Here is a 57,671-nt window from a genome sequence, read left to right as displayed (position 1 = left end):
CGCTATGCAATGGCCACAAAACCGCCACGAAACAATTAGCAACTTTTTCTTTAATATCTGCTCAGTAAGACAACTGACCGTAATTAATCAGCCCCAAAAGCCGGGTTTTAGTTTGCAGCGCAGGCATGTTCTGCGAAAATGGACAACTCAATTAATTGTAAACATACCCTAAAGTAACCGGTAATGAAACCAGAGCTAACCCTGCACGAGCGTGCACTGACACTCAAGCGCTACCCTGTACGAAAAAACGAAACCCTGCAAGCATGGGATGCCGCGGATGAATATCTCATCAACCATACCCAGGAGATGGCACTGGATCCTCTGCGACCAATTCTCATCATGAATGACAGTTTCGGGGCGCTAAGCTGCTGGTTCACTCAAAAAGGCCGCGTCACCAGCGTCACCGACTCGTTTATCGCCCGGCAAGGCTGCCTCGCCAACCTCAATGCCAACCAGCTACCGCATGTCAATATCGTCGACTGCCTGGCCGAGCTACCGGATAACCCGCAGCTGGTGTTAATTAAGCTGCCAAAAAACAATCGCCTGCTTACCTGGCAACTACAGCAGCTTTGTAACCTGTTACCAGAAGACTGTACTGTCATCGGTGCTGCAAAGGCCAAAGATATCCATACCTCGACGCTGAAGCTGTTTGAAAAACACCTGGGTGAAACCAAAACATCCCTGGCGGTCAAAAAAGCCCGTCTGATTTTCTGCCAGCCTAACCCGGTGCTGGCGAAGCCGCTTCCGGTCCCACAGCAATGGGAGGTTCCTGAGCATGAGCTGACAATCACCAACCATGCCAATGTCTTCTCTAGCGACAGCCTGGATATCGGTGCCCGCCTGCTGCTGGAACATATCCCGCAGAACGACAACTATCGCGACATTGTCGATTTAGGTTGTGGCAACGGTGTTATCGGCCTAAAAGCCGCTCGGCTAAATCCCCACGCATCCGTCACCTGTGTCGACGAAAGCTATATGGCTGTCGCCTCATGCCAGGCCAACGCCAAACTTAACCTGCCCACGCCGGATCAACTGACAGCCAAAGTGGGCAACTGCCTGGATGGGCTTGAACACGACAGTGCCGATCTCATTCTGTGCAACCCACCGTTCCATCAGCAAACCGCCATCACCGATCATATTGCCTGGCAAATGTTTTGTGACTCAAAGCAAGTTCTCAGAGCTAAAGGCCAGTTAATTGTCATTGGTAACCGCCACCTGGGCTACGATGGGAAACTTAGACGCTTATTTGGTAATGTGTCGGTCGTCGCCCAAAATAATAAGTTTGTGGTTTACCGTTCAGGAAAATAACCCAATGTTTTACTATTGAGCCGTTGTCTGCTCACAACGGCTTTTGTTAAGGATAGAAATAAATATGAAGAAGCTTTTTGTTGCCGCCACTGTCTTGGCACTTACTGCCTGTACGGCACCATCTGAACCACAGCTAACCATTGCGCCGACGCCTGTTGTCAGCACTCAGGCTAATGCTCAGGGTAAGTCCCTAAGCCTGGAAAGCCGCGACCTGAGAACGGCTCAGTTCATAGCCGTTGTCGACAGTGGCCGCCAGAACGTTCAGCCTCTGCACGCGACACAAAACTTACGCATCACGCTAGAACAAGCCCTGTCCCGCCAGTTGAGATCACAAGGTTACGCCATTACGCAAGATAGCCAGGGAACCATGCGTTTGGATATCCTTGAAGCCATGATCAACGTCAAGCACAGCATGATGAGCCACGAGCTTAACAGCAAACTTCAGCTTCAGTTGGTTGTCGAATCCCCGACCGGCAAGTTCGTCAAGCGCTACTCCGGCAAGTCAGAACGTAACGGTGCGATGAGTGCGTCAATGGGAGATATGGAAGAAGCAATGAACAGCCTGATCACCGCCGTATTAAAAGACATCCATTCAGATCCTGAACTGAACAACTACATGCAGGAGAACCTGTAATGCGTCGCTACCTTGTCGCTCTGCTATTGAGCTTTGCGTTGCCTGTCAGTGCCACGCAGGTGCTGATGAAGACGAACCTCGGCGAACTCACCATTCAGCTGGATGAGAAAAATGCCCCGCTATCTAGCCAGAACTTTCTGCGCTACGTCGAAGACGGTAGCTACGTTGGTACCATTTTTCATCGCGTGATCCCGGGCTTCATGGCCCAGGGCGGTGGCTTTGACAAAGATTTGCAGCGCCGGCCTACCTATCCACCGATCAAAAACGAGTCAACCAACGGCCTGAGCAATGCACGTGCAACCATAGCAATGGCACGTACTCAAGATCCTGACTCGGCAACTCGCCAGTTCTATATCAACTACCAGAACAACTCGTTTTTGGACGCTCAGGGCAGCCGCCCTGGTTATGCCGTATTCGGAAAAGTTGTGAAGGGCTTCTCAGTTATTGAAAAAATGGCTGAAATTCCTACTACAACTATCCGATCTATGGGTATGAAAGATGTCCCGCAGCAGCCTATAGTTATTAAAGCTATTACTATTATCAAAGAGTAGGCTAACGTCACCTGGCCGTTAGCTTACGACCAGGTGACTGCTATGCTAACACTGATCTCATCCCGGCCAGATGTATCTTCTGAATTGGTCAATCAGCATATCGCTGACTACGCCCCCGCCCTGGCACTAAGCGCCTTAGGTACACTAAGTGGCGATGTCAGCTACGACTCCATGAGTAAAACCTGTTCTGAACATCTGCGTGATTGGTGGAAGCTCTCGGTCGCATCGGGAACGCCAGCCGACAGTTATGAATCGGCCTATTGGTACCTGCTCCATCTGCTTGAATCACTCGAAGAGCACGAGCTACTCGGCAATAACTTTATTCAGTTTAAAGTCACAACCACAGCCCAGTTTTTGCTCGGGCTAGGCGAACACCAGAAAAAAATGCAAGGGATTAGGCCATAACCTAAAAGTGGAAAACAGGAATCAACGCCGAGTTGAAAACGTCAAAGCGAGAGTCTGGCTCTCGCTTTGTCGTATTTAACGCTTTCATTCAGCACAGCGAATCTTTTTACTGTCATTTTACTGAAGTTCCCAGTAGCTTAGATTTATAATCGAGGAAAAGCGGCAACATTGCGGATGATTTAGGGGAAGTAATGGAACAACTTATCAAGGAAAACAAACTAGGCTGGCGCGTCTATTTCGAAAAGAAAGTACTGATCATGCTGGCACTGGGGTTTTCTTCCGGCCTGCCTCTGTTGCTGGTTTTCGGCACCTTGTCATTCTGGCTCCGGGAAGCAGAAGTTAGTCGAACCGATATCGGCTTTTTTAGCTGGGTCGCTTTGGCCTATGGCTTTAAGTGGATCTGGTCTCCCTTGATTGACCGTTTTCCCGTTCCTGTACTCTCACGGCTATTAGGCCGCCGCCGCGGCTGGATGGTCTTTTCCCAGCTCTTAATCATCGCCTCGCTATGCGGTATGGCCTTTAGTAACCCGCAGGTCGATTTGGTACAGTTGGCTGTATTTGCCGTCATTGTTGCCTTTTCATCGGCTTCGCAGGATATCGTCATTGATGCCTACCGGATTGAGTTAGCAACGGAGCGCCTCCAGGCCGCCCTTGCCGCTGCCTATATGACAGGCTACCGGTTGGCGATGATCATGGCCGGTGCAGGTGCCCTGGCCTTTGCTGCCTGGCTTGGCTCCGACAGCGGCTATGATGCCAACGGCTGGAAGCAAGCCTACTTCATCATGGCATCGCTCATGCTTGTCGGCTTGATCACGGCACTTTGTATCCACGAGCCTAACATCGACAGCTCGGAAATTGACAATGTAGAACGAGAGTTCCGCCATCAGCTCACAGATAACGGTATGATGCCACAACTGGCCAGAATCATCGCCTGGTTCTATACCGCTGCCGTCATGCCGTTCAAGGACTTCTTCTCCCGCTTTGGTCGTGATGCCCTGCTCATTCTGGTACTGATTGGCTGCTACCGGATTTCAGATGTTGTAATGGGGGTGATGGCCAATGCCTTCTATGTCGATATGGGCTTTACCAAAACAGAAGTCGCTTCGGTATCAAAAGTCTATGGCGTGATCATGACCTTGCTCGGAGCAGGACTCGGTGGGATTTTAGTCAGCAAGTTCAAGACATTACGTATTCTTGCACTGGGTGCGGTACTTTCTGCCGGTACCAATATTCTGTTTATGGTATTTACCTATATGGGGAACAGCCTGCCTATGCTGACGCTGGTGATATCGGTTGATAACCTGAGTGCGGGTATCGCTACCGCAGCGTTCATTACCTATATGTCGAGTCTGACCAATGTCGCCTTTTCAGCAACCCAATATGCCCTATTTAGCTCAATTATGCTTTTATTCCCTAAGTTTATTGCTGGTTTTTCAGGCCTTTATGTCGACACATTCGGATATAACATTTTCTTCCTTACAACCGCACTGATCGGTCTGCCGGTTTTGCTGCTGATCTATGCTGTAGACAAGACCTCGAGCACCTCCTCACAAACCAGCTCAGAAGGTGGTTAGGCAACCAATCTCACAGCATCATTAAGAACCAAGCACCAACCGGAAGTATTCTGTTGATGAAGAGTACTTCCGCCCTTCATTTATCTCACTTTTCTATGTCGATAACGCCCTCAAAACTGCGGTTAGATAAGCGCTTTATCATTTAGTTCAGAAAAATTTCACTGAAAGCACTAAAAATAACGATCGAGATCACCATTACCCCACCTTGCAATCGATTACAAAGGATCGCGATCACGTTTAGGAAAGGATTGCGCAATCGTTACATTCACAAGAGTGACATAAAACAATAGAATCACCGCCATAAATACGGACAACGTATAAATAAGTCCGAAAGATAAAACACAATTAGCGAGGCTTCACCATGCGTAAATCACTAGTAGCACTTAGCGTTCTAGCTGCAACAGCTCTACCTGCCGCAGTTAATGCTGCAGATTACTCTGACGACATCCACAAGAACGACTACAGCTGGTCACAATTCAACCTAATGTACGCTTTTGACGAGCTACCAGGTGAATCAAGCCATGACTACCTGGAAATGGAATTCGGCGGCCGCTCTGGCATCTTCGACCTGTACGGCTACGTTGATGTATTCAACCTGACCAGCGACAAAGATAGTGATAAGCAGGGCAAAGAAAAGATCTTCATGAAATTTGCACCACGTATGTCTCTGGATGCAGTAACTGGCAAAGATCTGTCTTTCGGCCCAGTTCAGGAGCTATACGTTGCTACTCTTATGGAGTGGGGCGGTAACTCTGGTGTAAACAACCAGAAAATCGGTCTGGGTTCAGATGTGATGGTTCCTTGGTTGGGCAAAATCGGCCTGAACCTATATGCTTCATACCGCGGCAACGACCATGAGTGGAACGGCTACCACCTAGCCACTAACTGGTTCAAACCATTCCACTTCTTCGACAACGGCAGCTTCCTGTCTTACCAGGGTTACATCGATTACGAATTCGGTCTAGACGATGGTCCAAACACTGGCGGCGCGAGCAGCGGTGGTGCAATGTTCAACGGTCTGTACTGGCACTCTGACCGCTATGCGGTAGGTTACGGCCTGAAAGCATACAAAGACATCTACGGTATCAAAGACTCTGATGGCTTTAAATCTACAGGTGTAGGTCACTACATCTCTGTTACCTACAAGTTCTAAGTTAATTTGTACTTAGCTAGATGAAAGGCGCCTTTGGCGCCTTTTTGTTATTTGCTACGAATATATCTCGAAAGTAAGATTGAAATTACTTACGAGACATCCCCGCTTTCTAGTTCATTTTCTTCCATATTTTCCCCGACTATTTTCCCAACAACTGAGAAATACGACTTAGCAATAAGACAGAAGCACAGCGCTGAGAATATGCGCTAGCCTTTGCTGTATGAGCGCGAAGTATATTTTTACTCCTACAACACGCTCACGAACACTTCTTGTCATGCCTTTCAAGACCGTGGCAATACCTAGAAAAGCAAACTGACGAGAAGAACAACAAGCAATGGCAAATGGTTAGCGGGAAGTCATCATGTATAAAACTCTGGCAGCTCTTAGTATCAGTTCCGCCCTCGCCCTTTCCGGTGCGAGCTTTGCCGTCGACTATTCCGACGACATCAGAAAAAATGACTATAAGTGGTTCACTTTTAACCTGATGCAAAGTATCAACAACCGCATCCCTTTCGGGTTCCAGGATGATACCTACTTCGAGATGGAGTTTGGCGGCCGTTCCGGTTGGCTGGATCTCTATGGGTATCTGGATGTTTTCGATGTGCTTAACTCCAGCAACTCGGACCGAAACAAACCTGAAGGCAGCAATGACTTTGCAGATAACTTCTTCTTCAAGTTTGCACCAAGAGCATCATTAGATGCACTAACTGGCAAAGATCTTTCCTTCGGGCCGGTTCAGGAACTCTATATATCGACAGTAACCAATGTGGGTGATAATGCCCTGTTCGAACACTATATAGGGATAGGGTCAGATGTTGAGGTTCCCTGGTTCGGGAAAGTAGGGCTCAATACCTATGCCCGCTATGTCCGCGAAAACTTCGGGGCAGACAACGAAAGTGAGTGGGATGGTTACATGATTTCCACTAACTGGTTCAAGCCTTGGTATACCCTCAGCAGCGGCGATTTCATCACCTATCAGGGGTACCTGGATTATAAATTCGGTGCCTCGAAGATATCGGATGATGTCAACCGGACAACAACAGCGGTTGAATGGTTCAACGGTATTTACTATCACACCCCGCAGTGGGCTTTTGGCTATGGTGCTAAGTACTACCACAATATGGCACTGTTCAAAGACGGCGGTTTTGCCGGCGATACCACAGGCTGGGGTCACTACTTCTCGATCAACTACAAATTCTGACCCTATGGATCCTATTCTTTTCTGACTTTCAGTGGCGCATCCATAGCAATATGAATGCGCCTTCTTTTGCCTGTTCTCCCTCTCCAGCAGAAAATGCTATCCTGCTTTCTTCGTATAGCTCTCAGTATAAGTAACGTTAAAATACTGGCGCCAATTGAAATCAACACAAAAAGGAAGGTTCAGGTGAAATTAACCGTTGTCGGTGCCGGTGCCGTCGGCCGTTTATGGGGATGCAAACTATCACTGCAGCACGAGGTTCATTTCTGGACCCGAGATAGCGCCCCGAGTTTGACAGTAGAGCTAAACCCGTTAGCACCGAATGAAAAATCAGCGACCTGCAGCTTTCCAGCCAATCAGCCCGCCCGGTTAACCCAGGCTGACAGCATTCTTGTCACCGTTAAAGCCTTCCAGGTTGAACAGGCTCTCGAGGACATTCGCCGTCACCTAAGACCAGAAACCCCGGTCATTATTATGCACAACGGGATGGGAACTCAGGACATAGCCCGTAAACTGTTACCAGAGAACCCGTTGCTCTACGCGACTACGGCACAGGCAGCCTTTCGCCCCGACGAGCAGCAGGTCAGTCATACCGGCATCGGGCAAACCTGGCTAGGCGCCCTGAACACGACAGGCAGAAGACACAAAGCGCTGGCTAATGAGCTGGACTATGCCCTTCCCCCCTGCCAGTGGCATGATGATATCGCCTACCCGCTGTGGCAAAAACTGGCTATCAACTGTGCCATCAACCCACTGACCGCGATTCACCAGTGCCGTAACGGTGAACTGGCCAATCAGAACTACAGCCAGCAGCTCACAGATATCTGCCACGAAGTCGCCCAGGTGATGACCGCTGAGGGTTATCCAATAAACTGCGATGAACTGAAGCACCTGGCCGACAAGGTGATTAAAGCCACCAGCCAGAACTTTTCTTCTATGAATCAAGATATTTGCCAGCATAGACCCACTGAAATCGACTATATTACTGGCTATCTGATTGTCCGGGCTAAAGCACACGGGATCACCGTTCCGGTCAATACCCGGCTATGGCAACAAATTAAACAACTGGAGCAACACGATAATGACCAATGACGCTCAGCAACGTCCAATCAAAGTGGCGGTCTGTATCGCCCCTGGCACCGAAGAAATGGAAGCGATCAACACTATCGATATCCTGATCCGCGCCGGCTTTGAGGTCACCACAGCCAGCGCAGCCTCTGACGGCGCATTAATCGTCGAGGGCTCACGCGGGATCAAGCTGGTGGCTGATGTCGCGCTGGTGTCAATTGCTGACGACCCTTTTGACTGTGTCGTCCTGCCCGGCGGCCTTGGCGGTGCAGAGTGCTTCCGCGACAGTCCGTTACTGGTCGAGTTCGTCAACCAGCATAAATATGACGGCAAACTGGTGGCAGCGATTTGTGCCTCGCCGGCCGTAGTGCTTGAGCACCACCAAATGTATCCGAAGGCTATTATGACGGCGCACCCGGCCTTTATAGAGCAGATCCCGGAAGATCGTCGCCGTACCAAGCGTGTCGTCTTTGATGTCAACGGCAACCTGCTGACCAGCCAGGGGCCGGGCACCTCGCAGGAGTTCGCCCTGGAAATTGTCGTCCGTCTGGCAGGCAAGGAGAAGGCAGCAGAAGTGGCCAAGCCAATGGTGGTATGGCCGAACATGCACTATGAGGTGCTGCCAAGGGCATAGGCTGTTTTACTTAACCCCACCCTAACCCTCCCTTAAAAAGAGGAGGGAACAAAGAATCACCTCCTACTTTTTAAGAGGGAGGACGGGAGGGGGGTTGCAGGCCCCAATAACAAAAAAACGAGAGCCAATTGGCTCTCGTTATTATTGATGTGCGTTTAAGCTCTATCCCTTTTAAGGACGATAGACCTTAACGTTATCAAAGCCGTTTTCTTTCAGGTACAGTGCCTGAAGGCGACTCATCACACCACGGTCACAGTACAGCAAATAGGTGTTGTCTTGCGGCAGATCGCCAAACTGTGTTGCCAGTTTATAGAACGGCAGATGCTTAACCTCGACATTTTCAATTTCCAGCGGGTTTTCATCTTCTTCGTCCGGGCTGCGGATATCGAGGACAATGGCACCGTTGTCGATCTGATCAACTAGTTCAATCTCCGGCGCCTGTTCCTGGCTTTCTTTTGCGATGTCACGAATATCAATCACACGGGCTTCTTGAACCACACGATCAAGCACTGCAAAATCAAATTTCGCCTCTTCAGTTTCCAGCTTTTCTTTTACGGCCTTCACTGTCGGGCTCTTGGAGATGACACCGCAGAATTCCGGCATGGTCTTGGCGAAATCTTCGGTACCAATATCACGCGCGACATTAATAATGTCTTCTTTGTCCCAGTTAATGAGCGGGCGCAGGATCAAGGTATCCGTCACGTTATCGATATGGCGCAAATTGGTCAGCGTCTGGCTTGAAACCTGACCAAGAGCTTCACCAGTGACCAGCGCCTGAAGACCCATGCGTTCGGCAACCTGGCCGGCAGCACGCATAAACATACGCTTAAGTACGACACCCATCTGACCATCGGCCACATTTTCCAGAATTTCGGCAACTACCGGTTCGAAGTCAATCGCAATAAATTTAACTTTGGCTGATGAACCGTATTTGTTCCAAAGGAAATGCGAAACCTGCTTAACGCCGATTTCATGAGCCGGACCGCCAAGATTGAAGAAACAGTAGTGCACCTTGCTACCGCGCTTGATATGCAGATAGCTCGATACACCCGAGTCAAAACCACCGGAAATCAGGCTCAGCACATCTTCCTGAGTCCCCAGAGGAAAACCACCCAGCCCCTTATGGCGCGCCAGGACCTGATTCAGCTTGTCCTGAGCAACTTCGATTTTTACGGTAACGTCCGGATTTTTCAGTTTGACAGAAGCAGATTCAACCGCCTGATTCAGGCCGCCACCTACGTAGCGCTCCAGTTCAATCGAGGTGAAGTCATGTTTGCCTGTTCGCTTGGCGCGTACGCAGAACGTCTTACCTTCAATCTGGTCGCGGACGTGATCTAGTGTCTGCTCGTAGATATCGTGCATGTCAGTGAAGTCACTTTGCTTCACTTCCAGCGAATGGTGAATACCTGGCGTTTGTGTTAATACCGCCAGAACCTGATCACGAATGCTGTCATCTTTTGATGACACTTCGATGTGACTACGGCGATTTTGTACCGCTACGGAATCGGACAAACGCTGAACAATAATGCGGATGTTGCTTTCCAGGATTTTGGTGAAGCGCTTTCGGACAGAATCACTCTTTACAAAAATCTCAGGATGGGGTTTAACGATAAATTTCATAACACGCTTCGCTACACTGGGCCAAACAATACCAAAAGGATTAATCCTTAAAGGGATCAAAGGCGCGGATTATACAGCAAGCAGGCTGTTGCTGAAACAAGGATATACAGGGTGAGCTCCCTTCCCTGTATATCATTCCACTATTAGGTTTAGTGTAGGCTTAATTTTCGCCGCTAGGCACTTCATCCGAATAATAGGGTTCGCCCTGCATGATAGAAATCTCGACCCGGCGGTTTTCTTTGCGTTGCGCCTCGGTCTTGTTGTTGTTCAGCGGTGCTGTATCGGCCAACCCAACCACCCGCAGGCGCTTGTGCTCGAAGCCATCCACTTTTTCCATCTCCTGGGCAACCGACACGGCGCGCTGTGCCGACAAATCCCAGTTGGAACGGTATAGCTCAGAATCCAGTTTCTGGTTATCGGTATGGCCGGAGACACGGATCACGCCGGGCACATCCTTGACCAAATCGGCAACCTGCCTCACCAGCGGCCTGAATTTGGGCTGCAAGAAAGCAGAGCCGGCAGGGAACGATCCCTTCTCCTTGATCCGGATAACCACCTGCTGACCGAAACTTTCCACTTCAACCGCCCCGTCCTGGATCTCACGGTCAAGCGCCTTCTGCAGGATTTCCATCAGCTGCTCCTGTGATTCCGACAGTTCAGAATCACTGTTCTGCTTCTGCTCGGTCGACAAGTCAGCACTCTGCCCGCCCGTCATCTTGCCGGCGTCGCGCTGGGTACCACCAGCCCTGTCGGACTCGCCCTCATGAAAATCCAGCGAACGCTGGGTCATGTCTATCGTCTGCTGCATGATAACTTCAATCGGCGTCGGCTCCGGGCGCCCAGGACGAAACTCCTGGGCAATCACGCTGGTCCCTTTCGGAATATCTTTCACTTCCAGCATATTCTGAACACCGAAAGCAAACTTCATCGAGCCGGCAATTTGCTTAAACTTCAGTACATCCATCTCCGAGAAGGACAGCAGAAGTACAAAGAAACACATCAGCAGTGACATCAAGTCGGCGAAGGTACCCATCCAGGCCGGTAGCCCCGGGGGGGGACATTTGCATTCTTCTTCCATCGTCCCTCCTGTTACTCGTCGCCGTCGATGCTACGTTTCTTCTCGTTCAGATAGTTTTTCAGGTAGCCGTCAATCACCCGCGGGTTCTGGCCGTCCTGAATAGCCAGCACCCCGTCGAGGATAAGGCGACGGTTCAGCTTTTCTTCATCCTTGCGCAGCTCAAGCTTGGCGGCAATCGGCAGCATCACCATGTTCGCCAGAACCGCACCGTAGAGCGTGGTCAAAAGGGCAACGGCCATCGCCGGGCCAATCGACTTGGGATCATCCATGTTGGACAGCATCGCAACCAGACCGATCAGCGTACCGATCATCCCCATCGCCGGCGCCACATCGCCGAGGGCCTTGAAAATACCCGCCCCCAGCTCATGACGCTCGTTGGTCAGGGCAATATCTTTCTGCAAGGTTGCCCGGACCACGTCGGCATCATGACCGTCAACCAGCAAATCGATACCTTTGCGCAAGAAGGAGTTTTCCACTTCCATTTCTTCCAGCGCAAGAAAACCGCCCTTACGGGCCGCATCGGCCATCTCGACCACTTTGGCAATCAAGTCTTCAGGGTTGTCCGTCTTGAACATAAAGGCCTTGGCGGCAATTTTCGCAGCGCCGAAAAACTGCCCGATACTGTATTGCATCAGTGCAACAAACATCGAGCCACAAAATACGATCAAAATCGACTGCGTATCAATGAACATACTGATACTACCGCCCAGTACCATCGCCATGATAACGAAGGCAAATGACCCGATTAAACCTATGAGGGTAGCCAAATCCACCGGTAATTCTCCAACTTGCGACACGTAGCCAAAATGATTTCTGTGGCTATTCTAACCAACTCAGACTATATCGGCACCATTGAATTTTGATTTAGCTTTCTTGACAGCAAAACTCGAAAATAACTGTTGGCGACACAGAATCCTGTGACATAATTTGACGCTGTAAACTCTCTACGTTATTTTTCCTGCACTTAAATCATAGTGAACCCTTTATGGCAGCTAAAAAACCTGAAAATATGGCGTTTGAAGCCGCACTGGACGAACTAGACAGCATCGTAAATGAGCTGGAATCCGGTGACATTGCGCTCGAAGATGCGCTGAAGAAATTTGAGCGTGGCATTGCGCTTGCCCGTAGCAGCCAGCAAAAACTGACTCAGGCCGAGCAGCGAGTAGAGATTCTGCTTCAGGCAGATGATGAAGCCCCCCTGACTGAATTTGATGCCGATAATGAATAAAAACACTTCCCTGTCACAGTCTCTGCAGTATTACCAGCAGCGTAATAACCAGCAACTGGCACAATGGATCTTGTCGCAGCCGTACGCTGAACAGCCTCTCATCGAGGCCATGAAGCACGGTACGTTGCTGGGTGGCAAACGTGCTCGCCCTTTCCTGACCTATGTAACAGGTCAGATGCTTGGTGCTGATTGTGCTAATCTAGATACTCCAGCGGCGGCAGTGGAATGCATTCATGCGTATTCGTTAATTCATGACGATCTGCCGGCGATGGACAACGATGACTTGCGCCGTGGTCAGCCGACCTGCCATATTGCCTTTGACGAGGCGACAGCCATTCTGGCGGGCGACTCGCTGCAGACGCTGGCTTTTGAAATTCTGGCAACCGGTCCCTTGAGCGAAGGCGGAGAAACATACCGCATCCAGATGGTCAGGGAGCTGGCACAGGCATCAGGCGCGGCCGGGATGTGTATGGGACAGGCACTGGATCTGGCGGCAGAGGGACAGGATGTCACGCTGCAGGAGCTGGAAACCATCCACAAGCATAAAACCGGCGCCTTGATCCGCTGTGCGATTCGCCTCGGGGCACTTGCCGCCGGTGACAAAGGTGCCGAGATACTGCCTCAGCTCAACCAATATGCGGATGCTATCGGCCTGGCCTTCCAGGTTCAGGACGATATTCTGGACGTTACCAGCGACACAGAAACCTTGGGCAAACCGCAAGGTTCCGATCTCGAACTGGAAAAAAGTACCTACCCGGCCTTGCTCGGATTGGAAGGTGCGAAGCAAAAAGCTCAGCAACTTTATCAAGAAGCGCTACAAGCATTGGACGCAATACCCTACAATACAGACCAATTAGAAGTTTTTGCCCGATACGTCATCGAGCGCAATAACTAAAAAACAGTAAAAGCGCCGAAATGTTATGACACTGGATATTTCAAAATACCCTCATCTGGCTCTGGCAAACACTCCAGATGAACTTCGCTTGTTGCCAGTCGACAGCCTACCTGCTGTCTGCGACGAGCTACGTACCTACTTACTGAAGTCAGTAAGCCAAAGCAGCGGTCACTTTGCCTCCGGCCTTGGTGCCGTCGAGCTGACGGTTGCCCTGCACTATGTCTACAATACACCGTTCGATCACCTCATCTGGGACGTCGGTCACCAGGCATACCCACATAAAATTCTTACCGGCCGCCGCGAGGCGATGTCGACGATCCGTCAGAAAGACGGGATCCACCCCTTCCCATGGCGTGAAGAGAGCGAATATGACGTTCTTTCCGTCGGCCACTCCTCGACTTCGATCAGTGCCGGATTGGGGATGGCGATTGCCGCGGAAAAAGAAGGCCTCGGCCGAAAAGTGGTCAGCGTGATCGGCGACGGTGCAATCACCGCCGGGATGGCATTTGAAGCGATGAACCATGCCGGTGATGTTCACTCGGACATGCTAGTGATCCTGAACGACAACGAGATGTCGATTTCGGAAAACGTCGGTGCCATGAATAACCACCTTGCCCGCCTGTTATCCGGTAGCCTCTATACCACCATTCGTGAAGGCGGCAAGAAAGTGCTGTCTGGTGCGCCGCCGATCAAGGAACTGGTCAAACGCGCCGAGGAACACATTAAAGGCATGGTTGTTCCCGGTACTATGTTCGAGGAACTGGGTTTTAATTATATCGGCCCTGTCGATGGCCATGACGTTGACGAGCTGGTCAATACCCTGAAGAACATGCGCAACCTCAAAGGACCGCAGTTCCTTCATATAATGACCAAGAAAGGTAAGGGCTATGCCCCGGCCGAAGCGGATCCGATTAACTATCACGCCGTACCTAAATTTGATCTGACCCAGAACCCGATTCCGAAAACCAAAAGCCAGCCAACGTTCTCCAATATCTTTGGCGACTGGCTGTGCGATATGGCCGAGCAGGACAGCAAGCTAATGGCCATTACCCCGGCCATGCGTGAAGGCTCTGGCATGGTTCGGTTCTCGAAAACGTTCCCCGAGCAGTACTTTGATGTTGCCATTGCCGAGCAACATGCCGTTACTCTGGCAACAGGCATGGCTATCGGTGGCTACCACCCGGTTGTTGCCATCTATTCGACCTTCTTGCAGCGCGGCTATGATCAGCTGATCCACGATATCGCGATCATGGATTTACCGGTGATGTTTGCCATTGACCGTGGCGGTCTGGTCGGTGCCGACGGGCAGACGCACCAAGGCTCGTTTGATCTGAGCTTCATGCGCTGTATCCCCAATATGGTGATCATGGCGCCAAGTGACGAAAACGAATGTCGCCAGATGCTCTATACCGGCCACCAGCACCAGGGGCCGAGTGCGGTACGCTACCCGCGCGGCAGCGGTACCGGCATCGTGCCGAATCGTAAAATGAACGCTCTGGAGATAGGGAAAGGGATTGTTCGCCGTCAGGGTGAGAAGATCGCTATCCTCAATTTCGGAACCACCCTGAGCTATGCGCTCGAAGCAGCTGAAAACCTTAACGCGACCGTGGCCGATATGCGTTTCGTCAAGCCTCTTGACGAAGCATTGATCCTGGAGCTGGCGGCGACCCACGACACCTTGATCACCGTCGAGGAAAATGCCATTGCCGGTGGTGCCGGTAGCGGTGTGAACGAGTTTCTGATGAAGCAAAAAGTGCTCAAGCCGGTACTGAATATCGGCCTGCCGGATCGCTTTATCGAGCAAGGCACTCAGGCGGAACTCCATGCCCTACTTGAAATTGATGGCCCAGGCATTGAGAAGCAAATCAAAGCCTACCTTGATTAGTAACGAGAAACTAGCAATCTAAGCCCTGCAAGCAAAAAACCGGACCCGGCGCCTTTTCCTGGCACCCGGGTCCATATTCTAGAAGCTATCCCCAGCCACCGTCACATTGGGCCAGGGAACCTTTTTCAGTACCGCCCCCTCGTAACCTCCCAGCTCGATATAGCGCAGAGGCTCCCCCAGCGAACCGTCATAATTTATCCGCTGATATTCTCCCGGCAGGGATATCCGCATGGGTTTGGCCAGCAAAAAGCCTTTCTGGTTTCTTTCCTTAACAGCCCGGTAAACAACCAAGCCTTCGCTGTAACGGCGTGCAATCACGCCTTCCCGGGGAAAATCGCCAAACCAGCCCGAGCGGTAAAGCCAGAACCAGTTTGCCGGTTTCAGCGCAATATCCGATATCATCGATGCCGATGTTTTTGCCTTGTCGCCCTTGTTTTCCCAGATCACCGCCTTGTGCCCTTTAGGGATATTAACTGGCCGGCCGATATCAATTTCCAACATCCCCGTCGGCTGGTAAACCCAGTTTTTGGGTACCCCCTGGCGGTACCAGTTACGCAACGTCGTATTGCCGCTGCCATAAAAATAAGTTTGGTTCCAGCTATGGAAGAAGGTATAGCCGGGCAGGTTAAAAAAGTAGTATTGGGCCAGCCCGGTTTCTATATCCCGCTGCCAGGCAAGATCAGAAGAGGGGGCCAGCTCGCTGCGTCCCCCTTTCACCGACGCCATGATGACACTCTTATCACCAGCCTTGGCCAACGCAAAAGTCTCCCAGGCACGCTGCATCCTCTGCAAGCCCATCGCCGGGGTGAGGTAGTGCTCCCGCAACCAGAGATCAATGACATCCCGCAACTGCACCGGCCATACCGAATAATGCCAGAGGTTGATCTCCGAGATATTCGCAGCCAGCCAGGTGGTTTGCGTTTTCTTTTTCACCTGAAGCAAGAAATCAGCCAGTTGCTTGGCATACTCTGTTGCCGCGTCTGTCGTTCCTGCCTTAAGCGGCAGTTCACTGAGCAGCCCGCCCTCGAGGACACTGAACTGATTGCTGTCGAGCAGCTTGGCCATATCATCATTGTATGCCCCGCTTAGCCCCTGCCGCTGCCAGTCATGACGGTACCAGTTGGCATGCACGTCATTAAAAGCATCGTTGACAAAACTTACTCGGTACCAGCAGGTACCCGGCCACATATTGCTGGCCGGTATCAGGCGAGCCTGATGCCTGAACCGGGCACTGGCCTTGGTATTGGGACGTTCACTAAACTCGGTAGCACTCACATACCCGTCACCGTCCTGATCATTGGCACTATCCCAGCCGGGGATCCGCAACTGCTTGGCATCGAGCTGCAGCCAAGGTTTTATACGTAGTGCACTGAGCCGAGCCTCTTCCGGCCAGGCGAGCTTAACCATCCATGTCTTTAGGCCGTTATCCAAGCCAATATTTCCGCTGTTGAGTTTACGTTGCTGGTAATACGGCCATGCACTGTGCCAGAGGTCTTTATGCTCAAGATAGCCAGTCAGTATTTTTTTCCCTTGAGAGCTTCCTCCTTGGGAGCCAGACAACGGCCCGGAAACGATATCTGGATCGGACTGGGACCAGTCAACCTTAGTCTTTTTCCAGACTGCCACATTTCCCTTCTCATCGGTCAGATTGCGTTTTAACAAAGGCGAGCCGTCAGCAACAAGCTCAAGGGCATCAAACGGGTAGGAAGAGAAGAGGATCACCTCGTCGCCCGGCTGAAGAGTCAGCGGCAAACGCGCAGTAGAGAACTGATTATTACGAACCAGCAGCAAGTGATAGGGCTGGCCTTTGAGCAGATAATCCAAGCCGGAGCTCGGCTTATCTGCCGCTAGCAGGGTATCTTCGGCAAAATGCATGAAACCGTCTTCCATGTCAATCCCGGCCAGTGCAGCCTGTTTACTTAACCATGCCGACTGTTTTCCCGGCCGACAGTCCAGCTTCTGGCTATAGATATACCCCATCGCAACGGTCTGGCGGTTAACACCAACATCCTGCATACCGCCAAAAATAATATCCGCATGGCTTGCCTCCCAGTCCTTCACGTCCTGCGCCGTGTTGAAGAACGATGTAGCCAATGGCTCATCCCAGCTTCCCGGCAACACCCAGGCCACCCCTGTCGAGGGATAAACCTGCGCATTAGCCTGATAGGCCAACAATAACCCTGCAACTAACCCCAACCCGCGCCACGGCATAGCTCACCACTTAATTGTTCTGAAAACCTTAATAAAGCCTAGACGAACAATTTTTAGCGGGTTGATTTAAAGCCGGTTTATATACAAAAAAGCCGCGCTATTGCGCGGCTCATCATTTCCGTTTATCAGGCTACAGGCTTGCTCTACCAGCCCATCCAGTAACCCACTCCCCACAGGGCGATCATTGCCATAAAGCCTGCCAGGATATCATCTACCATGATCCCCAAACCGCCATGGACATGTTTATCCAACCAGCTGATCGGCCACGGTTTGACCATATCAAAGAAACGGAACAGGACAAAACCTGTCAGTACCCATTCCCAGCTCGCTACCGGGGCTACCGCCATGGTGATCCAAAAACCGACAAACTCATCCCAGACGATGCTGCCGTGGTCGTGAACCCCCATATCATCCGAGGTTTTCTGACAAATAATAATGCCGACCAGCGCCGCGACAACCGTGATAACCAGATAAGCCGCAAAAGGGAGCTTAACCATCAATAGATAAAAAGGGATGGCCGCCACAGTGCCCATGGTTCCCGGTATGATTGGTGACAAGCCACTACCGAACCCCGTTGCCAGCAAATGCCAAGGGTTTGTCAGGTTGATATTCTCTTTAGGATTTCCCACTTACTACTCCGCAAAATGATCATAGCCATGCAACTGCCAGTCAAGCGGCTGATCAGCCCTGATCAGCGTGATCCCCCGGCCCGGGCGCAACTGACCGATACAGCTCGCCTTGACGCCACAGTGTGCCAGAGTCGTATCGATTGCTCCACGGTTCTGCTCGGGAACCGTAAAGCAGAGCTCGTATTCTTCGCCACTGCCCAGCGCCAGCTGCAGGGCCTTGTCCCTGTCAGGCTCAAACAAACACAGCTCCGGCGACAGCGGCAGTTTATCAACATCGATGCTGGCTGCCAGCCCGGAACGCTTCAGTATGTGGCCGAGATCAGAAATCAATCCGTCAGAAATATCCAAGGCTGCCGAAGCTATCCCGCGCAGTGCCTGTCCGGCCAAAATCCGGGGTTGCGCCTTGTAATGACGCTCAAGCAAGGTCTTTTGTAGCTGCGGATCACTCACCGTCTTCTCGCCAAGCAGCAAGGCAAGCCCGGCGGCGCTATCCCCCAAATTACCGGTGACATAGACCCAGTCACCTGAGCTTGCCCCACTGCGGGTGAGGGCTTTCCCCTTGGGAACAAAGCCATGCACGGTAATCGTAATGCTCAGCGGCCCTTTGGTGGTATCGCCACCCACCAGCTGAACATTGTAATAGTCAGCCAGTGCAAAAAAGCCCTGGCAAAACTGACGTAGCCAACTTTCATCCGGAGAAGGCAAGGTCATTGCCAGTGACACCCAGGCCGGCATTGCCCCCATGGCTGCCAGATCACTCAGGTTCGAGGCCAAAGCCTTATGGGCCACCAGCGCCGGGTCAGCATCAGCCAAAAAGTGAGTACCTGCTACCAGCGAGTCTGTGCTGACGGCAAGCTGGCTGCCGTCCGGCACCTCCAGCAGGGCACAATCATCACCGATGGACAAGGCGACATCACGGCGGTTTACATTCTGGTGCTCAAAATACCGAGCAATAAGGTCAAATTCGTTACTAGCCATACTGTTTTTCAAATTAAAGACAGAAAAAAGGCCAGCTAAGCTGGCCCTCTAGAATCGTATTCGATTACTTCTTGCGAAGTGTCGGTGCCGCTTTATCCAGCACACCGTTTACAAACTTGTGGCTGTCTTCCGCACCGAAGGCCTTGGCCAGTTCGATAGCTTCGTTGATCACCACTTTGTATGGTACATCATCACGCTTGGTCATTTCGTACATAGCAAGACGAAGTAACGCAAGTTCCATCTGATCCAGGTCCTGTAGCGGACGAGACAGGTACGGACGCATTTTGCTGTCCAGTTCCTGATGGTTCAGAACCACACCTGTTAACAGGTCACGGAAGTAAGCAACGTCAGTATGCGGTGCTGCCAGCTCAGGCGCTTCAGCCTGGTGCTCTTCTTCTTCAAATTTATCGCCAGAAAGGAAGTGTTGCTCAATATCGGCAACATTGCCCTTAGTGATCTGCCAAGAATAAATAGCTTGGATAGCAAAGTGACGTGCATTTCGACGTGCGGCTGGTTTCACAGTAACCCCCATTAGGATTCGATTTGGGACAGGACATTAACCATTTCAAGCGCGCTTAGTGCAGCCTCTGCCCCTTTATTACCAGCCTTGGTACCGGCACGCTCAATGGCTTGTTCGATTGAATCTACAGTCAGAACACCGAACGCTACCGGAGTATTAAACTCAAGAGCGATCTGCGCCAGACCTTTATTACACTCACCGGCAACATAATCAAAGTGTGGCGTACCGCCACGGATCACAGAGCCTAGCGCCACGATTGCATCGTAACGATCGCTCTTGGCAACCTGCTGGGCAACCAGTGGAAGCTCGTATGCACCAGGGCAACGAACAACAGTGATATTTTCATCGCTTACCTGACCTTGACGTTTCAGTGCGTCCAACGCACCTGAAAGCAGGCTTTCGTTGATAAAGCTGTTGAAGCGTGCGATTACGATAGCAACTTTTGCATTTGGTGCCGCGATGGCGCCTTCAATTACCTTCATGGGCCTTCCTGTGACTATGTCTTTCCGGTTTGAGAAACCGCGGGAGTCTATCACACTTTAAAAGTTATACCAATTGACATCTCACCGGCTCAGGGTGAATAAATAATCGGTCATAGCAGGTGATAAGCGCGTATTTCTCACCGGTATTATCAAAATAACCTCCTGGGCCGCAGCTAAGCAGCAACAGGAGAAAGAAAAAACAGGCCAGTCGATACCGGCCCGCCTACTGATTTACTCGCAGATATACTCAACGACTTCCAGGCCAAAGCCTGACAGCGAATGGTAACGCTGGGTAGAAGACGACAGCAGTCGCATTTTCGACACCCCCAGATCAGATAGGATCTGAGAGCCCACCCCCACCTGACGAGACTGATCTTTCGGATTCAGCTTCACCACCGGTTTGCCCTCTTCCTGTGCGGCCAGCTGTTTCAGCTTGGTGATCACCGCTTCTTGTGGCTCGTGCTTGCTCAGTACTACCAGCACACCACCTTCGTCAGCAATACGCTTCATGGCTGCAGGCAAAGTCCACTGCGACGCGCCCGAGTGAAGAATATCTTTGAACGTATCTTGCAGGTGAACACGAACCAATGTCGATGACTCGGGGGCCACATCCCCCTTACGCAGTGCATAATGAACTTCATTGTCGATCGTATCACGGTAGGTGATCATGTCGAACTCGCCAAACTCTGTCGGCAGTCGGCATTCCGCCACACGTTCAATCGTCGTTTCGTTGTTGTTACGGTATTCGATAAGATCAGCAATGGTACCCAGTTTCAGGCCATGTTTTTCGGCAAACACTTCCAAGTCAGGGCGACGAGCCATCGTGCCGTCTTCATTGAGGATCTCGACAATCACGCTGGATGGCTCCAGACCCGCCAGGCGGGCAACATCACAACCGGCTTCAGTATGGCCGGCGCGTGCAAGCACACCGCCTTCCTGAGCCATTAACGGAAAGATGTGTCCCGGCATAACAATATCGGCCGCAGTGGCATCCTCTGCCACCGCCGCCTGAACGGTACGGGCACGGTCTGCCGCGGAGATCCCGGTGGTCACTCCCTCGGCCGCCTCAATCGATACCGTAAAATTGGTACTGAACTGCTCGGTATTATCCTGCACCATCAGCGGCAGGTTAAGCTGCTTGCAGCGCGTCTGGGTCAAGGTCAGGCAAATCAGGCCCCGGCCGTTGGTCGCCATAAAGTTCACCGCTTCGGGCGTGATTTTCTCCGATGCCATGATCAGATCACCTTCATTTTCGCGATCTTCATCATCCATGAGGATAACCATCTTACCCAGGCGGATATCTTCGATTATTTCTTTTGCACTGCTTAACGCCATAACAATACCCTTATCCTAATGCTCTATCCTAAGAACCCAGTTTTTGCCAGTAGGTCCATGGTAACTTCCGACTTTTTATCTGCGGCTTTCTCACCTAGCATCAAACGCTCTAGGTAGCGGGCAATCACATCAACCTCCAGGTTGACTTTGCGCCCCGCTTTAAAAGATTCCATTGTCGTTTCCGCCGCGGTATGCGGCACAATTGTCAGCTTGAACTCATTGCCACGGATCGCGTTGACGGTCAGGCTGATACCATCGACAGATACCGAGCCTTTCTCCGAAATATATTTAGCCAGATGCTCAGGGGCACTGACCCAAAACTCTATCGCTCGTCCGGTATGGGTACGCTCGATAATTTCAGCGACATCGTCAACATGTCCGGAAACCATATGGCCGCCGAAACGGGTCGTCGGCAACATCGCTTTTTCCAGGTTGGCCCTCTGTCCCGCCTTGTAGTTGGCAAAAGCAGTACGCTGGAGAGTTTCCAAAGAGAGATCGGCAACATAACCGCTACCGGTCAGCTCAACGACGGTCAGGCATACCCCGTTGGTTGCAATACTGTCACCCAATTTAACATCGGATAGATCGAGCTTGCCGGCATCGACCGTGACAGAAATATCCGCACCTTTCGGTGTCAGGGCCGTAATCGTACCTACAGCTTCGATAATGCCAGTAAACATGAATTAAAATTCCTTGAATTGCTCGTTAAACGTGTTTGACTCGGGCAGTGATCCGGATATCCGGCCCGACCATCCGAACATCACTGATAGCCAGCTCAGGGACCTGAGACATTGCCGTCAGCCCCTGCAAATCAACCAGCCCGCGGCTGTCACTTCCCATCAGTTTAGGTGCCTGGTAAATAATCAGCTCGTCAACCAGCTCCGCCGACAGCAATGCGCCGGCAAGCCCGGCACCGGCCTCAACCCAGATGTGATTGATATCCTGCTCAGACAGTGCCTTCATCAGCGCTGGCAAATCGAGCGGACCTCCGGCTTCGGTTGCCGGTACCAGTAACTGCTCAACAGCCTGTGGCCACGCCTCATTGCCTTGTTCACAACGCGCCAAAATCGTTTTGCCCGGCAGGTGAACCAGTTTATGGGCCGGCGATACCCGGTTCTGGCTGTCAATCACCACCCTGCAAGGCTGGCGTACAGCCGCCTGCGGATAGTCACGCTGTACCTCTTTACCCAGCTCGTCCCAGCGAATATTTAGCGAAGGGTCATCGGCCAGTACGGTCGCACTGGTTGAAAGAATTGCACCGGCCCTGGCACGAAAGCGCTGTACGTCCGCACGGGCAGCCGCCCCCGTGATCCACTTGCTCTGGCCATTCGATAATGCCGTGCGGCCATCAAGGCTCGATGCCAACTTCAGTTGCACATACGGCATCCCGGTTTTCATTCGCTTGATAAAACCGGGGTTCAGTGCCTGGGCATCAGCTTCAAGCAGACCGGTCTGGACTTCGATTCCGGCCACCTGCAACATCTCGATACCGCGCCCTGCTACTTGCGGGTTAGGATCAACCATCGCGCACACAACCCGTGATACCTTGGCCTTAACCAGCGCTTCGGCACAAGGCGGTGTGCGTCCATAGTGAGAACAAGGCTCAAGCGTGACATAGGCAGTGGCTCCCCGGGCCTTATCGCCCGCAGCACGCAGCGCAAACACTTCGGCATGCGGCTGACCAGCCTGGTAATGGTAACCTTCCCCGACAATACTATCGCCGTGGGCTATCACACAACCAACACTTGGGTTCGGAGCTGTTGTAAAACGGCCACGTTTTGCCAACTCAATGGCACGCAGCATCATGGCATGATCTATGGGTGAGAACATCTGGCTTTGCATTCATTTGAAGGCGTTAGCTGGCAGGTAACTGCCGCTAACGCCGCTTACTTCTCTAACTTGGCGATTTCTTCGCCAAATTCACGAATATCTTCAAAACTACGGTACACAGAGGCAAACCGGATATAGGCAACCTTATCCAGCTCTTTAAGCGCTTCCATCACCAAGTTTCCTATCATCTCTGACGGTACTTCACGCTCGCCCGTCGCACGAAGACGAGACTTGATCGTATTGATGGCACGTTCGATGTCATCAGCACTCACCGGTCGTTTTTCCAGCGCGCGCTGGATCCCGCCACGAAGCTTGTCTTCGTTGAACGGGTCACGGTTACCGTTGGTCTTAATCACCCGAGGCATGACTAACTCAGCGGTTTCAAACGTCGTGTAGCGCTCATTACAAGCCAGACACTGACGGCGACGACGGACTTGATGGCCGTCTGCAACCAGACGGGAATCGATTACTTTGGTGTCATTTGCACCACAAAAAGGACAATGCATCTTGCCTCCTAAAATTCGTCGACTCAGTGTAACTCATTTCAATCGGTTATTGAGAATATAAGAATGGTTTTTCTTATTATTCTGGCTTACCAAAGCAAAACGGCACCTTAAGCAGGTGCCGTTTTATCAGATTCAAAGTACTAGCTTCAAACTACATTTCGTATCTGCCACTTAATCATATAGTACCTCAGCTCGACGCTATTTCGTTCAAGAGCAAAAAGGAAGCGCGCAGTTTATAAGTATAAATGAGCACTTCCGATGCTGGTATTGGACTAAATAGCAAAGAGGTGAGGCGCTATTAAGCGTAAACAGGTAGACGCTTACAAATCTCCAGTACCTTCGCCTTGGTCGCTTCAATCACTTCTGGCTTGTCAATGTTGTCCAGAACATCACAGATCCAGCCAGCAAGCTGTTTAGCTTCATCTGCCGAGAAACCACGACGGGTAATAGCAGGTGTACCCAGACGGATACCCGAAGTTACAAACGGGCTACGAGGATCGTTAGGTACACTGTTCTTGTTTACTGTGATGTTAGCTTCACCCAGTGCCGCATCGGCCTCTTTACCTGTGATGCCCTTGTCAATCAGATCAACCAGGAACAGGTGGTTTTCGGTACCGCCTGAAACGATCTTGTAGCCACGCTCGGTAAACTCGGCAACCATCGCTTTGGCATTTTCAACCACACGTGCCTGATAGGCTTTGAACTCAGGTTCCATTGCTTCTTTGAAGGCAACCGCTTTAGCGGCAATCACGTGCATCAGAGGACCACCCTGGCCACCAGGGAATACCGCTGAGTTCAGCTTCTTGTAAAGCTCTTCGCCTTCGCTTGACAGGATCAGGCCACCGCGAGGGCCAGCCAGTGTCTTGTGCGTTGTAGTAGTGACGACGTGAGCATGAGGAACAGGGTTCGGGTAAACACCAGCAGCAATCAGGCCGGCAACGTGCGCCATATCAACAAAGAAGTACGCGCCAACTTTGTCGGCAATTTCACGCATGCGTTTCCAGTCAACAATCTGAGAGTAGGCAGAGAAGCCACCGATGATCATCTTCGGCTTGTGCTCCAGGGCTAAGGCTTCCATCTCTTCGTAGTCAATCTGACCACTTTCATCAATGCCGTAAGGAATGATGTTGTATAGCTTGCCCGAGAAGTTTACCGGAGAGCCGTGAGTCAGGTGACCACCGTGTGCCAGGCTCATACCCAATACCGTATCACCAGCATTCAGCAGTGCCATGTAAACCGCGTTGTTGGCCTGTGAGCCAGAGTGCGGCTGAACGTTCGCATATTCTGCGCCGAATAGCTGACAGGCGCGCTCGATGGCGAGCTGCTCAGCTTTGTCGACATACTCACAACCGCCATAATAACGCTTGCCTGGATAACCTTCGGCGTATTTATTCGTCAGCTGAGAACCTTGCGCTTCCATTACACGTGGGCTGGTGTAGTTTTCAGAGGCAATTAACTCGATGTGCTCTTCCTGACGCGCAGTTTCTTCCTGAATGGCTGCAAAAAGTTCTGCGTCATAATCGGCAATATTCATGTCGCGTTTTAGCATCTGTATCTCCTGACTCAGATTGTTCTCATACAAATTGACAGAAGTACCTGAAAAATTCAGATCCTTGTGTGAATCGGTGGTAATCATAAATCTTCGGTGCAATTCGAAAAACACAAACCTAGGCCCCGCCTAGACGCAAACGTTTTCGTCGCACCTGTATATAATTCGCCATCTTACAGAATTTGATCTAAATCAGATAGTCCTCGAGGCACTTTTTCTTAGTCGTTCTGCATGTTTATTTTCGATGGCTGCATGAATTTTTTTCATCTTGATGAATCAATCACCATTACAATTCATGCTAATTGCATCATATTACAAGTAAACATGAAAATTAATATTTTACGATCGCGTAAAACATTTCTTACAGCCATGTTCTGACTGTTTGCGGCAACAATTTCGTTTTCCCCGGGTTCCCCCTTATTATTGCGCGCTTCTGATATAAGGAGTGTACATTTGAGCGGTTATCATCATTCACTGAAAGAAAACATTATTGCTATTCTGACCGGTACGTTCATCGTTTCCCAGGGTGTTTTCTTTCTCCAGCAGGCTGACTTACTAACAGGCGGCACAACGGGACTGGCACTCCTCCTTAGCCAGTTTGTCGACCTTTCTTTCGGCCAGCTGTATTTCCTGTTAAATACACCATTCTATCTCATGGCCTGGTTTAGAATGGGCAAGAGCTTTGCCATCACCAGTATCATTTCTGGCGGCTTAGTCTCGGTGATCACTGATAACCTTCACCATGTCCTTGAGATCAGTCGACTTGAACCACTCTACTGCGCAGCAATCGGCGGCCTGCTTATGGGACTGGGCATGCTGATCCTGTTTCGTCACCAGACCAGTCTTGGCGGCTTTAATGTACTGGTGCTGTTTTTACAGGAAAAATTTGGTCTGTCAGCAGGCAAATTGCAAATGGGGATTGATACCTGCATCCTGGTCGCTTCTTTTTTCCTGGTCAGTCCAATGGTCTTGGTCCTGTCCGTACTCGGTGCTGTCCTGCTGAACCTGGTGCTGGCCATGAACCACAAGCCGGGGCGCTACAGTGGTCAGGCGCTCACCAGCTGTAACTAACACAATCGACTATTCATGAAAAAGGCTTGCCATCCGGCAAGCCTTTTTTGTTCTCTACATAACGCCCTGATGCAGTTATCGAGCATTACGCTACTGGTAAAATCTCTTTAGCAAAGCTGTTTCATTCTGTAGCAAAGAGGAAGTACTCAGGATAGTAATTTGCATTAGTGCGAAGGAATTTCGCTCAAGAACAAAAAAGGGGCGCGGAGTTTATACGCATAAATGAGCACCCCTGATGCAGTTATTGAGCGAAATAACGAAGCAATAATACAAATTTAGATGGCGTCTTCGTCTTCCTCGCCTGTGCGGATACGCACCACGCGCTCAACATCGAACATGAAGATTTTACCGTCACCGATCTTACCTGTCTGCGCGGTCTCGATGATGGTATCAATGCATTGCTCGGCAACGTCGTCTGCGACTACGATTTCCAGCTTCACTTTCGGCAGGAAATCGACCATGTATTCTGCTCCGCGGTATAGCTCGGTGTGACCCTTCTGGCGGCCGAAGCCTTTCACTTCCGATACTGTCATCCCTGTGATGCCCACTTCTGCCAGGGCTTCACGAACATCATCAAGCTTAAACGGCTTAATAACGGCTTCAATTTTTTTCATCTTTCATCGTCCTTTGCTGAGCAGAGGTCGCTGGTGCTTGCACCAACTGCCTGATTAGTCTTGGAGGTATTATCACAGATCTGAGTCAGTAAGCTCAATGTGTAGTTGTGCGATTCAATGCTTTTCAGTGGGCAATATGACATTGGAGTCCATCATTCTGAGCAGCAGGAAAACGGCATAGACAAGCACACTGCTATTTATAGCAATGACCATCAAACTACGGTATTCGGGTTCTATCAGCAAGGGGAGATAGGGGATCAGGCTGAAACCGAAGAACATCGTGGCTGCCGGAATAAAGAAATACAGCGGGATAAAGCCCCATTTATAGCCACGCAGCAAGCCTGCTATGGCAAACAGACCGGAGAGCAGCACCAGCATGGCGATGATACTTGGTACTATGCCTACTTGCTTAATACTGAAGATTACCGCAAAGGTATCAAAGTAACGGAGCAAACAGATAATCACGAGCACTGCCAGCCCCTGGGCGGCACTTACTTTTCCATTCGTTTTAGGGTCTTCCATTCCCTTCTCTCTTCCATGATGTTGTAGTACCAGGAGCCATCTGTTCATAATAGCCGCATAGTTTATGTGGTATTGATGTTTAGCTCAACCCGAACAATAGCTCTCCAGGCACTTGAATTTTATTTTGACTACTGTTTTTTTAGACATTCCGTGCCTGAAAAGTTCAGTAGCTGTCAACTTTGTCAGTGTTGTATGTTAACCAAGTCCACAAATCCGGCCATAGAACGCACCACGCGGGTATGGACCTTTTCCCTCAGTCCGCGGCGATTGAGCCAGACTGTTTTCATCCCCACCTCCTGAGCCGCCTGTGCATCATTCAACGGGTGGTTGCCGATATACCAGCATTCATCGGCACTCTTGTCGGCAAACTTAAGCGCCGCCTGAAAGATGCGCGGATCGGGCTTGGCTGCACCGGCCTGTTCGGAGGTCATCATAAAACTAAAATAGTCAGCGATATGGGTCTCGACAAGTTTGGTTTGCTGCTGCCTGCTCAGGCCATTTGAGATCACGGCCAGGGGAGATACCTCGCGCAGCTGCTCCAGTGCCGGTTTGACGTCAGGAAACAGCCGCCAATGCTGGCGATAAATTGCGTAAAACTCGGCAAACAGCTGATCCGCTTCCGCCACCGTTAACGGCCGTTCAAACAACTCGCTAATCCGGGCCCGTCGCTGTCCTTCAAAGGTAAGCTCTCCGGCACGCCAGCGTGCCCGATGCCGATCGGTGATCTCACGCCAAATATCCTCCGGTTTGCCCTCAAAGGGGACGACGTCAGCACGATAACGGGCAACAAAGCTTCGGATTGCATCCTGTTCGGCACCGTCGTGATCAAGCAAGGTATTATCAAGATCAAAAAAAATCATACACCCTCCTGTGAACACCCTACCCTCAGCTTAATCACACTTTATCCACAAAGGCGAGTAAATTCAGCGAAAAAGGTTAGCCAATACAAACTTTACTACTGACATGTCTAATGTTTAGGCAACCTCGGAACGAAAACCTGAAAATAAAAAACCGCTCCGAAGAGCGGTTTTCAGTTCTCACAGAGTTTAGACTGCGATTAGCCGATATTGACACGGGCATTACGGAACATGCGCATCCACGGACTGTTCTCGTTCCAGTCATCCGGGTGCCAGGAGTTTGCTACGGTACGGAATACACGCTCAGGGTGCGGCATCATGATCGTAACGCGACCATCCTGAGTCGTCAGGCCCGTGATCCCGTTCGGGGAACCATTCGGGTTAGCCGGATAGTTCTGGGTCACGTTGCCATAATTGTCCAGATAACGCAGCGCCACAGTGCCCGATTGCTCAAGTGCGTTCAGGTGCTCGCCATTTCGCACTTCGACCCGTCCTTCACCGTGCGATACCGCAATCGGCATCCGAGAGCCAGCCATGCCATTGAAGAACAGAGAATCACTCTGCTGGACTTCTACCAGGCTAAAGCGTGCTTCGAAGCGTTCTGACTCATTGCGGACAAAACGAGGCCACAAGTCGGCGCCCGGGATCAAGTCACGCAAATTCGACATCATCTGACAACCGTTACAGACACCAAGAGCAAACGTATCATTACGATGGAAGAAACTCTCGAACTGCTCACGTGCCATGTTGTTGAACAGCACAGACTTCGCCCAGCCCTCACCCGCTCCCAGTACGTCACCGTAGGAGAAGCCGCCACAGGCAACCAGGCCATTAAAGCCATCTAGCTTGACATTGCCCGACAGGATATCGCTCATGTGAACATCCTTGGCATCAAAACCAGCCCGGTCGAATGCCGCCGCCATTTCAACATGGGAGTTAACCCCCTGCTCACGCAGGATAGCCATCTGTGGCTTGGCACCTGTCGAGATAAACGGCGCTGCAACATCTTCATTGATATCGAAGCTCAGCTTGGTCGTCAGGCCAGGATCCTGGCAGTCCTTCTTGGCGTCGAACTCCTGCAGGGCACCAGCCGGGTTATCACGCATCGCCTGCATCTGGTAGGTTGTTTCTGCCCAGATAGTACGCAGTTCAGTACGGCTTTGCTCCAGGACGCGATCGTTACCGTTCCAGATACGGACAACATCTTCGTCAACCACAGTACCAATCACATGACTGCAGGCCTCAAGGCCATTCGCCGCCAGTACAGACTGCACGGCATCAAGATCATCGGTACGGATCTGAAGCACAGCACCGAGCTCTTCGTTAAACAGCGCAGCAAGCACATCGTCGCACTCGTCGGCATCGGTTGTATTAATATCGACTTCAACACCGGTATGACCGGCAAATGCCATCTCGGCCAATGTGACATACAAACCACCATCACCACGGTCATGATAGGCCAGCACTTTTTCATCACGGACCAAAGCCTGTACGGCAATAAAGAAGCCTTTCAGCAGCTCAGGGCTATCGACATCAGCCGGTTTGTCACCCAGTTGCTTGTAAACCTGCGCCAGCGCCGTCGCGCCCAGGCGATTCTTGCCGCAACCCAAATCAACCAGCAAGAGTGTCGACTCGCCTTTATCGGTACGCAGCTGAGGCGTTACAGTCTTACGGACATCTTCAACCCGGCCGAAGGCGGTAATGATCAGAGACAGCGGCGAAGTCACTTCTTTCTGCTCGCCGTTCTCTTCCCACTTGGTCTTCATCGACATCGAATCTTTGCCGACAGGAATGGTCAGGCCAAGGGCCGGACACAGCTCTTCACCCACAGCTTTAACGGCTTCGTATAGACCCGCATCTTCGCCCGGGTGACCGGCAGGCGACATCCAGTTGGCTGACAGGTTAATCCGCTTCATGTCACCGATATCGGCACTGGCAATATTGGTGATCGCCTCACCGACAGCCAGTCGAGCCGACGCACCGAAGTCAAGAAGCGCGACAGGGGTACGCTCACCCATCGACATCGCCTCGCCATGGTAAGTGTCATAGCTGGCAGCCGTAACGGCACAGTTTGCTACCGGCACCTGCCAAGGACCCACCATCTGATCGCGAGCCACCAGGCCGGTTACCGTGCGGTCACCGATGGTGATCAGGAACGTTTTCTCGGCAACCACCGGCAGACGCAGAACACGGTGAGTCGCGTCTTCTAACTCGATCCCTGCACGGTCAATGGCTTGGCCTTGCGCTTTCTGGGTTTTCACATCACGATGCATTTTCGGCGGCTTACCGAGCAAAATATCCATCGGCATATCAATCGGCGTATTGTCGAAATGACTATCTTCGAGTGTCAGATGACGCTCTTCGGTCGCTTCGCCCACCACGGCATAAGGTGCACGCTCGCGCTGACAAATGGCGTCAAACACAGCCATATTCTCAGGCGCAACGGCCATAACATAACGCTCTTGTGACTCGTTACACCAGATCTCCAGCGGGCTCATGCCCGGTTCATCATTTGGTACATCACGCAGCTGGAATTTGCCGCCGCGCTCGCCATCATCCACCAGCTCCGGCAGGGCATTAGAGATACCGCCGGCACCCACATCGTGGATAAAGGCAATCGGGTTGGCTTCGCCCATCTGCCAGCAGCGATCGATCACTTCCTGACAACGGCGCTCCATTTCCGGGTTCTCACGCTGCACCGAGGCAAAATCCAGATCTTCTGCCGACTGACCTGATGCCATCGATGATGCCGCCCCGCCACCCAGGCCGATATTCATCGCCGGGCCGCCCAGCACAATGAGCTTGGCCCCTACCGGGATTTCTTTCTTCTGCACATGTTCGTCACGGATATTACCCATACCACCGGCAATCATGATCGGCTTATGGTAACCACGGATCTCCTCGCCATTGTGCGAGTCCACCTTCTCTTCATAGGTACGGAAGTAGCCCAGCAGGTTCGGACGACCGAACTCATTGTTGAATGCCGCGCCGCCCAACGGGCCTTCCAGCATGATATCCAGGGCATTGACGATTCGGCCCGGCTTGCCAAAATCCGTTTCCCATGGCTGCTCGAAACCTGGAACACGAAGGTTAGAAACGGTAAAGCCGACCAGGCCTGCTTTTGGCTTGCCACCAATACCGGTTGCGCCTTCGTCACGGATTTCACCGCCGGACCCGGTTGAAGCGCCCGGCCAAGGCGAAATCGCCGTTGGGTGGTTGTGGGTTTCCACTTTCATCAGGATATGTGCCGCTTCCTGATGGTAGTTATATTGACGCGAGTCCGGGTTCGGGAAGAAACGGCCGACATGGGAGCCTTCCATCACCGCAGCATTGTCTTTATAGGCAGACAGCACATAGTCGTGGTTCTGCTCGTAGGTGTTCTTGATCATCTTGAACAGTGACTTTTCCTGATCAACACCGTCGATCGTCCAGTCAGCATTAAAGATTTTATGGCGACAGTGCTCCGAGTTGGCCTGGGCAAACATCATTAGCTCGATGTCATTCGGGTTGCGGCCCAGCTTGGTGAAGTTCTCAACCAGATAATCAATCTCATCCTCGGCCAGTGCCAGACCAAGGCTAACATTGGCCTCTTCGAGTGCCTTGCGGCCACCGGCCAGGATATCGACACTTTGTACCGGCGCAGGCTCCGCCTGCTTGAATAGCGCACTGGCCGCTTCCATCTCGGTGAAAACCACTTCCATCATACGGTCGTGGATCAGGCTCTTCAGCTCCGCAAGCTGAGCCTCGGTCAGAGCCGTGGTTGTTTCAACATAATAAGCCGTACCACGTTCCAGACGTTTAATCGTCTCCAGTGCACAGTTGTGGGCAATATCCGTTGATTTTGAAGACCATGGAGAGATAGTTCCAGGACGAGGGGTAACCAGTAGCAAGGTGCCTGTCGGCTCGTGCTCTGCAATCGTTGGACCGTAGGTTAGCAGGCTTTCCAGCTTGCTTTGCTCATCAGCATTCAGGGGAGCAGATACATCAGCGAAATGCATAAACTCGGCGTAAATGCCTGACACAGGCAGATCTAACTCGCGGCAACGCTCTAATAGCTTGTTAACGCGAAACTCAGACAGTGCGGGTGAACCACGCAAAATTTCCATGTGCGTACGTCTCTCGATTAGCAGTTGAATGAAGGTGATATTGGCCTAACACCCAGCTCAATCACTGGGCTAATTACGTCAATGCCACCTTTTTCACCGAATTGACCCGAGGCGAGTAACTCACGATGGAGCGTAGTATAAGGGAATTTTTTTTGTGACGTAACACCTGACGCAACCGTTTGCGTGTTTTTTTTTCATTCAGGTGTAAATCAAGGGGAAGAAAGCCAACTTTTGCTCAAGGAAGTCGCCGGGAGGGCGATACTTTCCAAGATAGCAACGCAAAACCAGCCTCGAGCAGATACACTTAGTTGTATTTCAAAACGGAAAATTCCTCACAGTGGGCTACTGAGCGACTTTGCTGATATGACGAGCTTTGGTATAAAGAACACCTAATTATAATGATGAGCACATGTTGTTGAACAATATTCGATTAATCCCTTCCCCCCGATACGCGATTGCTATCATGCTGAGCCTGCTGTTGCTTAGCGGATGCAAATGGCTAGAACCTCCAGCGCGCAGTGATCTGGAGAAGGTCCGCGAGAGCGGCGTATTGCGTGTCGGTACCCTGAACAACCAGCTAGCTTATTTTATCGGTGCCGACGGCCCGACAGGGCTGGATTACGAGCTTGCCCAGCGATTTGCCGACAAATTGGGGGTAAAGCTGGAAATGCAGCCAATGTTTACCCTGGCCGGCCTCTTTCCCTCCCTTGAGCGGGGTGACGTGGATATCATCGCAGCCGGGCTGACCATGACCGATGATCGGCTGGAAAGTTTCCGGGCCGCCCCGGCCTATTACTACGCCAGCCAGATTGTGGTCTACAAAAAAGGCCAGTGGCGCCCTCGTGATACCGAAGATCTTTCGCAGAACAAAGGCTCGCTGACTGTCGTTAAAGGCTCCAGCCATGAGAAAAGCCTCAATACACTGAAAGTACTCTATCCGGATCTGAAGTGGCAAGCCGTTGAGGAAACCGACAGCGACGATCTGCTGCGGATGGTTGCCAAAGGCGAGCTGGACTACACCATTGCCGATTCGGTCGATGTCGCCCTCAGCCAGCGCATTCATCCAGACATCGCCACTGCCCTGGAACTGACCGAAGATGAGCCTATCGCCTGGTTTGTCAACAAAACCACAGATGACAGCCTGTATGCGCTGCTCATCGAATTCTTCGGCGACATGCAGCAAAACGGTGAACTGGCCAAGCTAGAAGAAAAGTATTTCGGCCATGTTGCCACCTTCGACTATGTCGACACCCGTGCCTTCCTGCGCGCCATCGAGAAAAAGCTGCCGCGCTGGGAATCGCTTTTCAAGAAATACGCCGAAGAATTTGACTGGCGCCTGATTGCAGCCCTGTCCTACCAGGAGTCGCACTGGAACCCCAAGGCCGTTTCTCCAACCGGTGTCCGCGGTATGATGATGCTTACCCTGCCGACCGCGAAGTCTGTCGGGGTGAACAACCGCCTGGATCCCGAGCAGAGTATCCGCGGGGGGACCGAATACCTGCGGAAGATGATCAACCGGATCCCGGACAGCATTGCCGAGCATGAAAAAGTCTGGTTTGCCCTGGCCTCCTACAATGTTGGTTTCGGCCACCTGATGGATGCCCGGCGCCTGACCAAAACACAAGGCGGCAACCCGGATGCCTGGAGCGATGTCAAACAACGCCTGCCGTTGCTACGCCAGCGTAAATACTACACCCAAACGCGCTACGGCTATGCCCGCGGTGATGAAGCGCTGAACTATGTCGAGAATATTCGTCGTTACTATCAAAGTATTATCGGCTACGAACAGGCGCACAATCAGCCGCCACAGCAGCAGGACATTGCGGTGATCGATGATCTCCACACCATCACCCCGCCAAAAACACCTGAGGTCGCCCCTCAGGAGGCAGGAAGCAACGCGGAAGCCGACATTGTCGATAAAGCCAAACCGACCAAAACGGCCAACAACTAAACATCCCGAGCTTCCCCAACAGCCCTACTTCGGTAGGGCTTTGTTTATCGGATAATGAGTCACACGTACAGCGTCTCTTGATGCAAAAGTAAGTGCAAATCTGCGACTTTGATCATTCATAATCCGCGCTATTTAGGTAACAATCGAACCATGAATCAGGCTCGCCTAAAAAGCCTATCCCCTTCTATATCCGGCAGCTAATGCCATTGCTTTATGGGAAGAACCGATGCGATTTTCCAGACAAAAAAAGGCCGTAAAAAGCCTGAAACAGCGAATGACCTCGATCGCAACCCGGCGTAAACGCTTGAATGCCAATATTCGCAAAAAGATCCTCTGGCGCCAGCGCAGCTATGTGGTTGCAGCCAGCATTGTCAGCTAATTCTTGCCTCGACTTTCAGGCGCTCACGAAACAGCGAAAGCAATGCAACAAAAACAACAGAGCAATACAACAAAGCCCGGCATCGTGCCGGGCTTTGTTTTTATAGCGGTTTGCTTCTCGTATTGCTATGCCTTGGCAGGATGTTCGTTAAGTGCTGCCTGGCGGGCCTTTTTCTCTGCTTTTTTCTCTGTCCGGCGGCGCTTGAAGAAGGCCTGTAACTGGGCCCGGCACTCGTCAGCCAGTAAACCTGATTCGCAAGCGACATGATGGTTCACCTGATCATAGCTCAGCAGATTCATCACGCTGCCGGCCGCTCCGGTTTTTAAATCGCAGGCCCCGTAGATCACCTTGCCCACCCGGCTGTGCACCATCGCACCGGCACACATCGGACAGGGTTCCAGCGTCACATACAAGGTAGCATCTAGCAGACGGTAATTCTGGATCACTTTGCCGGCCTGGCGAAGGGCCATAATTTCAGCGTGGGCCGTTGCATCATGCTGGCCGATTGAGCGGTTCCAGCCCTCGCCGATCACCTGGCCGTCATACACGACGACCGCCCCGACAGGCACCTCACCCTCTTCCTCGGCTTTGGCCGCCAGTTCAATGGCGCGGCGCATAAACAGTTCGTCTTGGCTCTGATCGGTCACGGGATCTCTCAAATCATACTTTCAGTCTCTGGAGGCGCATTATAATGCCAAGCACAGCTGGCTCCAACCACCTGCGTCCGATGAGTTAACGCCATCAGAAATATCAACATCTTGTCCGCCCCTTCCAAATAACCATTATTACCAGATAGTAAAAGTGATTTGATGAACCAGGTGATTATCATTCATTCTGAAACAAATATAATACTCGCCATCACAACGAGCGACGTTAGATGGCTATCACTATCGTCGATAGCGAATTTCTTTTCTACAGTGTATTGATACCGCCCGCGATATTTTGGTTCGTTCAACCGGACAAAGCGCGATAAGACGGAGCTCTGTAGATACCTAAATCCTTAGAGAAGAGAGTGCAGAATGTCTGATCAATTTATCAAATCCAAAGCTGCTGTTGCCTGGGGCCCTAATCAGCCACTGTCAATCGAAGAAGTCGATGTCATGCTACCAAGAGCGGGAGAAGTGCTTGTCCGCATCGTCGCAACCGGTGTTTGCCATACCGATGCCTTCACACTTTCTGGCGAAGATCCTGAAGGCATCTTCCCGTCTATTCTCGGCCACGAAGGCGGCGGTATTGTCGAGCAGGTCGGCGAAGGCGTAACCAGTGTCCAGGTCGGCGATCATGTCATTCCGCTCTACACCGCTGAGTGCGGCGAGTGTAAATTCTGTAAGTCTGGCAAAACCAACCTATGCCAAGCCGTACGCGAAACACAGGGCAAAGGCCTGATGCCTGACGGCACTACCCGCTTCTATAAAGACGGTAAGCCGATCTTCCATTACATGGGCTGCTCAACATTCTCTGAGTACACAGTACTGCCGGAGATTTCGCTAGCCAAAGTCAACAAAGACGCACCGCTAGAAGAAGTTTGTCTGCTAGGCTGTGGGGTCACAACCGGTATGGGTGCCGTGCTTAACACAGCCAAAGTTGAGAAAGGTGATACGGTTGCTATCTTCGGTCTTGGCGGTATCGGCCTGTCAGCCATCATTGGCGCGACCATGGCTGGCGCAAGCCGCATCATTGGTGTCGATATCAATGAAAGCAAATATGAGCTGGCCAAAAAGCTGGGCGCAACTGACTGCATTAACCCGAATGACTACGACAAGCCGATTCAGGAAGTGATTGTCGATATGACCGATGGCGGCGTCGATTACTCTTTCGAATGTATCGGTAACGTCAACGTCATGCGCTCTGCTCTTGAGTGCTGCCATAAGGGCTGGGGCGAGTCCGTGATCATCGGTGTGGCCGGCGCAGGTCAGGAAATCTCTACCCGTCCGTTCCAGCTGGTTACCGGCCGTGTATGGCGCGGTTCTGCCTTCGGTGGTGTGAAAGGCCGCTCTGAACTGCCTGAGATTGTTGAACGTTACATGGCAGGCGAGTTCGCACTGGATGACTTCATCACCCATACCATGGGGCTGGAAGATCTTAACCACGCGTTTGACCTTATGCACGAAGGCAAGAGTATTCGCAGCGTTATCCACTTCGACAAATAGTCCAATCGCCTGTAGAGCCTATCGGCGTAAAGATAAATCAGCGCTGCTCCGGCAGCGCTTTTTGACATATCAGAGACAAGCCATCTTATGACTTTAGAAAATATCAGTGCCAACAAAAGTTTCGGCGGCTGGCATAAACAATACAGCCACCACTCAGCCACCCTGAACTGCAATATGCGCTTTGCGATTTATCTGCCGCCCCAGGCAGCCAAAGGCGTTAAGGTGCCGGTCCTCTACTGGTTATCCGGCCTCACCTGCAGCGACGAAAACTTCATGCAGAAAGCCGGGGCCCAGCGCATGGCAGCCGAGCTCGGTATCGCCATTGTCGCCCCTGACACCAGCCCGCGTGGTGAAGGCGTCAGCGATGATCCGCAAGGCAGCTACGACTTCGGTTTAGGCGCCGGCTTCTATATCAATGCTACCCAAGCGCCGTGGAACCGCCACTATCGTATGTATGACTATGTGGTCAAAGAGCTGCCAGAACTTGTCGAGAATAACTTCCAGGTCAGCCAGCAACGGGCGATAAGCGGCCACTCAATGGGCGGACATGGCGCCCTGATGATTGCCCTGCGCAACCCGGAGCGTTTTACTTCGGTCTCGGCTTTCAGTCCGATCACCAACCCGGTTAACTGCCCATGGGGCAAAAAAGCCTTTACCGGCTACCTGGGAAATAACCAGGATGACTGGAAGCAATATGACAGCAGCGAGCTGTTGAAACAGGCAACCAAACAGGTTCCGGCCCTGGTTGATCAGGGCAGCAAAGATGACTTCCTGACCGAACAGCTAAAACCCGAAATGTTGCAGGCTGCCGCCAAGCACAGCGGCTACCCGCTCGAGTTACGGATGCAGGAAGGCTATGACCATAGCTACTATTTCATTGCCAGCTTTATCGAAGAGCATCTTCGCTTTCATGCCAGACACTTCGAAGCGTAACCCGCGAAACAGGCAGAACGAACAAGCCCGGCAGTTGCCGGGCTTGATGTGTATTTAGAGCTTCAATAGTAAGATCAGAAACCTAGCGGAATGTTGAACGCAAAGAAGCCAACCAGAACCGCCGTCCACACGCTCAGGAACGTCAGTGAGTACGGCACCATCATCGCAATCACATCACCAAAACTCAGCTCAGGCTTGTACTTACGCATAAATGCCAGAATAACACCTGCATAGGTCATCATCGGGGTGATGATATTGGTTGATGAGTCCGCGATACGGTAGGCAGCAGTCACCAGATCCGGCGTCATGTTCGGGTTAACCTGATATAACATAGGAACAAAGATCGGTCCCAGCAGCATCCATTTAGACGTCAGGCCACCGACAAACAGGTTGATCACCGCTGTTGTCATGATAAAGCCGATGATCAGCAAAATGGGATAATCCTGCAATCCCAGCGAGCCGAGGAAAGAGGCACCAAGGTAGGTGACATACGTACCCAGCCCAGAAAAGCCTAATAGCGCCAGAAAGTTATAACAGAAGAATGTCAGCACCAGAATGTAGCCCATGGTGTTCATCTGCTTCACCATCGCCTTGACCACGTCCTGCAAAGACTTAAACTTCCCGGTTGCGACACCGAAGAAAATCCCCACAACGGCAAATACCATCGCAATCAACAAGATAACGTTATCAAGGAATGGCGTTACTTCACGGCCAGCCTCATTGGTGTACGTAGCAAGCGGCCCCATTGCCAAGCCAGCAACTGCCAACAGAGCCAGCACCAGGCCGATACCAGCAGCGCGCAGACCTTTATTGTCGGCATCCGATACCTGAAAATCGTTCAGGTTCAGATCTTCCGGCAGCTCATAGGACATCTTCTCAAGGCGCGGTGCCACGAAACGGGTGGTCACCCAGGCACCCAGTCCTGCCAGAATGAAGGTTGAGATAAAGATAAAGAAGTAATGCATGGTTGCCGGGTTAATGGCCTCACCGCTTGCCGTTTCAAACGGGATACCCTGAGATTCGGCAAAAATACGGGCGTTCGCCCCCAAAATGACGTCAACCGGTGTGGCCGGGATCAGGTTGGCAGAGAAGCCGGCAGAAACCCCGGCAAATGCCGCAGCCATACCAATCAGCGGGTTTTTACCTAAACCAGCATACAGCAGGCCAGCCAACGGAATAAGAATAAGGTAGCCGGCATCCGTGGCAATTGAGCTCATGATGCCCAGAAAAACCACCATCAACGGCAGCCAGCGATCATTGATACGTAAGCCGACTTTCTTGATCACCGCCGACAGCAGACCAGAGTTTTCAGCAATACCGACCCCCAGCATCACAATCAGGATCACCCCCAGCACACCACCGCCAAATGACAGCCAGTTGGTCAACAGCGCATTGTCGAACATCCAGCGCACACTTTCAGTCGCCATCATGTTTTTGATGGTATGGGTAACAGCGCCACCATCAGCCCCGGTGGTCTCAAACTGCAAACCGCCAATTAGCCCGGTCAGCAACAGCGAAAAGGTAAACAGGAACATGAAAATTATAACGGGATCAGGAATTTTCTTTCCTGCACGCTCGATAAACGCGATCACTCCCTTTTGGGCGGGAGGCGGTGTAATGGTCTCACTCATAATCGTACTTCCTTACTACTTCGATTGAGTTATATGTTGTGTTTGGAGGGTGAAAGTAACAAATCACTCGCAACACGTAAAACTCACAAAAAGGCAACAAGCAAGATTAATAAACCACCAAAAACTTAAATTTTAGAGAATAAGGAAAGAGTAACAGCATCAAATTGGCATTAATGACCAGCACATAACAAACGACCAAAATAATAATTTTTAGAATAAAAAATTACAAAAATACAATTAATTAGAATTTTATACGTTTTGGGTATTTATTATCATTCCCACCAATAAAAAGCCCCGCAGTGCGGGGCTTGATAACAAACAGTAACAGTATTGGTTACATGCTGTATGTGTACGGCGCCTGAATACCCAGCGGGATACCAATCGCCCAGTAGGCCAACAGGAAGATTGTCCAGCCAATCAGCATGGCAATCGAGTACGGCATCATCAATGAGGCCAGCGTACCGATACCCGAACTCTTCACATAACGCTGGGTATAGACCACCACCAGCGGGAAGAACACCATCAGTGGTGAAATGATATTGGACACAGAATCACCCACACGGTACGCCGCCTGAGTCAGTTCAGGAGAAATACCAACCGCCATCAGCATTGGCACCAGGATTGGGCCAATCAAGGCCCACTTTGCCGATGCCGAGCCCACTAGCAGGTTAACGAAAGCAGTCAGCAGGATCATACCAACGATGGTGATCTGACCCGGCAGGTTCATAGCTTTCAGCAGATCGGCTCCCGATAGTGCCAGCAATGTACCAAGGTTAGACTGGCTGAATGCAGCCAGGAACTGGGCACAGAAGAAGGCCATGACAATATAGCCGCCCATGGTTCCCATGGTCGCCGACATCGCCTTAATAATATCGTCACTTGATTTAAACGTACCTGATACGCGGCCATAAACCACACCCGGGATAATGAACAGGATGAAGATCAGCGGCACAATAGACTGCATCAAAGGTGCGGTAAAGGCCGTTATTTCCCCTTCCGGCGATCGCAGTGGTGAGGTTTCAGGGAAAACGGCCGCCACCAATGCCACGATACCGATAACCATTGCCCAACCAGCGCGGTTGAAAGCCTTTGATTCAATATCGGTAAATGAGCCCAGATCCGGCGCTTCTTCGGCATCGTCATCAATTGGTGTCTTGCTCAGGCGTGGCTCGATAATTTTCTCAGTGACATACCAGCCGATCGCAACAACGATAATTGAAGACAGGCCAGTAAACAGCAAGTTAGACAGCGGGTTAACGACATACTCAGGGTCAAGAATTTGCGCAGCAGACTGAGTAAAGCCGGCCAATAACGGGTCAATTCCAGAAGGAATGAAGTTAGCCGAGAAGCCGCCCGATACACCAGCAAATGCCGCTGCGATACCCGCTAACGGATGACGACCCGCAGCATGGAAAATAATACCGCCAAGAGGAATAACCAGGACGTAACCGGCATCTGCAGCAGTGTGGGAAACGATCGCCACCAGGATAAGCATTGGTGTTAGCAGCTTGGCAGGCGTGAAGTTCAGCATTTTTTTCAGGCCGGTGTTAATAAAACCGGACGCTTCTGCAACACCGACACCCAGCATCGCTACCAATACAATTCCCAGGGGTGCAAACCCAGTGAAGGTTTTAACCATACCAGACAGGAACCCAGCCAGGGACTGACCTGTCAGAAGGTTGTTGATCTCGATGGCTTGTCCTGTAACAGGGTGGATCAGTCCAAATTCGAACTGAGAAAGTAGTGCTGACAAGGCCCAGACGATGACGAGTCCCCAGAAAAAAAGTAGGGCAGGATCGGGGATCTTATTTCCTGCGCGTTCTATGAAGTTTAAGAACTTATCCATCGCACTCGATGGGGCATCGGGTGCTTTCTGTACTGCTTCATTACTCATGGGAACTCCATGGCTGTTGATGATGTGTATAGTTGCGGCGCTGCATTTATATTTTTGTCGCCAAATGAATACCCCTCTCGGGTTATCAGTTGATTGTAATGAAAGCTGATAAATAAAACGCACACTAACCCAACAAACAACCAAAACCCGTAAGGATATTTTGTAAAAAAGTATTAATGCAGAACACACCACCAACAAGCAAGCAACAGAATGGAATCATTCTCCCAACAACAATACGTACAAGCAAACCGATACTTCGTTTTTATTGCCCATTAGCATCTACCTTCTAGCTCACTAGGCTCAATACGAAAAAAGGCACCCGAAGGTGCCTTTTTCATCAGCTTCGCCCAGTCAATGACAGAAGCGAAGCATCAAAGCTTCTGTCAACGCAGTAAACTTATTCCCACTCGATAGTTGCTGGCGGTTTACCGGATACATCGTAAACCACGCGGGAGATCCCATCGACTTCGTTGATAATACGGTTCGATACCTTGCCAAGGAAATCATATGGCAGGTGAGCCCAATGCGCAGTCATAAAGTCGATTGTCTCCACGGCACGTAGCGATACAACCCAGTCATACTTACGGCCATCGCCCATTACGCCAACCGAACGTACCGGCAGGAATACGGTGAATGCCTGAGAAACCTTATTGTACAGATCCGCATTGTGCAGCTCTTCAATGAAGATTGCATCAGCACGGCGCAGCAAATCACAGTACTCTTTCTTCACTTCACCCAGTACGCGGACACCAAGACCAGGTCCCGGGAACGGATGGCGGTAAAGCATGTTGTATGGCAGACCCAGCTCCAGGCCAATCTTGCGAACTTCATCTTTAAACAGCTCTTTGAGCGGTTCAACCAAGCCCATTTCCATATCATCTGGCAAACCACCCACGTTGTGGTGAGATTTGATAACGTGTGCTTTACCGGTTTTAGACGCCGCCGATTCAATCACATCCGGGTAGATTGTGCCTTGAGCCAACCATTTCGCATTCTCAAGCTTCTTCGACTCCTCGTCGAAAACATCAACAAACACATGGCCGATAATCTTACGCTTGGCTTCAGGCTCCGCCTCGCCAGCCAGCGCATCAAGGAAGCGGTCTTCCGCATTCACATGGACAATGTTGAGACCGAAGTGATCGCCAAACATCTCCATCACCTGCTCACCTTCGTTCAGGCGAAGCAGACCGTTATCAACAAATACACAAGTGAGCTTGTCACCGATGGCACGGTGGATAAGCATTGCTACCACCGATGAGTCAACACCGCCGGACAGGCCAAGGATCACCTCGTCGTCACCGACCTGCTCTTTGATGCGGGCAACCGCATCTTCAATAATATTGGCTGATGTCCAAAGCTTTTCACAGCCACAGATGTTCAGCACGAAGTTTTCGATAATACGCATTCCCTGACGAGTGTGCGTGACTTCAGGGTGGAACTGAACGCCGTAAAAGTGCTTCTCTTCATTGGCCATTGCAGCGTACGGACAAGTGTCGGTTTCAGCCACTTTCACAAAATCAGACGGGATCTCAACCACTTTGTCACCGTGGCTCATCCATACGTCAAGTAGCGCCGTGCCGTCTTCAGCGATGGCATCTTCGATATTTTTAAAGAAATCTGTCGGCTCAACCACTTTAACCTGTGCGTAGCCAAACTCACGCAGTGTTGAACCGGCTACCTTGCCGCCCAGCTGCTCAGCCATGGTCTGCATGCCGTAGCACACACCAAAAACAGGTACACCCGCTTCGAATACATATTGCGGTGCACGCGGAGAACCTTCCTCGGTAACACTCTCCGGACCACCAGAAAGAATGATACCGTTAGGGTTGAAGTCGCGGATATCGGCTTCATCAACATCCCAGCTCCAAAGCTCACAATACACACCGATTTCACGGATTCGACGGGCGATTAGCTGAGTATACTGAGAACCAAAATCCAGGATCAGGATGCGTTGGTCATGAATGTTTGTGGTAGTGGTCATTATCGAGCAGTCTCAAAAAAAGTGAAATTTGGGGGCCTAGAAACGCCCCCGATCTTATACAAGTTTCCCGTTTAGGCAAACGTTTTCCTCAAGCAACAGTGCGCTTGGTGAAAATTACCCCATACGGTAGTTTGGTGCTTCCTTGGTAATGGTCACATCATGAACATGCGACTCTTTCATACCCGCACCGGAGATACGCACAAACTCAGCTTTTGTGCGCAGTGCCTCAATCGTTGCCGAACCGGTCAGGCCCATGCTCGAGCGCAAGCCGCCCATCTGCTGGTGAACGATTTCCTTGATATGGCCTTTGTAGGCAACGCGGCCCTCGATACCTTCCGGTACCAGTTTGTCAGCCGCATTGTCAGACTGGAAGTAGCGGTCAGAAGAGCCCTGGGACATTGCACCCAGCGAGCCCATACCACGGTATGACTTGTAGGCACGGCCCTGATAAAGCTCAACTTCACCCGGTGCTTCTTCGGTACCGGCAAACATAGAACCCACCATTACACATGATGCACCGGCAACGATTGCCTTACACATATCACCCGAGAAGCGGATACCGCCATCGGCAATAACAGGAACGCCGAACTCGGCTGCCGCGTCTGCCGCATCAGAAATAGCGGTAATCTGCGGAACACCTACACCGGTAACGATACGGGTAGTACAGATAGAACCAGGGCCGATACCGACTTTCACCGCATCAACGCCGGCTTCAATCAGTGCACGGGCACCGGCACCTGTGGCCACGTTACCACCGATGATTTGTAGATCAGGGAAGGCTTCACGCGTCTCGCGGATACGCTGCAGAACCCCTTCAGAATGGCCATGCGACGAGTCAATCAGCAGCACGTCAACACCCGCTTCAACCAGAGCCTTAACACGCTCTTCGTTACCGGCACCGGCACCAACCGCAGCACCTACACGCAGACGGCCTAGCTCATCTTTACATGCATTTGGCTTACGCTCGGCTTTCTGGAAATCTTTTGCAGTGATCATGCCTTTAAGCTGGAACTCATCGTTTACCAGCAGCACCTTCTCAACACGGTGCTCTTGCATGATGGCCTCAACCTCTTCACGGGAAGCGCCTTCTTTGGCCGCAGCCAGCTTGCCTTTCGGCGTCATCACCTCTTCAACCTTCATCGAAAGGTCGGTAACAAAACGAACATCACGGCCGGTAATAATACCCACCAGCTCGTTGTTGTCGGATACTACTGGGTAACCAGCAAAACCGTTCTCAATCGTTAGTTGTTTAACATCAGCAATGGTTGCTGTTGGTTTTACTGTCACAGGTTCGGATACCACGCCAGCCTCGAACTTCTTAACCATGCGAACTTCATTCGCTTGTTGTTCGATAGACATATTCTTGTGGATAAAACCGATACCACCTTCCTGAGCTAACGCAATCGCGAAACGGCCTTCGGTTACTGTGTCCATTGCAGCAGAAACCATTGGAATGTTGAGCGTAATTTTCTTCGTTAGCTGGGTGCGCAGATCGGCAGTGTTAGGTAAAACAGTTGAATGGGCAGGGACGAGTAGAACGTCGTCAAAAGTCAGAGCTTCTTTAGCGATTCGTAACATTGCAATATCTCACACCAAGTTGTGGTTTAAAGGAGGATAAAATATTGCGAACGAATTATACGGAGAGAGCAAACGTTTAGCCACAAAAAAATTAATTTTTTTTGTTGACACTTTTTGCTTGATGCGTAATATATTTCGGTTAAGTTTCCGGTGCTGCGGTCATAAGATAACGACCAAGATCTGTCCAGCGATCTGTCTACTGATTTATCAACACGTTATCGCGCACTACTTAGCCTCTCGAAAACAGGTGTCTTGCCTTGTGACCATGTTCGCTCAACAGACCCAATCCAACGATCGTATCTATACCGTTTCCAGCCTCAATGCACAGGTTCGTCTTATTCTCGAAAATGAAATGGGCGTAGTCTGGCTGGTCGGGGAACTGTCAAACCTGTCCATGCCGGTCTCCGGTCATTGGTATTTCACGCTAAAGGACTCACGGGCGCAGGTTAAGTGCGCTATGTTCCGCGGCAGCAATCGCCGGGTGACCTTCAAACCGGCCAACGGCACTCAGGTACTGGTGAAAGCCAGGCTTTCTCTGTATGAACCGCGTGGTGACTACCAACTGATCATCGAGAGCATGCAGCCGGAAGGTGACGGTCGCCTGCAGCAGCAATTTGAGCAGCTCAAAATGTCGCTGGCCGCTGAAGGCCTGTTTGCCCAGTCGCTGAAAAAACCACTGCCCGAGCAACCCAAGCGGGTCGGCATCGTGACCTCGAAAACCGGCGCAGCCCTGCATGATATTCTCAATGTCTTGCAACGACGCGATCCCGGCTTGCCCGTGGTCATTTACCCAACCATGGTACAGGGCGAAGGGGCGGCCATCTCCATAGCCCAGGCTATCGGCCGTGCCAATGCCCGCCAGGAGTGTGATGTTCTGATTGTTGGTCGCGGCGGCGGCTCGCTGGAAGACTTGTGGGCCTTTAACGAAGAAATCGTCGCCCGTACTATCGTTGCCAGCCAGATCCCAGTGGTCAGTGCCGTCGGCCATGAGGTCGATGTGACAATTACCGATTTTGTTGCTGATGTCAGGGCGCCGACGCCGTCGGCAGCAGCCGAGCTGATCAGTCGTGATATGACCCATCAGACTCAGAAAATCAGCCAGAAAACCCAGCAGCTCCACCATGCAATGCGCTACTACCTGGCAGGTCGTCAGGCGACAGTGATCAAGCTTCAGCACAGGCTGGACCGCCAGCACCCGCAGGTGCGCCTGAACCAACAGCAGCAACACCTTGACGAGCTGTCGAGCCGGATGGAGCGGGCTATGCGCCAATTGCTTAACCGCCACCAGCAGCATATTCATCGTGCCGAGTATAAGCTGGCCCTGCACTCGCCGGCCCAGACGCTTAAACAGCAGAGCAACCGGCTGGAAAAAGCACAGCACCGCCTGCTCGATGCCATGGATCGCCGCCTGCTCAATGCCAGCCACAAACTGGCCATGGCCGCAGAGAAACTGGAAACGGTCAGCCCGCTGGCCACACTGGGACGCGGTTACTCCATTACCCGCAATGACAAGGGCAAGGTGATCCGCCGAGCCGATCAGGTCAGCGCCGGAGATATCCTGAATACCAAAGTGGCTGACGGAGAAATTCGCTCCGTCGTCAGCGACTAGATAACCGCGCCAGAATCAAAAAACGTCGCTATTGCGGCGTTTTTTAATTTTTACCTTTAATATACAGACTAAATTCGGCGATCAGGCCACATCATCAACCAGCATACAGGCGTCAATCAGGCGCTGGGTATAGGCCTGTTGCGGCGCCTCAAACACTTGCTGGGCCGTCCCCCGCTCTACCACTTCGCCGCGCTGCATCACGATCACTTCATCGGATATCGCCCGTATCACCGACAGATCATGGCTGATGAACAGGTAGCCGATATTGTGTCGCTGCTGAATATCCTTCAGCAGCTCCAGCACCGTCAGCTGTACCGACCGGTCAAGCGCCGATGTCGGCTCGTCAAGCAGGATAAACTGCGGCTCCATAATCAAGGCCCGGGCAATCGCGATTCGCTGCCGCTGTCCGCCCGAAAACTCATGGGGATAACGGTTGATACAGCTCGGCTCAAGGCGCACTTCTTCCAACGCCTTACGTGCTCGCTGCATACGCTCTTGCTTGCTCAATTCGGAGAAAACGGTAAGTGGTTCGGTTATAATTTCGCCAACCGTCATCCTGGGTGACAGTGACCCATAAGGATCCTGGAACACCATCTGCATATTCCGCTTCAGCTCGTAGCGCTGCCGGTCGGTCATCGAACGAATGCTCTGGCCTTCAAACAGGATATTGCCGGTCGACGGAAGCAACTGCATCAACGCTCTGCCCAAGGTCGACTTACCAGAGCCTGACTCGCCAACGATCCCGACCGTCTGACCCGGACGTACCGCCAGACTGATCCCTTTAACAGCCTCAAGGTATTCTGTCTCGACACCGAGCCAGTTGGTTTTGAGAACATACTTGACCCTGACATCTTCGGCTTCCAGTACATATGACGAGTGCGTCTCCTCGCAAGGTCCATGGGCCTTAGGTTCGGCATCCAGCAACATCTTGGTATAGCTGTGGCGAGGATGTTCAAATATCTGACGGACATTCCCCGTTTCGACCACTTCCCCTTTGCACATCACCACCACATCGTCGGCGAAATGTTTTACCACCCCCAAGTCATGGGTAATGAATAAGATGGCCATCCCCATCTCGGCCTGGATATCTTTCAGTAACCTGAGCACTTCAGCCTGTACCGTCACGTCCAGTGCCGTGGTCGGCTCGTCGGCCACCAAAATATCGGGCTTATTGGATAACGCCATCGCAATCATGATCCGCTGCAGCTGACCGCCCGAGAACTCATGAGGGTAATGATTGAGCCGCTTTTCCGGCTCGGGCAGTTGCACCTTATGAAACAGCGCTAGCGTTTGGGCGACCGCTTCCTTGCGCGACACCTTACGGTGGCACACTATCGCTTCAGCAACTTGCTCCCCTACTGCCATGTAGGGGTTTAGTGATGTCATCGGCTCCTGAAATATCATGGCAATCCGGTCGCCACGGACGCTTCGCAATGCCTTTTCGGACATCGACAGGATTTCCTGTTGCTGAAAGCGTACTGAACTGTCCGGAGAAATCACCGCATTAGGTGGCAGCAGACCCATGATGCTGCTGGAGGAAACAGACTTGCCCGAGCCGGACTCACCGACCAGCGCCAGCGTCTGCCCCTTTTCGAGCTGAAAAGAAATATTCTTCACCGCCTCGACGGTTTCATCTTCCATGCGGAACGAAACAGAAAGGTTGCTGACCTGCAAAAGTGGAGAAGCTGATGTCATACCAATAATCCCTATCAGTGAATATAAATATCGTAATGATAATTATTATCAAGTAAGGTTACCGTGATTAAACAAGATTTACCACTGTTAAGTATTAACTCAGGCTTTCTCAAAGACCACTCTAACCCGCGACTTGGACTTCAGCTCATTACAGCTATTACAGAAATAGCTGGCCGAACCGCATGCCTGTAGCTTTTCCAGCTCGCTATCACAGTCGGGACAAAACGCCCGCTTCCTGACCGGATGCTGGCAGGCATCACAATAGTACTGACCGTCCTTCCAGCTCAGCTCGTCCTGACAGTCGGGACATCGATTCTCGCTCATAACTGTTGTTCCTTTATCACTTTCAATGACCAAATCATCTGCGATCCATCAGTCTGGCGCAATAAAAAAACACACGCTTGAAAATATCCTTTGATCCACCTCAGTTTATTGATCCTTTCGATCCAGATCACGTTACCCACCAAAAGTGAAACCGGTTACTGTAACCGGTTTCATCTTTCCATTACAGTGACTGGGTCCTGTTCACCAAACACTAAGGTAATCCAGCTATGACGAGCGAAAAGAAAGCATCCGCCTTTCCTGAGAGCTTCTTGTGGGGCGCAGCATCCGCGGCCTATCAAGTCGAGGGAGCACATGACGCCGACGGCAAAGGACCGTCAATCTGGGATATTTTCTCTCACCAGCCCGGAACCACCCATGAAGGTACCAACGGCGATATTGCGGCCGATCATTACCACCGTTTCAAAGAAGATGTTGCCCTGATGGCTGAAGCTGGCCTGCAAAGCTACCGTTTCTCGATCAGCTGGCCACGCCTGCTTCCCGAAGGCCACGGCGAAGCCAACCCGGCCGGTATTCAGTTTTACAGTGAGCTGATTGATGAACTGCTCAAGCATGGCATCAAACCCATGATCACCCTCTATCACTGGGATCTGCCGCAGGCTCTGCAAGATATCGGCGGCTGGGAAAATCGCGAGACCATTGAGGCTTTCGAGCACTATGCCCGTCTATGCTATGAGGCGTTTGGTGACCGCGTCGAGCTGTGGTCAACCTTCAACGAGACCCTGATCTTTATCGGTATGGGCTATTTTACCGGTGCGCACCCTCCGGGCCTGGCCGATCCCAAGCGCGGTATCCAGGCCTGCCATCACGTGTTTATTGCCCATGCCAAGGCCGTCAAGTTATTCCGCCACTATCAGGCACTGGGCCACGTGCCGACCAGCGGCCAAATTGGCTTTGTTAACGTCATGCAACCCCATGACCCGATCACCGATAGCCCGGAAGACGTCGCTGCCTGCAACATGGCCGATGATCTGCTGACCCACTGGCTCTATGATCCTGTGCTCAAGGGAGAGTATCCGCCGCACATCCTGAACATGGCACAACTGACCTGGGGCGTTCCCGAGTTTGCCCCCGAAGATGAAGCCCTGCTCAAGGACAATATCTGCGACTTTATCGGGGTCAATTACTACAAACGCGAATGGGTGGCAGCCAACCCAGATACCGACAACACCAAGATCAATACCACTGGCCAAAAAGGCTCGGGACAGGCGTTCGGCTTCAAAGGACTGTTCAAATTTGTCCGTAATCCCGAGTCAACCTATACCGACTGGGATTGGGAAATTTATCCGCAAGGACTGTGTATCGGAATGATGCGACTAAAAGAGCGCTATGGCGATATCCCGTTCTATATCACCGAAAACGGCCTGGGTGCCAAAGACCCTATCATTGACGGCGAGGTCGTCGATGATCCGCGTATCGATTACCTTTCAGGCCATATTGCCGCCGCTGAAGACGCCATCAAACAGGGCATCGATGTTCGCGGTTACTATCCGTGGTCCTTTATTGACCTGCTCAGCTGGCTGAACGGTTACCAGAAACAGTATGGCTTCGTCTATGTCGACCGCGAGAATGGCCTGGCCCGTCAACGCAAGAAGTCCTTCTTCTGGTATCAGGGGGTGATTGAGTCAAACGGTGCCATGCGCTAACGGCATACAGTGACAATAAATCCTAGTTGATCCAAAGAGGGATCATGCCCGACAATACGCCTCTCGCGCATTGCTCGGGCTTTTACCTTTTCAGTTTGGCATTATTTTCAGGAATCAATTCTCCCATGGCAACGATTAACGATGTATGTAAGCTTGCCGGTGTCTCCAAGGCCACGGTTTCCCGTGTGCTTAACAACACCGGACAAGTGAAAAAATCCACCGCGGACGCCGTATATCACGCTATGGACACCCTTGGCTACAAACCCAACAGCCTTGCCCGGGCATTGGCAACCAACTGCACCAATACATTGGGACTGGTAGTTTCTGCGTTCGAGGGAGCCTATTTCAGTTGCCTGATGCGCACAGCATCGGAAACCAGCGCCGGTGCCGGGAAACAGCTTCTGATCATGGACGGCGGCCACAGCGCCGAGTCCGAAGAGCTTGCGATCAACAGCCTGGTGGAACGTAAGGTCGATGCGATTATTCTCTACACCCGGAAAATGCCAGCCGCCACACTGAAACCGCTGATGGAGAAGCTACCGGTCCCCCTGATTGTCATCAACCAGATGGTGGATGGCTTCGAAGAGCGCTGTATTTGTTTTGACCAGTACAAGGCCGCCTGCCAGGCAACAGAGTTCCTGATCGCCAAAGCCCACCGCAATATTGCCTGTATCAGCGGCCCCGAAGACTCGGTTAACTCCAGCCTGCGATTGCAGGGCTTCAAGGATTCACTGGCAACACATCAGTTAGACCATTGCGGAATTTACCACGGCGACTATTACACCGAGAGCGGCTATCGTGCCTGTCAGGCACTACTTAATAGCGGTCAATCGTTCAGCGCGCTATTTACTGCCAACGACAATATGGCCATGGGCGCTATCCGTGCACTGCACGAAGCTGGCATTAAGGTGCCGGAAGAGGTTTCGGTGATGGGTTTTGACAACGATCCAGCCGGCCCGTTCTTAATCCCTAGCCTCTCCAGCGTCATGCTTCCGGTAGAGGCCATGGCGCAAGCAGCGGTCGAACAGACGCTGTTACTGTTAAAAGGTGAAAAGATCAGCGCTATCGCGTTATTTTCAGGCAGCTTGATCGTGCGTGAATCTGTTGATCAACCTCAAAAGCCATCGTGATCAGCGATCTGGTACCAAAAGAATATTTATCAATACACATCCCGAAAGCATAAGTTACATGTTCTGTTTTTGGATTTTATACGATATATATATCTTATCGTTTCGCAATATACGGGAAGATCAAGCAAGAAATAAAATCACTTGCTATCGTTCGGCTGACAATTAACGGTATCAGGCAACGGGACATCAACAATGTGCTGCCTGATACACGCCCTGCGGTCATTTAAGCTGCTGTTCGCGTTATCATTACCAACTCTTGGTCGCTAACAAGCTGAAATTCAACAGCAATTTTACTGTAATCGGCCAGCGAGCCAATGTGTGTTCCGCCACAGGGAATTTCAATCAGTACACCGTTTTCAAGCTCACACTGCCAGTATCGTGAATCGGTCAGCGCTTTTCCTTCACAACGCATTACCACGGCAGCCCCGGCCATACGCCAAGCTTCCAGTTGCTGATTGATCCTGGCCTCGACTTCATCGAGGCGTTGCAGCAGATCTGCACTGTTCAATCCACGTTTACGCAGCGTTTTGCCCAACCGGTAGGTATCTGTACTGCAGTCTTCTGACACCCGACTCTCGGTCTGCGCATAGCTATGAAAGTCGTAATGGCCCATTTCATCCTTGCGCGAGGCATCTTTGCGCCAGAAGTCATGATGCAACACCTTGTTGAGTGCCAGTGACGACAGGTGGCCACCACTGTGGCCCCGGCTCAGGGCCTGCTGATGCGTTTTATCGACATCCAGCTCTATAAGTGTACCGGCTGCCAGCTCCAGAGCATGTTCGGTATGATGCACCACAACAAAGACCCAGCCGTCGGTATCACGCTTTACAGGAATATCCCTACCGACAAACAGCTTGCCGCTTGCCAGCTCGACGGCGCCGGTATAACAACCGGCAACAGCATAGCGACGGCCGTCAATTATGACTTCACCCTGATCAGCGGGATGATCCGGCCAAATATGGCTGACCGGATGAAAAGGCGTCTGATCCGTTACCAGCCAACTTCCTCCGCATTCGGCCGGGAGACATAACTGGACTTCAGCCTTGGCTTGCCACTGTGGCTGGGCAAACAGCACCTGGGTCGGGGTAACAACTGACATCTTCTTTCCTTTGCAACGACATTGATGCTGGCATTGTATACCAATATGCAAACACATAAAAAAACCCAGCCTCAGGCTGGGTTTGTCAATCTTATCAGCAAAAACGATCGCTTCTTGGCAACGGGCCGGAATTACTTGTCCCGGTTCTTGATGGCGCTGGTCAGTCGCTTGCGCTGACGCTCCTGAGACACGGTCAGCTTCTGCTTCTTGCCTTCGAACGGGTTTTCGCTGCTCTGGAACTGAATGCGGATCGGCGTCCCCATCATCTCCAGTGACTTGCGGTAGTAGTTCATCAGGTAGCGCTTGTAAGAGCCCGGCAGCTCATTCACCAGGTTACCGTGGATCACAATGATCGGCGGGTTGTAACCACCGGCGTGAGCATATTTCAGCTTAACGCGACGACCGCGAACCATAGGTGGCTGGTGGTCATCCTGTGCCATCTGCATAATACGGGTCAGCATCGAGGTACTGATACGCTTGGTCGCCGACTGATAGGCTTCCTGTACAGACTCGTAAAGGTGGCCAACGCCTGTACCGTGCAGGGCTGAAATAAAGTGGATACGCGCAAAGTCAACAAAACCAAGACGGCGGTCCAGCTCGGACTTAACACGCTCTTTCACTTCATTGTCCAGACCGTCCCACTTGTTGACAGCAATCACCAGCGAGCGACCGGCATTGAGGGCAAAGCCCAACAGACTCAAATCCTGATCCGAAATATTTTCGCGGGCATCAATGACCAGCAGTACCACGTTGGCATCTTCAACCGCTTTCAGGGTCTGGATCACCGAGAATTTTTCGACCGCCTGGTGCATGTTCTTGCGACGACGAATCCCGGCAGTATCAATCAGGACATACTCCTGACCGTCACGCTCCATCGGGATATAGATAGAGTCACGCGTTGTTCCCGGCATATCGTAGACCACAACACGCTCTTCACCCAGGATCCGGTTGGTCAGGGTCGATTTGCCGACATTGGGACGACCGATAATTGCCAGCTTGATTGGCTGCTCCTGCAGACGCTTGTAGGCAGCTTCTGCATCAGCTTCTGACAGGTTGGCTTTCTCGATATCTTCAACCGAGCTCAGATCGACCAGCTCCCCCTCTTCGCCTTCTTCAGACTCTTTCAGCGTCTCGGCAAACGGAGCCAGCGCTCGCTCCATAAGGGCTGTGACACCACGGTTCTGCGCCGCGGCGATCTGATACATCGCATCCACACCTAACTGCCAGAATTCAGCACAGGCACTGTCGGCATCAATACCGTCAATTTTGTTAACGACAAGGAAGGTCGGTTTTTCACGACTGCGCAGGTGTTTGGCAATGCCTTCATCCGCCGCAGTCAGGCCTGCACGACCATCAACCAGGAACAGAACAACGTCCGCCTCCTCGATGGCTGCCAGTGACTGCTCGGCCATCTTGGTTTCCACACCTTCCTCGGTGCCATCAATACCACCGGTATCGATAACAATAAATTCGTGCTCTTCGAGCTCAGCTTTACCGTACTTACGATCCCTTGTTAGGCCAGGAAAATCTGCAACCAGCGCATCCCTCGTACGGGTAAGACGGTTGAATAACGTCGATTTACCCACGTTCGGGCGCCCGACAAGGGCAACAACAGGAATCATAACTACCTCTTACTTTTCATAGTCTTAATGACATACTTTCCATTCATTCTTGCCTCCAGAAGCCTCCATGGGCGTCCTTCATCCGACAATAATATAGGGAATGGATATAACGATAACGGCTCCTGACTGTATAACACAGCAGGAGCCGACAAATTTAATACGGGCGCATTATACCGACAATTTACGGCATTTGCATTTTGTTAATACGGCCGTCCCGTGTTACTAGCAGATAACCATCATTCAACGGCTGAGGTGGAATCGCTATTCCGCTACCATCCGTTTCCTGCTGGGCCACGAAGTCACCACTAACCGGATCGAGCCAGTGCAGATAACCTTCACTGTCCCCAAGTACGACATAGCCATTAATGACTGACGGCGCACTGAGCAAGCGGTGCTCCAGAGACTGGTTCTGCCACAACTCGGTGCCGCTGCGGATATCAACAGCAACCACATGATCTTTATCTGTTACTAAATATAGCTGACTGCCATCAATAACAAAGTCTGTGGCTGATGAATAACTGCGCTTCCAGGCTGCCTGACCGGTACGCAGTTCGATTGATACCAAGCTGCCATTATAGCCAATTGCATACAGGCGCTCGCCGGCAATAACCGGTGTCGCGTCCACATCCACCAGACGATCAATCTCTGTTCCGCCTTTTGGCGAGCCGACAGGCTGTTGCCATAGCACCTGGCCATTGTTCATCAATGCCCCTGCGAGTCGACCATTGGCCTGCCCCCAGAAAATACCGCCAGAGATCGAAACCGGCGAGCTATCACCGCGTAGTGTCAGGTTCGGCACTTCACTGCTTAGCTGCCATTTGGCTTCACCGCTATCGGCATCCAGCGCTTGCAGGATACCACGGCTGGTATTCACGACAACCAGGCCTTCGTCTACAAGAGGTTTGGCAAGCACTTCGCCTTCGACAGTCGTACGCCAGGCTTCTTCGCCTGTCTCCTCGTCAAGGGCAATAACCTCAGCATTCTCGGAACCGATAAATAGCTTACCGTACGATAGCGCAATTCCACCGGCCAGCTTTGCAGTGACCTCGGTTTCCAAATTCTGTTCCCAGAGCGTCTCGCCTGTTTCCGGATCCAGCGCTTTGACGACACCGTTACGGTCAGCGACAAAAATCTTGCCGTAACCCACGGCCGGGCTCAACTTGGAAAAGTAATGCCCTACGCCATCACCCACAGTTTGAGACCAGCTCTGCTGGGGAGAAAAAGCACTGTCAACCTGTGGCAGCGGGGCCATCTGGATAGTATCTTCTTCTCCGGCACAGCCAGCAAGAATGCCAACGGCCAGTGCCACGGATACGGCTTGCTTCAACACCTTCTGCATACGTATCAACCTTACTGCGCCAGATCGTCAAGTTTGATCTTCAGCGCAGGCGAGGCACCCAGCTGCTGAGCCTGAACATATGCTTCACGGGCAGCGACTGCATCACCTTTTTGCAACAGCATATCACCACGCAGCTCAGCAACCTTGGCCTGCCAGCTTTCGGCAGTGACCTTGTCCAGTTCCGCCATTGCCTGGTCAAACTTTTGCTGCTCGGCATAGATACGTGCCAGACGCGTTTGCGCAATCGGTAGGATTGCCGCGTCCTGGGTATTGCCAATTGCCCAGCTCAGTTGCTCGGCAGCTGCATCCAGCTCACCTTGTGTAACCTGAGCCTTGGCCAGCTGCAATGCCGCCAGTACCGAATACTGGCTGCTTTCATGGGCAGAGATGAAAGCCTGAACATCCGCTACAGCATCAGCGCTGCCGCTTTCCAGACGGTTTATCACCTGAGTATAAGCATCGGATGCCTGCTCTTTGGCTGCCTGTACTTCACCCTGGTAATAACGCCAGCCGTACAGACCACCCAGACCAATCACAGCGCCAAGAACAACGGCTTTACCGTTCTCTTTCCACCAAGCCTTAATCTGTTCAACCTGTTGCTCTTCTGTGATGTTGACGTCCACTTCCTGTCCTCTCTTAAATCAATTCTGCAAGCTTCGCTGCTACGTCGTCCTGTGCCATGGTCGTTTGCTCGCCACCACGCAGGTCTTTCACAACCACCGTGTTCTCGGCAATCTCGTTCTCACCAAGAACAAGCGCAATAGCAGCGCCAACATTGTCGGCACGTTTAAACTGTTTCTTGAAATTGCCACCACCGAAGTGGTTCATTACGCGCAGGCCCGGTACGTCTTCGCGAAGTTTCTCGGCCAGTTTCATCCCGGCCAGCATAGTCCCTTCGCCGGCTGTCACCATGTAGACATCAACCGAGCGGCGTACGTCTGTCAGCTCCAGCGTTTCCATCATCAGAACCAGACGCTCAAGGCCCATTGCAAAACCAACGGCCGGGGTAGCCTTACCACCTAGCTGTTCGACCAGACCATCGTAACGACCACCAGCACATACGGTACCCTGGGCACCCAGGCTTTCGGTGATCCACTCAAAAACAGTGCGGTTATAATAATCCAAACCACGTACAAGACGTTCATTTACTTGATATTCGATACCAGCAGCGTCTAATAGTTCACATAAACCGGCAAAATGTTGCTTAGATTCTTCATCTAAGTACTCAGACAGTTTAGGTGCATCAACCAAAATTTCCTGCACAGCAGGGTTCTTGGTATCAAGAATACGGAGCGGGTTAGTGTGCAAACGGCGCTTGCAATCGTCATCCAACACATCCATATGCTGCTCAAGGAACGCCACCAACGCAGTACGGTAGCTTGCACGCGCTTCCAGAGAGCCAATCGAGTTCAGCTCCAGGCGCACATGCTCAAAAATACCCAGCTCGCGCCAGAAGCGCGCCATCATCATAATTAGCTCGGCATCGACATCCGGACCGTTAAGACCAAAGACTTCGACACCAAACTGATGAAACTGGCGGTAGCGGCCTTTCTGCGGGCGCTCGTGGCGGAACATCGGGCCCGTATACCACAGGCGCTGTTCCTGGTTGTACAGCAGACCATTCTGGATCCCGGCGCGTACGCAACCAGCAGTCCCTTCCGGACGCAGGGTCAGGCTGTCACCGTTACGATCGTCAAAGGTGTACATTTCCTTCTCGACGACATCCGTCACTTCACCGATAGCACGCTTAAACAAATGCGTAGACTCAACGATTGGCATACGGATTTCATTATAGCCGTATGCGCTAACTACTTGCTTAATGGTATTTTCCACTTTGTGCCAAAGCGGTGATTGTGTTGGTAGGCAGTCGTTCATGCCTCGAATTGCTTGAATTTGTTTCGCCACGTTTATTCTCGTTAACCGATGGGGAATTGAATCGAATATATAGGTTCTTGCAGAAATAGTGAACCACGCCCTGAGTTTTCAGGGCGTGGTTCAGACATATTTCGCTACTTTTCTTCTACATCAATGCGATTGTTGACATCTAGCATTGATGCTTTTGCACGGATCTTGGTCTCTAGCTGATCAATCACGTTGTCGTTGTCAAAACGCTCTTTCTGACGAACACCGTCATCATAGAAGGCGCTCTTGCGGTTACCGCCGGCAATACCCAGGTGCGAGACCTCGGCTTCGCCCGGACCGTTAACCACACAGCCAATGACAGAGACATCCATTGGAATCGTAATATCTT

Annotated in this window: 50 protein-coding genes (1 of these 50 only partly in view); 20 read left to right on the top strand and 30 right to left on the bottom strand. The window is 51.6% G+C overall.

Going from position 1 to position 57,671, the window contains the following annotated elements; all coding sequences use genetic code 11:
* The first annotated feature begins 183 nt into the window (after nt 1-183).
* The 9 genes from EIZ48_RS18540 to yajL all read left to right on the top strand — a co-directional run bounded on the left by EIZ48_RS18540 (nt 184) and on the right by yajL (nt 8,525).
* Complete coding sequence (locus tag EIZ48_RS18540) at nt 184-1,308, top strand: methyltransferase (protein WP_160654540.1); 1,125 nt, start codon at nt 184-186, stop codon at nt 1,306-1,308.
* Between the two features lie 64 nt (nt 1,309-1,372).
* Nucleotides 1,373-1,942 (top strand): YajG family lipoprotein, encoded by a 570-nt coding sequence (locus tag EIZ48_RS18535; protein ID WP_160654536.1) that lies wholly within the window; start codon nt 1,373-1,375, stop codon nt 1,940-1,942.
* Nucleotides 1,942-2,493, top strand: coding sequence for a peptidylprolyl isomerase (locus EIZ48_RS18530; protein WP_160654533.1), 552 nt, complete (start codon nt 1,942-1,944; stop codon nt 2,491-2,493). The genes EIZ48_RS18535 and EIZ48_RS18530 overlap by 1 nt, the downstream gene beginning before the upstream one ends.
* 42 nt (nt 2,494-2,535) lie before the next feature.
* A complete protein-coding gene (locus EIZ48_RS18525; RefSeq protein ID WP_075763738.1) occupies nt 2,536-2,898 on the top strand; it encodes a hypothetical protein in 363 nt (120 codons plus the stop codon).
* Nucleotides 2,899-3,089: 191 nt separating this feature from the next.
* Complete coding sequence (locus tag EIZ48_RS18520; RefSeq protein WP_160654531.1) at nt 3,090-4,472, top strand: AmpG family muropeptide MFS transporter; 1,383 nt, start codon at nt 3,090-3,092, stop codon at nt 4,470-4,472.
* 361 nt (nt 4,473-4,833) lie between these two features.
* Nucleotides 4,834-5,625 carry a nucleoside-specific channel-forming Tsx family protein gene (locus EIZ48_RS18515; protein WP_160654528.1) on the top strand — a complete coding sequence of 264 codons (792 nt, stop codon included), beginning with the start codon at nt 4,834-4,836 and terminating at the stop codon, nt 5,623-5,625.
* A gap of 361 nt (nt 5,626-5,986) precedes the next feature.
* Entirely contained in the window at nt 5,987-6,826 is an 840-nt protein-coding gene (locus EIZ48_RS18510) for a nucleoside-specific channel-forming Tsx family protein (protein ID WP_160654526.1), read from the top strand.
* Between the two features lie 183 nt (nt 6,827-7,009).
* Nucleotides 7,010-7,915 carry a 2-dehydropantoate 2-reductase gene (gene panE, locus EIZ48_RS18505; RefSeq protein WP_160654523.1) on the top strand — a complete coding sequence of 302 codons (906 nt, stop codon included), beginning with the start codon at nt 7,010-7,012 and terminating at the stop codon, nt 7,913-7,915.
* Complete coding sequence (yajL, locus tag EIZ48_RS18500) at nt 7,905-8,525, top strand: protein deglycase YajL (RefSeq protein ID WP_160654520.1); 621 nt, start codon at nt 7,905-7,907, stop codon at nt 8,523-8,525. The genes panE and yajL overlap by 11 nt, the downstream gene beginning before the upstream one ends.
* Before the next feature lie 171 nt (nt 8,526-8,696).
* Here yajL and thiI read toward each other — a convergent pair whose 3' ends face one another.
* The 3 genes from thiI to pomA all read right to left on the bottom strand — a co-directional run bounded on the left by thiI (nt 8,697) and on the right by pomA (nt 11,996).
* Nucleotides 8,697-10,145 (bottom strand): tRNA uracil 4-sulfurtransferase ThiI, encoded by a 1,449-nt coding sequence (thiI, locus tag EIZ48_RS18495; RefSeq protein ID WP_160654517.1) that lies wholly within the window; start codon nt 10,143-10,145, stop codon nt 8,697-8,699.
* A 160-nt stretch (nt 10,146-10,305) separates the two neighbouring features.
* Nucleotides 10,306-11,223 (bottom strand): flagellar motor protein MotB, encoded by a 918-nt coding sequence (locus EIZ48_RS18490; protein WP_160654514.1) that lies wholly within the window; start codon nt 11,221-11,223, stop codon nt 10,306-10,308.
* An 11-nt stretch (nt 11,224-11,234) separates the two neighbouring features.
* Nucleotides 11,235-11,996, bottom strand: coding sequence for a flagellar motor protein PomA (gene pomA / locus EIZ48_RS18485; RefSeq protein WP_160654512.1), 762 nt, complete (start codon nt 11,994-11,996; stop codon nt 11,235-11,237).
* Nucleotides 11,997-12,208: 212 nt separating this feature from the next.
* On the opposite strand from pomA, the gene xseB reads away from it, so the two are divergent.
* Genes xseB through dxs form a run of 3 tightly spaced genes read left to right on the top strand, consistent with a single transcriptional unit; the run spans nt 12,209 to nt 15,231 of the window.
* Nucleotides 12,209-12,451: an exodeoxyribonuclease VII small subunit gene (xseB, locus tag EIZ48_RS18480; protein WP_075763721.1), complete on the top strand. Its 243-nt coding sequence runs from the start codon at nt 12,209-12,211 to the stop codon at nt 12,449-12,451.
* Entirely contained in the window at nt 12,444-13,346 is a 903-nt protein-coding gene (gene ispA, locus EIZ48_RS18475) for a (2E,6E)-farnesyl diphosphate synthase (protein ID WP_160654508.1), read from the top strand. The genes xseB and ispA overlap by 8 nt, the downstream gene beginning before the upstream one ends.
* A gap of 25 nt (nt 13,347-13,371) precedes the next feature.
* Nucleotides 13,372-15,231, top strand: coding sequence for a 1-deoxy-D-xylulose-5-phosphate synthase (gene dxs, locus EIZ48_RS18470; RefSeq protein ID WP_160654506.1), 1,860 nt, complete (start codon nt 13,372-13,374; stop codon nt 15,229-15,231).
* A gap of 78 nt (nt 15,232-15,309) precedes the next feature.
* On the opposite strand, the gene EIZ48_RS18465 is transcribed toward dxs, so the two are convergent.
* The 10 genes from EIZ48_RS18465 to glyA form a co-directional block, all read right to left on the bottom strand.
* A complete protein-coding gene (locus EIZ48_RS18465; RefSeq protein WP_160654503.1) occupies nt 15,310-17,442 on the bottom strand; it encodes a hypothetical protein in 2,133 nt (710 codons plus the stop codon).
* A 143-nt stretch (nt 17,443-17,585) separates the two neighbouring features.
* Entirely contained in the window at nt 17,586-18,071 is a 486-nt protein-coding gene (pgpA, locus tag EIZ48_RS18460) for a phosphatidylglycerophosphatase A (RefSeq protein ID WP_160654501.1), read from the bottom strand.
* Between the two features lie 3 nt (nt 18,072-18,074).
* Complete coding sequence (thiL, locus tag EIZ48_RS18455) at nt 18,075-19,049, bottom strand: thiamine-phosphate kinase (protein ID WP_160654498.1); 975 nt, start codon at nt 19,047-19,049, stop codon at nt 18,075-18,077.
* A gap of 64 nt (nt 19,050-19,113) precedes the next feature.
* Complete coding sequence (nusB, locus tag EIZ48_RS18450; RefSeq protein WP_160654495.1) at nt 19,114-19,581, bottom strand: transcription antitermination factor NusB; 468 nt, start codon at nt 19,579-19,581, stop codon at nt 19,114-19,116.
* Nucleotides 19,581-20,051, bottom strand: a complete 471-nt coding sequence (ribH, locus tag EIZ48_RS18445) for a 6,7-dimethyl-8-ribityllumazine synthase (protein WP_160654492.1) — start codon at nt 20,049-20,051, stop codon at nt 19,581-19,583. Before ribH ends, nusB begins: the two co-directional genes overlap by 1 nt.
* A 231-nt stretch (nt 20,052-20,282) precedes the next feature.
* Complete coding sequence (gene ribBA, locus EIZ48_RS18440) at nt 20,283-21,386, bottom strand: bifunctional 3,4-dihydroxy-2-butanone-4-phosphate synthase/GTP cyclohydrolase II (RefSeq protein ID WP_160654489.1); 1,104 nt, start codon at nt 21,384-21,386, stop codon at nt 20,283-20,285.
* 23 nt (nt 21,387-21,409) lie between these two features.
* Nucleotides 21,410-22,066, bottom strand: coding sequence for a riboflavin synthase (locus EIZ48_RS18435; RefSeq protein WP_160654486.1), 657 nt, complete (start codon nt 22,064-22,066; stop codon nt 21,410-21,412).
* A 25-nt stretch (nt 22,067-22,091) separates the two neighbouring features.
* Entirely contained in the window at nt 22,092-23,216 is a 1,125-nt protein-coding gene (ribD, locus tag EIZ48_RS18430; RefSeq protein WP_160654483.1) for a bifunctional diaminohydroxyphosphoribosylaminopyrimidine deaminase/5-amino-6-(5-phosphoribosylamino)uracil reductase RibD, read from the bottom strand.
* A 56-nt stretch (nt 23,217-23,272) separates the two neighbouring features.
* Entirely contained in the window at nt 23,273-23,722 is a 450-nt protein-coding gene (gene nrdR, locus EIZ48_RS18425; RefSeq protein WP_075763701.1) for a transcriptional regulator NrdR, read from the bottom strand.
* 298 nt (nt 23,723-24,020) lie between these two features.
* Nucleotides 24,021-25,271: a serine hydroxymethyltransferase gene (glyA, locus tag EIZ48_RS18420; protein WP_160654480.1), complete on the bottom strand. Its 1,251-nt coding sequence runs from the start codon at nt 25,269-25,271 to the stop codon at nt 24,021-24,023.
* A 453-nt stretch (nt 25,272-25,724) separates the two neighbouring features.
* On the opposite strand from glyA, the gene EIZ48_RS18415 reads away from it, so the two are divergent.
* Complete coding sequence (locus EIZ48_RS18415) at nt 25,725-26,342, top strand: YitT family protein (RefSeq protein ID WP_160654476.1); 618 nt, start codon at nt 25,725-25,727, stop codon at nt 26,340-26,342.
* Between the two features lie 275 nt (nt 26,343-26,617).
* Here the strand turns inward: EIZ48_RS18415 and glnB are convergent, their stop codons facing one another.
* The 4 genes from glnB to purL form a co-directional block, all read right to left on the bottom strand.
* Nucleotides 26,618-26,956 (bottom strand): nitrogen regulatory protein P-II, encoded by a 339-nt coding sequence (gene glnB, locus EIZ48_RS18410; protein WP_075763695.1) that lies wholly within the window; start codon nt 26,954-26,956, stop codon nt 26,618-26,620.
* Between the two features lie 114 nt (nt 26,957-27,070).
* The gene (locus tag EIZ48_RS18405) at nt 27,071-27,526 is read right to left on the bottom strand and encodes a hypothetical protein (protein WP_240153016.1); all 456 of its coding nucleotides are present in this window, start codon (nt 27,524-27,526) and stop codon (nt 27,071-27,073) included.
* Between the two features lie 134 nt (nt 27,527-27,660).
* Nucleotides 27,661-28,338, bottom strand: a complete 678-nt coding sequence (locus tag EIZ48_RS18400) for an HAD family hydrolase (protein WP_160654473.1) — start codon at nt 28,336-28,338, stop codon at nt 27,661-27,663.
* A 197-nt stretch (nt 28,339-28,535) separates the two neighbouring features.
* Nucleotides 28,536-32,441, bottom strand: coding sequence for a phosphoribosylformylglycinamidine synthase (gene purL, locus EIZ48_RS18395; RefSeq protein WP_160654470.1), 3,906 nt, complete (start codon nt 32,439-32,441; stop codon nt 28,536-28,538).
* Nucleotides 32,442-32,850: 409 nt separating this feature from the next.
* On the opposite strand from purL, the gene mltF reads away from it, so the two are divergent.
* Together mltF and EIZ48_RS18385 are read left to right on the top strand one after the other, a co-directional pair.
* The gene (gene mltF, locus EIZ48_RS18390; RefSeq protein WP_160654468.1) at nt 32,851-34,392 is read left to right on the top strand and encodes a membrane-bound lytic murein transglycosylase MltF; all 1,542 of its coding nucleotides are present in this window, start codon (nt 32,851-32,853) and stop codon (nt 34,390-34,392) included.
* Between the two features lie 226 nt (nt 34,393-34,618).
* Nucleotides 34,619-34,771, top strand: coding sequence for a hypothetical protein (locus EIZ48_RS18385; protein WP_160654465.1), 153 nt, complete (start codon nt 34,619-34,621; stop codon nt 34,769-34,771).
* A 125-nt stretch (nt 34,772-34,896) separates the two neighbouring features.
* On the opposite strand, the gene tadA is transcribed toward EIZ48_RS18385, so the two are convergent.
* Nucleotides 34,897-35,418, bottom strand: a complete 522-nt coding sequence (gene tadA / locus EIZ48_RS18380) for a tRNA adenosine(34) deaminase TadA (protein WP_160654462.1) — start codon at nt 35,416-35,418, stop codon at nt 34,897-34,899.
* 372 nt (nt 35,419-35,790) lie between these two features.
* On the opposite strand from tadA, the gene EIZ48_RS18375 reads away from it, so the two are divergent.
* Nucleotides 35,791-36,921, top strand: a complete 1,131-nt coding sequence (locus EIZ48_RS18375; protein ID WP_160654459.1) for an S-(hydroxymethyl)glutathione dehydrogenase/class III alcohol dehydrogenase — start codon at nt 35,791-35,793, stop codon at nt 36,919-36,921.
* A gap of 87 nt (nt 36,922-37,008) precedes the next feature.
* Nucleotides 37,009-37,854: an S-formylglutathione hydrolase gene (gene fghA, locus EIZ48_RS18370; protein WP_160654456.1), complete on the top strand. Its 846-nt coding sequence runs from the start codon at nt 37,009-37,011 to the stop codon at nt 37,852-37,854.
* 74 nt (nt 37,855-37,928) lie between these two features.
* Here fghA and EIZ48_RS18365 read toward each other — a convergent pair whose 3' ends face one another.
* The 4 genes from EIZ48_RS18365 to guaB all read right to left on the bottom strand — a co-directional run bounded on the left by EIZ48_RS18365 (nt 37,929) and on the right by guaB (nt 44,938).
* On the bottom strand, nt 37,929-39,485 hold the full coding sequence (locus tag EIZ48_RS18365) for an AbgT family transporter (protein WP_160654453.1): 1,557 nt from the start codon (nt 39,483-39,485) through the stop codon (nt 37,929-37,931).
* Nucleotides 39,486-39,819: 334 nt separating this feature from the next.
* Complete coding sequence (locus EIZ48_RS18360) at nt 39,820-41,379, bottom strand: AbgT family transporter (protein ID WP_075763679.1); 1,560 nt, start codon at nt 41,377-41,379, stop codon at nt 39,820-39,822.
* A 397-nt stretch (nt 41,380-41,776) separates the two neighbouring features.
* On the bottom strand, nt 41,777-43,360 hold the full coding sequence (gene guaA, locus EIZ48_RS18355; RefSeq protein WP_160654450.1) for a glutamine-hydrolyzing GMP synthase: 1,584 nt from the start codon (nt 43,358-43,360) through the stop codon (nt 41,777-41,779).
* A gap of 114 nt (nt 43,361-43,474) precedes the next feature.
* Entirely contained in the window at nt 43,475-44,938 is a 1,464-nt protein-coding gene (gene guaB, locus EIZ48_RS18350; RefSeq protein ID WP_160654447.1) for an IMP dehydrogenase, read from the bottom strand.
* A gap of 265 nt (nt 44,939-45,203) precedes the next feature.
* Between guaB and xseA the strand changes: the two genes are divergently transcribed.
* Nucleotides 45,204-46,547, top strand: a complete 1,344-nt coding sequence (xseA, locus tag EIZ48_RS18345; protein ID WP_192928631.1) for an exodeoxyribonuclease VII large subunit — start codon at nt 45,204-45,206, stop codon at nt 46,545-46,547.
* An 81-nt stretch (nt 46,548-46,628) separates the two neighbouring features.
* Here xseA and EIZ48_RS18340 read toward each other — a convergent pair whose 3' ends face one another.
* Nucleotides 46,629-48,242 carry an ABC transporter ATP-binding protein gene (locus EIZ48_RS18340; protein WP_160654441.1) on the bottom strand — a complete coding sequence of 538 codons (1,614 nt, stop codon included), beginning with the start codon at nt 48,240-48,242 and terminating at the stop codon, nt 46,629-46,631.
* Nucleotides 48,243-48,341: 99 nt separating this feature from the next.
* Entirely contained in the window at nt 48,342-48,566 is a 225-nt protein-coding gene (locus EIZ48_RS18335; protein ID WP_160654439.1) for a zinc ribbon domain-containing protein, read from the bottom strand.
* 227 nt (nt 48,567-48,793) lie between these two features.
* Here EIZ48_RS18335 and EIZ48_RS18330 point away from each other — a divergent pair, with 227 nt between their 5' ends.
* Nucleotides 48,794-50,230 (top strand): GH1 family beta-glucosidase, encoded by a 1,437-nt coding sequence (locus EIZ48_RS18330; RefSeq protein ID WP_160654436.1) that lies wholly within the window; start codon nt 48,794-48,796, stop codon nt 50,228-50,230.
* Nucleotides 50,231-50,355: 125 nt separating this feature from the next.
* On the top strand, nt 50,356-51,360 hold the full coding sequence (locus EIZ48_RS18325) for a LacI family DNA-binding transcriptional regulator (RefSeq protein ID WP_160654433.1): 1,005 nt from the start codon (nt 50,356-50,358) through the stop codon (nt 51,358-51,360).
* A gap of 223 nt (nt 51,361-51,583) precedes the next feature.
* Here EIZ48_RS18325 and EIZ48_RS18320 read toward each other — a convergent pair whose 3' ends face one another.
* The 6 genes from EIZ48_RS18320 to ispG all read right to left on the bottom strand — a co-directional run.
* Complete coding sequence (locus EIZ48_RS18320) at nt 51,584-52,459, bottom strand: alanyl-tRNA editing protein (RefSeq protein ID WP_160654430.1); 876 nt, start codon at nt 52,457-52,459, stop codon at nt 51,584-51,586.
* A gap of 131 nt (nt 52,460-52,590) precedes the next feature.
* On the bottom strand, nt 52,591-54,081 hold the full coding sequence (der, locus tag EIZ48_RS18315; protein ID WP_160654426.1) for a ribosome biogenesis GTPase Der: 1,491 nt from the start codon (nt 54,079-54,081) through the stop codon (nt 52,591-52,593).
* Nucleotides 54,082-54,262: 181 nt separating this feature from the next.
* Nucleotides 54,263-55,420: an outer membrane protein assembly factor BamB gene (gene bamB / locus EIZ48_RS18310; protein ID WP_160654423.1), complete on the bottom strand. Its 1,158-nt coding sequence runs from the start codon at nt 55,418-55,420 to the stop codon at nt 54,263-54,265.
* Between the two features lie 11 nt (nt 55,421-55,431).
* On the bottom strand, nt 55,432-56,043 hold the full coding sequence (locus EIZ48_RS18305) for a YfgM family protein (RefSeq protein ID WP_075763657.1): 612 nt from the start codon (nt 56,041-56,043) through the stop codon (nt 55,432-55,434).
* 13 nt (nt 56,044-56,056) lie between these two features.
* A complete protein-coding gene (gene hisS / locus EIZ48_RS18300; protein ID WP_160654420.1) occupies nt 56,057-57,325 on the bottom strand; it encodes a histidine--tRNA ligase in 1,269 nt (422 codons plus the stop codon).
* 104 nt (nt 57,326-57,429) lie between these two features.
* Nucleotides 57,430-57,671 carry the end of a flavodoxin-dependent (E)-4-hydroxy-3-methylbut-2-enyl-diphosphate synthase gene (ispG, locus tag EIZ48_RS18295; RefSeq protein ID WP_160654417.1) on the bottom strand. Its footprint extends 874 nt past the window's final position, so only the last 242 of its 1,116 coding nucleotides appear in the window; the start codon falls outside the window, past its right edge — the gene reads right to left on this strand; it ends in the stop codon at nt 57,430-57,432.

Source organism: Photobacterium alginatilyticum (genome assembly GCF_009910675.1).
GTDB classification, from domain to species: Bacteria; Pseudomonadota; Gammaproteobacteria; order Enterobacterales; family Vibrionaceae; genus Photobacterium; species Photobacterium alginatilyticum.
This window is presented reverse-complemented; position numbering and strand designations above follow the sequence as displayed.

Coding starts and splice junctions, on each gene's coding strand:
- bamB (WP_160654423.1), bottom strand. CDS start 55,420: ATGCAGAAGGTGTTGAAGCAAGCCGTATCCGTGGCACTGGCCGTTGGC.
- EIZ48_RS18335 (WP_160654439.1), bottom strand. CDS start 48,566: ATGAGCGAGAATCGATGTCCCGACTGTCAGGACGAGCTGAGCTGGAAG.
- nrdR (WP_075763701.1), bottom strand. CDS start 23,722: ATGCATTGTCCTTTTTGTGGTGCAAATGACACCAAAGTAATCGATTCC.
- EIZ48_RS18525 (WP_075763738.1), top strand. CDS start 2,536: ATGCTAACACTGATCTCATCCCGGCCAGATGTATCTTCTGAATTGGTC.
- mltF (WP_160654468.1), top strand. CDS start 32,851: ATGTTGTTGAACAATATTCGATTAATCCCTTCCCCCCGATACGCGATT.
- EIZ48_RS18360 (WP_075763679.1), bottom strand. CDS start 41,379: ATGAGTAATGAAGCAGTACAGAAAGCACCCGATGCCCCATCGAGTGCG.
- EIZ48_RS18530 (WP_160654533.1), top strand. CDS start 1,942: ATGCGTCGCTACCTTGTCGCTCTGCTATTGAGCTTTGCGTTGCCTGTC.
- EIZ48_RS18375 (WP_160654459.1), top strand. CDS start 35,791: ATGTCTGATCAATTTATCAAATCCAAAGCTGCTGTTGCCTGGGGCCCT.
- EIZ48_RS18365 (WP_160654453.1), bottom strand. CDS start 39,485: ATGAGTGAGACCATTACACCGCCTCCCGCCCAAAAGGGAGTGATCGCG.
- EIZ48_RS18405 (WP_240153016.1), bottom strand. CDS start 27,526: ATGAACAGATGGCTCCTGGTACTACAACATCATGGAAGAGAGAAGGGA.
- glyA (WP_160654480.1), bottom strand. CDS start 25,271: ATGCTAAAACGCGACATGAATATTGCCGATTATGACGCAGAACTTTTT.
- ribD (WP_160654483.1), bottom strand. CDS start 23,216: ATGTTCTCACCCATAGATCATGCCATGATGCTGCGTGCCATTGAGTTG.
- EIZ48_RS18340 (WP_160654441.1), bottom strand. CDS start 48,242: ATGACATCAGCTTCTCCACTTTTGCAGGTCAGCAACCTTTCTGTTTCG.
- EIZ48_RS18320 (WP_160654430.1), bottom strand. CDS start 52,459: ATGTCAGTTGTTACCCCGACCCAGGTGCTGTTTGCCCAGCCACAGTGG.
- EIZ48_RS18535 (WP_160654536.1), top strand. CDS start 1,373: ATGAAGAAGCTTTTTGTTGCCGCCACTGTCTTGGCACTTACTGCCTGT.
- EIZ48_RS18490 (WP_160654514.1), bottom strand. CDS start 11,223: ATGGAAGAAGAATGCAAATGTCCCCCCCCGGGGCTACCGGCCTGGATG.
- yajL (WP_160654520.1), top strand. CDS start 7,905: ATGACCAATGACGCTCAGCAACGTCCAATCAAAGTGGCGGTCTGTATC.
- xseB (WP_075763721.1), top strand. CDS start 12,209: ATGGCAGCTAAAAAACCTGAAAATATGGCGTTTGAAGCCGCACTGGAC.
- EIZ48_RS18325 (WP_160654433.1), top strand. CDS start 50,356: ATGGCAACGATTAACGATGTATGTAAGCTTGCCGGTGTCTCCAAGGCC.
- der (WP_160654426.1), bottom strand. CDS start 54,081: ATGATTCCTGTTGTTGCCCTTGTCGGGCGCCCGAACGTGGGTAAATCG.
- nusB (WP_160654495.1), bottom strand. CDS start 19,581: ATGGGGGTTACTGTGAAACCAGCCGCACGTCGAAATGCACGTCACTTT.
- EIZ48_RS18510 (WP_160654526.1), top strand. CDS start 5,987: ATGTATAAAACTCTGGCAGCTCTTAGTATCAGTTCCGCCCTCGCCCTT.
- thiI (WP_160654517.1), bottom strand. CDS start 10,145: ATGAAATTTATCGTTAAACCCCATCCTGAGATTTTTGTAAAGAGTGAT.
- ispA (WP_160654508.1), top strand. CDS start 12,444: ATGAATAAAAACACTTCCCTGTCACAGTCTCTGCAGTATTACCAGCAG.
- EIZ48_RS18435 (WP_160654486.1), bottom strand. CDS start 22,066: ATGTTTACTGGCATTATCGAAGCTGTAGGTACGATTACGGCCCTGACA.
- EIZ48_RS18465 (WP_160654503.1), bottom strand. CDS start 17,442: ATGCCGTGGCGCGGGTTGGGGTTAGTTGCAGGGTTATTGTTGGCCTAT.
- xseA (WP_192928631.1), top strand. CDS start 45,204: ATGTTCGCTCAACAGACCCAATCCAACGATCGTATCTATACCGTTTCC.
- EIZ48_RS18540 (WP_160654540.1), top strand. CDS start 184: ATGAAACCAGAGCTAACCCTGCACGAGCGTGCACTGACACTCAAGCGC.
- ribBA (WP_160654489.1), bottom strand. CDS start 21,386: ATGGCGTTAAGCAGTGCAAAAGAAATAATCGAAGATATCCGCCTGGGT.
- fghA (WP_160654456.1), top strand. CDS start 37,009: ATGACTTTAGAAAATATCAGTGCCAACAAAAGTTTCGGCGGCTGGCAT.
- thiL (WP_160654498.1), bottom strand. CDS start 19,049: ATGGCTAGTAACGAATTTGACCTTATTGCTCGGTATTTTGAGCACCAG.
- glnB (WP_075763695.1), bottom strand. CDS start 26,956: ATGAAAAAAATTGAAGCCGTTATTAAGCCGTTTAAGCTTGATGATGTT.
- EIZ48_RS18400 (WP_160654473.1), bottom strand. CDS start 28,338: ATGATTTTTTTTGATCTTGATAATACCTTGCTTGATCACGACGGTGCC.
- guaB (WP_160654447.1), bottom strand. CDS start 44,938: ATGTTACGAATCGCTAAAGAAGCTCTGACTTTTGACGACGTTCTACTC.
- dxs (WP_160654506.1), top strand. CDS start 13,372: ATGACACTGGATATTTCAAAATACCCTCATCTGGCTCTGGCAAACACT.
- EIZ48_RS18330 (WP_160654436.1), top strand. CDS start 48,794: ATGACGAGCGAAAAGAAAGCATCCGCCTTTCCTGAGAGCTTCTTGTGG.
- purL (WP_160654470.1), bottom strand. CDS start 32,441: ATGGAAATTTTGCGTGGTTCACCCGCACTGTCTGAGTTTCGCGTTAAC.
- guaA (WP_160654450.1), bottom strand. CDS start 43,360: ATGACCACTACCACAAACATTCATGACCAACGCATCCTGATCCTGGAT.
- EIZ48_RS18385 (WP_160654465.1), top strand. CDS start 34,619: ATGCGATTTTCCAGACAAAAAAAGGCCGTAAAAAGCCTGAAACAGCGA.
- ribH (WP_160654492.1), bottom strand. CDS start 20,051: ATGAAGGTAATTGAAGGCGCCATCGCGGCACCAAATGCAAAAGTTGCT.
- EIZ48_RS18515 (WP_160654528.1), top strand. CDS start 4,834: ATGCGTAAATCACTAGTAGCACTTAGCGTTCTAGCTGCAACAGCTCTA.
- EIZ48_RS18520 (WP_160654531.1), top strand. CDS start 3,090: ATGGAACAACTTATCAAGGAAAACAAACTAGGCTGGCGCGTCTATTTC.